The 57671-nt window shown below is 68.2% G+C and carries 51 protein-coding genes, 2 tRNA genes and 1 pseudogene (1 of these 54 running past the window's edge); 16 read left to right on the top strand and 38 right to left on the bottom strand.

Features of this window, described 5'->3' with window-relative positions; genetic code table 11:
* On the bottom strand, positions 1-832 hold the 5' portion of the coding sequence (gene leuC / locus ACNJ7E_RS21390) for a 3-isopropylmalate dehydratase large subunit (RefSeq protein ID WP_280781728.1). The gene continues 590 nt to the left of window position 1, outside the view; 832 of the gene's 1422 nt are visible here — the first part of the coding sequence; its start codon is at positions 830-832; the stop codon falls past the left edge of the window.
* A gap of 138 nt (positions 833-970) precedes the next feature.
* Between leuC and ACNJ7E_RS21385 the strand changes: the two genes are divergently transcribed.
* From ACNJ7E_RS21385 to ACNJ7E_RS21375, 3 genes are all read left to right on the top strand, one after another.
* Positions 971-1672: an IclR family transcriptional regulator gene (locus tag ACNJ7E_RS21385; RefSeq protein WP_005240398.1), complete on the top strand. Its 702-nt coding sequence runs from the start codon at positions 971-973 to the stop codon at positions 1670-1672.
* A 38-nt stretch (positions 1673-1710) separates the two neighbouring features.
* Positions 1711-2229: a pyridoxamine 5'-phosphate oxidase family protein gene (locus tag ACNJ7E_RS21380; protein WP_418340909.1), complete on the top strand. Its 519-nt coding sequence runs from the start codon at positions 1711-1713 to the stop codon at positions 2227-2229.
* An 82-nt stretch (positions 2230-2311) separates the two neighbouring features.
* The gene (locus ACNJ7E_RS21375; RefSeq protein WP_005240394.1) at positions 2312-2479 is read left to right on the top strand and encodes a DUF5302 domain-containing protein; all 168 of its coding nucleotides are present in this window, start codon (positions 2312-2314) and stop codon (positions 2477-2479) included.
* Positions 2480-2540: 61 nt separating this feature from the next.
* Here the strand turns inward: ACNJ7E_RS21375 and ACNJ7E_RS21370 are convergent.
* The 4 genes from ACNJ7E_RS21370 to ACNJ7E_RS21355 all read right to left on the bottom strand — a co-directional run bounded on the left by ACNJ7E_RS21370 (position 2541) and on the right by ACNJ7E_RS21355 (position 5226).
* Positions 2541-2613 (bottom strand) — tRNA-Glu (locus ACNJ7E_RS21370).
* Between the two features lie 76 nt (positions 2614-2689).
* Positions 2690-2761 (bottom strand) — tRNA-Gln (locus ACNJ7E_RS21365).
* A gap of 142 nt (positions 2762-2903) precedes the next feature.
* Complete coding sequence (gene gltX, locus ACNJ7E_RS21360) at positions 2904-4379, bottom strand: glutamate--tRNA ligase (protein WP_418340908.1); 1476 nt, start codon at positions 4377-4379, stop codon at positions 2904-2906.
* A gap of 73 nt (positions 4380-4452) precedes the next feature.
* On the bottom strand, positions 4453-5226 hold the full coding sequence (locus ACNJ7E_RS21355; RefSeq protein ID WP_280781725.1) for a fumarylacetoacetate hydrolase family protein: 774 nt from the start codon (positions 5224-5226) through the stop codon (positions 4453-4455).
* 115 nt (positions 5227-5341) lie between these two features.
* On the opposite strand from ACNJ7E_RS21355, the gene ACNJ7E_RS21350 reads away from it, so the two are divergent.
* Entirely contained in the window at positions 5342-6586 is a 1245-nt protein-coding gene (locus ACNJ7E_RS21350) for an MFS transporter (RefSeq protein ID WP_280781724.1), read from the top strand.
* On the opposite strand, the gene ACNJ7E_RS21345 is transcribed toward ACNJ7E_RS21350, so the two are convergent.
* The 5 genes from ACNJ7E_RS21345 to ACNJ7E_RS21325 all read right to left on the bottom strand — a co-directional run bounded on the left by ACNJ7E_RS21345 (position 6583) and on the right by ACNJ7E_RS21325 (position 12979).
* Positions 6583-7593 (bottom strand): 3-isopropylmalate dehydrogenase, encoded by a 1011-nt coding sequence (locus ACNJ7E_RS21345; protein ID WP_005573989.1) that lies wholly within the window; start codon positions 7591-7593, stop codon positions 6583-6585. The genes ACNJ7E_RS21350 and ACNJ7E_RS21345 overlap by 4 nt on opposite strands.
* Positions 7594-7664: 71 nt before the next feature.
* Complete coding sequence (gene serA / locus ACNJ7E_RS21340) at positions 7665-9260, bottom strand: phosphoglycerate dehydrogenase (RefSeq protein WP_005240386.1); 1596 nt, start codon at positions 9258-9260, stop codon at positions 7665-7667.
* Positions 9261-9484: 224 nt separating this feature from the next.
* Positions 9485-10486 carry a ketol-acid reductoisomerase gene (gene ilvC / locus ACNJ7E_RS21335; RefSeq protein ID WP_061700158.1) on the bottom strand — a complete coding sequence of 334 codons (1002 nt, stop codon included), beginning with the start codon at positions 10484-10486 and terminating at the stop codon, positions 9485-9487.
* 49 nt (positions 10487-10535) lie between these two features.
* Complete coding sequence (ilvN, locus tag ACNJ7E_RS21330; RefSeq protein ID WP_105413058.1) at positions 10536-11039, bottom strand: acetolactate synthase small subunit; 504 nt, start codon at positions 11037-11039, stop codon at positions 10536-10538.
* Positions 11036-12979, bottom strand: coding sequence for an acetolactate synthase large subunit (locus tag ACNJ7E_RS21325; RefSeq protein ID WP_280781723.1), 1944 nt, complete (start codon positions 12977-12979; stop codon positions 11036-11038). Before ACNJ7E_RS21325 ends, ilvN begins: the two co-directional genes overlap by 4 nt.
* Positions 12980-13246: 267 nt before the next feature.
* Between ACNJ7E_RS21325 and ACNJ7E_RS21320 the strand changes: the two genes are divergently transcribed.
* The 3 genes from ACNJ7E_RS21320 to ACNJ7E_RS21310 all read left to right on the top strand — a co-directional run bounded on the left by ACNJ7E_RS21320 (position 13247) and on the right by ACNJ7E_RS21310 (position 17500).
* A complete protein-coding gene (locus tag ACNJ7E_RS21320; RefSeq protein ID WP_418340964.1) occupies positions 13247-13744 on the top strand; it encodes a PH domain-containing protein in 498 nt (165 codons plus the stop codon).
* Positions 13745-13796: 52 nt separating this feature from the next.
* Positions 13797-15641, top strand: a complete 1845-nt coding sequence (gene ilvD, locus ACNJ7E_RS21315) for a dihydroxy-acid dehydratase (protein WP_418340907.1) — start codon at positions 13797-13799, stop codon at positions 15639-15641.
* 323 nt (positions 15642-15964) lie between these two features.
* Complete coding sequence (locus ACNJ7E_RS21310) at positions 15965-17500, top strand: amino acid permease (protein WP_005240375.1); 1536 nt, start codon at positions 15965-15967, stop codon at positions 17498-17500.
* A 70-nt stretch (positions 17501-17570) separates the two neighbouring features.
* Here ACNJ7E_RS21310 and ACNJ7E_RS21305 read toward each other — a convergent pair whose 3' ends face one another.
* The gene (locus ACNJ7E_RS21305) at positions 17571-18440 is read right to left on the bottom strand and encodes a DoxX family protein (RefSeq protein WP_418340963.1); all 870 of its coding nucleotides are present in this window, start codon (positions 18438-18440) and stop codon (positions 17571-17573) included.
* Between the two features lie 98 nt (positions 18441-18538).
* On the opposite strand from ACNJ7E_RS21305, the gene ACNJ7E_RS21300 reads away from it, so the two are divergent.
* On the top strand, positions 18539-19687 hold the full coding sequence (locus ACNJ7E_RS21300) for a PQQ-dependent sugar dehydrogenase (RefSeq protein ID WP_280781722.1): 1149 nt from the start codon (positions 18539-18541) through the stop codon (positions 19685-19687).
* Between the two features lie 75 nt (positions 19688-19762).
* Here the strand turns inward: ACNJ7E_RS21300 and gatB are convergent, their stop codons facing one another.
* From gatB to ACNJ7E_RS21280, 4 genes are all read right to left on the bottom strand, one after another.
* Positions 19763-21274, bottom strand: a complete 1512-nt coding sequence (gatB, locus tag ACNJ7E_RS21295) for an Asp-tRNA(Asn)/Glu-tRNA(Gln) amidotransferase subunit GatB (protein ID WP_283334824.1) — start codon at positions 21272-21274, stop codon at positions 19763-19765.
* A gap of 42 nt (positions 21275-21316) precedes the next feature.
* Positions 21317-22348: an ATP-dependent 6-phosphofructokinase gene (locus tag ACNJ7E_RS21290; protein ID WP_005240365.1), complete on the bottom strand. Its 1032-nt coding sequence runs from the start codon at positions 22346-22348 to the stop codon at positions 21317-21319.
* A gap of 96 nt (positions 22349-22444) precedes the next feature.
* Positions 22445-23107 (bottom strand): response regulator, encoded by a 663-nt coding sequence (locus tag ACNJ7E_RS21285; protein ID WP_005240363.1) that lies wholly within the window; start codon positions 23105-23107, stop codon positions 22445-22447.
* Positions 23108-23116: 9 nt separating this feature from the next.
* The gene (locus tag ACNJ7E_RS21280) at positions 23117-24313 is read right to left on the bottom strand and encodes a sensor histidine kinase (protein ID WP_280781720.1); all 1197 of its coding nucleotides are present in this window, start codon (positions 24311-24313) and stop codon (positions 23117-23119) included.
* A 139-nt stretch (positions 24314-24452) separates the two neighbouring features.
* Here ACNJ7E_RS21280 and ACNJ7E_RS21275 point away from each other — a divergent pair, with 139 nt between their 5' ends.
* Positions 24453-25094 carry a hypothetical protein gene (locus ACNJ7E_RS21275; protein WP_280781719.1) on the top strand — a complete coding sequence of 214 codons (642 nt, stop codon included), beginning with the start codon at positions 24453-24455 and terminating at the stop codon, positions 25092-25094.
* Entirely contained in the window at positions 25091-26542 is a 1452-nt protein-coding gene (locus tag ACNJ7E_RS21270) for an alpha/beta-hydrolase family protein (RefSeq protein WP_418340906.1), read from the top strand. Before ACNJ7E_RS21275 ends, ACNJ7E_RS21270 begins: the two co-directional genes overlap by 4 nt.
* Here the strand turns inward: ACNJ7E_RS21270 and gatA are convergent.
* The 3 genes from gatA to ACNJ7E_RS21255 are packed head-to-tail and all read right to left on the bottom strand — an operon-like array spanning position 26539 to position 28934.
* Entirely contained in the window at positions 26539-28020 is a 1482-nt protein-coding gene (gene gatA / locus ACNJ7E_RS21265) for an Asp-tRNA(Asn)/Glu-tRNA(Gln) amidotransferase subunit GatA (RefSeq protein WP_105413070.1), read from the bottom strand. The genes ACNJ7E_RS21270 and gatA overlap by 4 nt on opposite strands.
* Positions 28017-28316, bottom strand: a complete 300-nt coding sequence (gatC, locus tag ACNJ7E_RS21260) for an Asp-tRNA(Asn)/Glu-tRNA(Gln) amidotransferase subunit GatC (protein ID WP_112299402.1) — start codon at positions 28314-28316, stop codon at positions 28017-28019. Before gatC ends, gatA begins: the two co-directional genes overlap by 4 nt.
* A gap of 60 nt (positions 28317-28376) precedes the next feature.
* Positions 28377-28934, bottom strand: coding sequence for an antibiotic biosynthesis monooxygenase (locus tag ACNJ7E_RS21255; RefSeq protein ID WP_418340905.1), 558 nt, complete (start codon positions 28932-28934; stop codon positions 28377-28379).
* Between the two features lie 204 nt (positions 28935-29138).
* On the opposite strand from ACNJ7E_RS21255, the gene ACNJ7E_RS21250 reads away from it, so the two are divergent.
* Complete coding sequence (locus ACNJ7E_RS21250; protein WP_025432327.1) at positions 29139-29789, top strand: ACT domain-containing protein; 651 nt, start codon at positions 29139-29141, stop codon at positions 29787-29789.
* 37 nt (positions 29790-29826) lie between these two features.
* Here the strand turns inward: ACNJ7E_RS21250 and ACNJ7E_RS21245 are convergent, their stop codons facing one another.
* The 9 genes from ACNJ7E_RS21245 to ACNJ7E_RS21205 form a co-directional block, all read right to left on the bottom strand.
* Complete coding sequence (locus ACNJ7E_RS21245; RefSeq protein ID WP_011598364.1) at positions 29827-30315, bottom strand: GNAT family N-acetyltransferase; 489 nt, start codon at positions 30313-30315, stop codon at positions 29827-29829.
* A gap of 57 nt (positions 30316-30372) precedes the next feature.
* Positions 30373-32463: an NAD-dependent DNA ligase LigA gene (gene ligA / locus ACNJ7E_RS21240; protein WP_418340904.1), complete on the bottom strand. Its 2091-nt coding sequence runs from the start codon at positions 32461-32463 to the stop codon at positions 30373-30375.
* A gap of 41 nt (positions 32464-32504) precedes the next feature.
* On the bottom strand, positions 32505-33527 hold the full coding sequence (locus ACNJ7E_RS21235) for a methionine synthase (protein ID WP_418340903.1): 1023 nt from the start codon (positions 33525-33527) through the stop codon (positions 32505-32507).
* Entirely contained in the window at positions 33524-34618 is a 1095-nt protein-coding gene (gene mnmA / locus ACNJ7E_RS21230; protein WP_016883114.1) for a tRNA 2-thiouridine(34) synthase MnmA, read from the bottom strand. The genes ACNJ7E_RS21235 and mnmA overlap by 4 nt, the downstream gene beginning before the upstream one ends.
* A complete protein-coding gene (locus ACNJ7E_RS21225; protein WP_283334830.1) occupies positions 34618-35838 on the bottom strand; it encodes a cysteine desulfurase family protein in 1221 nt (406 codons plus the stop codon). Before ACNJ7E_RS21225 ends, mnmA begins: the two co-directional genes overlap by 1 nt.
* 17 nt (positions 35839-35855) lie before the next feature.
* Complete coding sequence (locus ACNJ7E_RS21220; protein ID WP_418340902.1) at positions 35856-36779, bottom strand: lysophospholipid acyltransferase family protein; 924 nt, start codon at positions 36777-36779, stop codon at positions 35856-35858.
* Positions 36776-37609: a GNAT family N-acetyltransferase gene (locus ACNJ7E_RS21215; protein WP_011598359.1), complete on the bottom strand. Its 834-nt coding sequence runs from the start codon at positions 37607-37609 to the stop codon at positions 36776-36778. Before ACNJ7E_RS21215 ends, ACNJ7E_RS21220 begins: the two co-directional genes overlap by 4 nt.
* A gap of 134 nt (positions 37610-37743) precedes the next feature.
* The gene (locus ACNJ7E_RS21210) at positions 37744-38700 is read right to left on the bottom strand and encodes an electron transfer flavoprotein subunit alpha/FixB family protein (protein ID WP_280781711.1); all 957 of its coding nucleotides are present in this window, start codon (positions 38698-38700) and stop codon (positions 37744-37746) included.
* A gap of 46 nt (positions 38701-38746) precedes the next feature.
* A complete protein-coding gene (locus ACNJ7E_RS21205; protein WP_005259535.1) occupies positions 38747-39547 on the bottom strand; it encodes an electron transfer flavoprotein subunit beta/FixA family protein in 801 nt (266 codons plus the stop codon).
* Between the two features lie 241 nt (positions 39548-39788).
* Between ACNJ7E_RS21205 and ACNJ7E_RS21200 the strand changes: the two genes are divergently transcribed.
* The 3 genes from ACNJ7E_RS21200 to ACNJ7E_RS21190 are packed head-to-tail and all read left to right on the top strand — an operon-like array spanning position 39789 to position 43452.
* On the top strand, positions 39789-40616 hold the full coding sequence (locus ACNJ7E_RS21200) for a class I SAM-dependent methyltransferase (protein ID WP_283354671.1): 828 nt from the start codon (positions 39789-39791) through the stop codon (positions 40614-40616).
* Positions 40613-42211 (top strand): 1,4-alpha-glucan branching protein domain-containing protein, encoded by a 1599-nt coding sequence (locus ACNJ7E_RS21195; protein ID WP_418340901.1) that lies wholly within the window; start codon positions 40613-40615, stop codon positions 42209-42211. Before ACNJ7E_RS21200 ends, ACNJ7E_RS21195 begins: the two co-directional genes overlap by 4 nt.
* Complete coding sequence (locus tag ACNJ7E_RS21190) at positions 42208-43452, top strand: glycosyltransferase family 4 protein (protein WP_283334835.1); 1245 nt, start codon at positions 42208-42210, stop codon at positions 43450-43452. The genes ACNJ7E_RS21195 and ACNJ7E_RS21190 overlap by 4 nt, the downstream gene beginning before the upstream one ends.
* 8 nt (positions 43453-43460) lie before the next feature.
* Here ACNJ7E_RS21190 and ACNJ7E_RS21185 read toward each other — a convergent pair whose 3' ends face one another.
* Complete coding sequence (locus ACNJ7E_RS21185; protein WP_283354673.1) at positions 43461-43718, bottom strand: DUF3253 domain-containing protein; 258 nt, start codon at positions 43716-43718, stop codon at positions 43461-43463.
* 25 nt (positions 43719-43743) lie between these two features.
* Complete coding sequence (locus ACNJ7E_RS21180; RefSeq protein ID WP_009479650.1) at positions 43744-44487, bottom strand: acyltransferase; 744 nt, start codon at positions 44485-44487, stop codon at positions 43744-43746.
* Positions 44488-44626: 139 nt separating this feature from the next.
* On the opposite strand from ACNJ7E_RS21180, the gene ACNJ7E_RS21175 reads away from it, so the two are divergent.
* Complete coding sequence (locus ACNJ7E_RS21175) at positions 44627-45934, top strand: outer membrane protein assembly factor BamB family protein (protein WP_418340900.1); 1308 nt, start codon at positions 44627-44629, stop codon at positions 45932-45934.
* A gap of 39 nt (positions 45935-45973) precedes the next feature.
* Here the strand turns inward: ACNJ7E_RS21175 and ACNJ7E_RS21170 are convergent, their stop codons facing one another.
* The 5 genes from ACNJ7E_RS21170 to ACNJ7E_RS21150 form a co-directional block, all read right to left on the bottom strand.
* Positions 45974-47131: a THUMP-like domain-containing protein gene (locus ACNJ7E_RS21170; protein ID WP_418340899.1), complete on the bottom strand. Its 1158-nt coding sequence runs from the start codon at positions 47129-47131 to the stop codon at positions 45974-45976.
* A gap of 1 nt (position 47132) precedes the next feature.
* Positions 47133-48104, bottom strand: a complete 972-nt coding sequence (locus tag ACNJ7E_RS21165; protein ID WP_105413082.1) for a class I SAM-dependent methyltransferase — start codon at positions 48102-48104, stop codon at positions 47133-47135.
* 55 nt (positions 48105-48159) lie between these two features.
* Positions 48160-48939 carry an enoyl-CoA hydratase/isomerase family protein gene (locus ACNJ7E_RS21160; RefSeq protein ID WP_418340898.1) on the bottom strand — a complete coding sequence of 260 codons (780 nt, stop codon included), beginning with the start codon at positions 48937-48939 and terminating at the stop codon, positions 48160-48162.
* A gap of 57 nt (positions 48940-48996) precedes the next feature.
* Positions 48997-49839 carry an NUDIX hydrolase gene (locus tag ACNJ7E_RS21155; RefSeq protein WP_280781703.1) on the bottom strand — a complete coding sequence of 281 codons (843 nt, stop codon included), beginning with the start codon at positions 49837-49839 and terminating at the stop codon, positions 48997-48999.
* A gap of 65 nt (positions 49840-49904) precedes the next feature.
* A complete protein-coding gene (locus tag ACNJ7E_RS21150) occupies positions 49905-50729 on the bottom strand; it encodes an ABC transporter ATP-binding protein (protein WP_418340897.1) in 825 nt (274 codons plus the stop codon).
* Positions 50730-50812: 83 nt separating this feature from the next.
* Between ACNJ7E_RS21150 and glgX the strand changes: the two are divergent.
* Positions 50813-52777: pseudogene (glgX, locus tag ACNJ7E_RS21145) on the top strand (glycogen debranching protein GlgX); the annotation flags it as partial.
* A 17-nt stretch (positions 52778-52794) separates the two neighbouring features.
* Here the strand turns inward: glgX and yczE are convergent.
* The 4 genes from yczE to ctaD all read right to left on the bottom strand — a co-directional run bounded on the left by yczE (position 52795) and on the right by ctaD (position 57464).
* Positions 52795-53496 (bottom strand): membrane protein YczE, encoded by a 702-nt coding sequence (gene yczE, locus ACNJ7E_RS44020; RefSeq protein WP_489686844.1) that lies wholly within the window; start codon positions 53494-53496, stop codon positions 52795-52797.
* 76 nt (positions 53497-53572) lie between these two features.
* Positions 53573-54352, bottom strand: a complete 780-nt coding sequence (locus tag ACNJ7E_RS21140) for an aminoacyl-tRNA hydrolase (protein ID WP_418340896.1) — start codon at positions 54350-54352, stop codon at positions 53573-53575.
* Positions 54349-55569, bottom strand: a complete 1221-nt coding sequence (serB, locus tag ACNJ7E_RS21135; protein ID WP_105413087.1) for a phosphoserine phosphatase SerB — start codon at positions 55567-55569, stop codon at positions 54349-54351. The genes ACNJ7E_RS21140 and serB overlap by 4 nt, the downstream gene beginning before the upstream one ends.
* Positions 55570-55673: 104 nt before the next feature.
* Positions 55674-57464, bottom strand: coding sequence for an aa3-type cytochrome oxidase subunit I (gene ctaD, locus ACNJ7E_RS21130; protein WP_011598346.1), 1791 nt, complete (start codon positions 57462-57464; stop codon positions 55674-55676).
* Positions 57465-57671 lie beyond the last annotated feature (207 nt).

Here is a 57671-nt window from a genome sequence, read left to right as displayed (position 1 = left end):
CACCCTCGTCGGTCTTCAACTGCTCCCAGGCCTCGACCGCGGCGTCCCAGTCGGCGCCCTTCGGCGCATGGGGACGTCCCTTGATGAATTCGTAGGTGATCTCGTCGGGGGCGATCATGCCTGCCCGCGCACCCGCCTCGATGGACATGTTGCAGACGGTCATCCGCGCTTCCATCGACATCTTCCGGATCGCTTCGCCGCGGTACTCCAGGACGTAGCCCTGGCCGCCGCCCGTTCCGATCTTCGCGATGACAGCCAAAATGAGATCTTTACTCGTCACGCCGTCGGGCAATTCGCCGTCCACGGTGATCGCCATCGTCCGGAAAGGACGCAACGACAACGTCTGCGTCGCCATGACGTGTTCGACCTCACTGGTGCCGATACCCATTGCGAGCGCGCCGAAGGCGCCGTGGGTGGACGTGTGGCTGTCACCGCACACCACGGTCATGCCGGGCTGGGTGAGGCCCAGCTGCGGGCCGACCACGTGGACGATGCCCTGGTCGATGTTTCCCATCGGGTGCAGCCGGACACCGAATTCCTCACAGTTGCGCCGCAGCGTGTCCACCTGAGTCTTGGAGACGGGGTCTGCGATCGGCTTGTCGATGTCGACGGTGGGGACGTTGTGATCCTCGGTGGCGATCGTCAGGTCGGGTCGGCGCAGTGGGCGCCCCGCCAGCCGGAGTCCGTCGAATGCCTGCGGACTCGTCACTTCGTGAACGAGATGCAGGTCGATGTAGATGAGGTCGGGGTTGTCTCCCTCACCCCGGACCACGACGTGGTCTTCCCACACCTTCTCTGCCAGGGTGCGTGCTTTCTCCGCCATCTTCTCCACCTCTGTGTGTCTTCTCGCACCGCGGGCTTCGGGCCGGTCCGCCGTGCGCTTGATGTCGTTACCCTCTTCCCGGACACGCACTCGACGTGAGACGAAGGTGCGCTATGATCCCAGTATGCGAGAAAGTGGTATCGACCTATGAGACAGCATAGCGGCATCGGAGTCCTTGACAAAGCGGTGGGCGTGCTGCATGCCGTGGCCGAGAAGCCCTGCAGCCTCACTGAACTGTGCTCGCGCACCGGACTCCCCCGCGCCACCGCCCACCGGCTGGCCGTCGGGCTCGAGGTCCACCGCCTCCTGACCCGCGACTCCGACGGGCTGTGGTGCCCCGGTCCCGGCCTCGCCGAACTCGCTGCAACGGCTAACGATCCACTCGTTTCGGCGGCGGCCCTCGTCCTTCCGCGGCTGCGCGAGATCACAGGGGAGAGCGTGCAGCTGTACCGCAGGGAAGGCACTCAGCGCATCTGCGTGGCGGCGATGGAGCCGCCCACAGGTCTCCGCGACACCGTCCTCGTCGGGGCACGACTGCCGATGAGCGCCGGCTCGGGCGCCAAGGTCCTTCTCGCCTGGGCCGACCCACAGACCCAGCGCGCGATTCTTCCCGACGCGGCGTTCGGCGAACGCGTGCTGCTCGAGGTCCGCAGGCGCGGCTGGGCACAGAGCGCCGCCGAGCGGGAACCCGGTGTCGCCAGTGTCGCCGCACCCGTCCGGGATGCCGGCGGCGCTGTCATCGCAGCAATTTCGGTGTCCGGCCCCATCGACAGGATGGGCAGGCGTCCCGGCGCCCGCTGGGCGGCCGACCTTCTCGCCGCCGCCGAGGCGTTGCACAAGAGGCTCTGATCGACCACGACCGACGTTCACCGCGACAGGAGAAGCCGATGGGGAAGAACCAACGATCGCAGATCACGATGACGGATTCGGAGATCGCCGAATTCGTGAATCGGAGCCGGATCGCCACGCTCGCAACGGTGGCAGCGGACGGCCGAGCCCACCTCGTCGCCATGTGGTACGCCGTGATCGACGGCGAGATGTGGTTCGAGACGAAGTCGAAATCGCAGAAAGCGGTCAACCTGCGCCGTGACGACCGCGTCACCGTCCTGATCGAGGACGGCCAGACGTACGACACCCTGCGCGGAATCTCCATCGAGGGCCGGGCGGAGATCGTGGAGGACCCGGACGCGATGTTCGCGGTCGGCGTCAGCGTGTGGGAACGGTACACCGGGCCCTACACCGACGATCTGCGTCCCGCTGTCGATCAGCTGCTCCACAAGCGGGTTGTCGTGCGGATCGTTCCCGAGCGCATCAGAAGCTGGGATCATGCCAAGCTCGGCTTGCCCGCGATGCCGGTGGGCGGGACCACGGCCGCGTACCTGGAGACGGCCGACCGCCGCGCCTGACGCCGCGCAGAAAAAACGGGAGCATTCTCGGTGCCCTCGGCGTAGCTTCACAGAGTGAACCGACTACCCGAGGGAGTTCACCATGACCGACGCCAGTAACGAGGACACGAAAAAGAAATTCCGCGAAGCACTCGAGCGGAAGAATCATCAGGCCGGACTGTCCACCGATCACAAGGACGGACATTCCAAGGCGCACGAGGCCCATGGGCCCGCCGACCACAAACGCGAATTCCGCCGCAAGACGGGATAAACGACACATCGTCCGGATAAAAAGAAACACCCTCCAATTTCTTGGAGGGTGTTTCAATTTGTAGCCCCGACGGGATTCGAACCCGCGCTACCGCCTTGAGAGGGCGGCGTCCTAGGCCGCTAGACGACGGGGCCAGGAACTTTTTCTTGCTTTGGAAGCTCAGCAAGCATAGCTTCCAGAAGTTCGGAGTCAAAATCGGCCGAACTTCCGCTGGGGTACCAGGACTCGAACCTAGAATGGCGGTACCAGAAACCGCTGTGTTGCCAATTACACCATACCCCAATGGCCGTTCTCGAACCGCTGAGCTTCTGGGCTCTGCGGCCCGCCTCGGGCCGAAGAAGAGATTACCAGCCTACTGCCGGGATTTACCAAATCGCATGGTCAGAGGCTGTTTTTGCACCCTTTTCGGCCCGAGAGCGGCGTTCTAGCCGGCGATGCCGGCCCGCGCAGAGCGCAGCCGGGACAGCGAGACGTCGCGTCCGAGCAGTTCCATCGATTCGTAGAGCGGCGGGCTGATGTGCGAGCCCGTGACGGCCACCCGCACCGGAGCGAACGCCTTACGTGGCTTGAGGCCCAATTCGTCCACGAGAGCGGTCTTGAGGGCCTCTTCCAGTGAGGCCGCATCCCATGCCCCGACTGCGTCCAGCGACGCGAGGGCGGCGTCGAGAACCGGTGCGGAGTCGGCGCCCAGGTTCTTGGCAGCGGCGGCTGGGTCTATCGCGAAGTCGGCCTCGTCGACGAACAGGAACTTCAGCAGTTCCCAGGCGTCGGACAGGACCACGATGCGCGTCTGGACCAGGTCGGCGGCGGTCGCGAAGACGGACTCGTCCACGGTCTCCCCGAGATGGCCGTGGAGCGTCAGGAACGCGCGCAGGCGCGCGGCGAAATCAGCGGGCTCGAGCAGCCGGATGTGCTCGGCGTTGATCGCGTCGGCCTTTTTCTGGTCGAACCGGGCCGGATTGGAATTGACCTTGGAGATATCGAAGGCGGCGACCATCTCGTCCAGCGAGAACACGTCGTGGTCGTCGGAAATGCCCCAGCCCAGCAGCGCCAGGTAATTCAACAATCCCTCGGGGACGAAACCGCGGTCGCGATGGATGAAGAGATTCGACTCGGGATCACGCTTGGACAGTTTCTTGTTGCCCTGACCCATGACGAACGGCAGATGCCCGAACTTCGGAGTGAAATCTGCGACGCCGATCCGCTGCATCGCCTCGTAGAGGGCGAGCTGCCGCGGCGTCGACGACAGCAGGTCCTCGCCGCGCAGGACGTGTGTGATCTTCATCAACGCGTCGTCGACCGGGTTGACCAACGTGTACAGCGGAATCCCGTTGCCGCGGGTGAGGGCGAAGTCGGGAACGGTTCCGGCCTTGAACGTCGTCTCGCCGCGCACGAGGTCGTCCCACGTCAGGTCGTGGTCCGGCATCCGGAGCCGGACCACGGGTTTGCGGCCCTCGTCGAGGAACGCCTGCCTCTGCTCCGGTGTCAGATCACGATCGAAGTTGTCGTAGCCGAGCTTGGGATCGCGGCCGGCCGCCTTGTGCCGCTCCTCGACCTCCTCGGGCGTCGAGAACGACTCGTACGCCTCGCCCGCCGCGAGCAGTTTCGCGACGACGTCCAGATGCAGGTCCCGTCGCTGGGACTGACGGTAGGGCTCGTACGGTCCCCCGACCTCCGGGCCCTCGTCCCAGTTCAGTCCGAGCCAGCGCAGCGCGTCCAGGATCGCCTGGTACGACTCCTCGCTGTCACGGGCAGCATCGGTGTCCTCGATGCGGAACACGAACGACCCACCGTTATGACGGGCGAACGCCCAGTTGAACAGGGCGGTTCGGACGAGCCCCACATGCGGGGTTCCGGTGGGCGACGGGCAGAAACGGACGCGAACTTCGCTTGTGGTCATGGCTCACTTGGGTCGACGCTGGGAAAACGGACTCCTACAGGCTAGTCCGCTCCCGATGTCGACACGAGAGCCGTCAGCGCTTGGCGGTCACCGGGTTGGTGAGGGTGCCGATGCCACCGATGGTCACGCTCACACTCTGGCCGTCCACGATCGGCCCGACGCCTTCCGGGGTGCCTGTGAGGATGACGTCGCCCGGGAGCAGCGTCATGACGGCCGACACCCATTCGATGATCTTCGGAATGTCGTGCAGCAGAAGCGAAGTGTTGCTCCGCTGCTTCACCACTCCGTCCACCTCAGTGGTGATGTCGACGTCGGAGGCGTCGAGCCGGGTCTCGATCCACGGCCCGAGTGGGCAGAACGTGTCGTGGCCCTTCGCTCTCGTCCACTGCCCGTCGTGGCGCTGGTGGTCGCGGGCCGTCACGTCGTTGGCGGCCGTGTACCCGAGCACCACGTCGAGAGCCTTGGCAGCGGGCACGTCCTTGCAGGGGCGTCCGATGACGACCGCGAGTTCTCCTTCGTAATGAACTTCATTGGAGGACTTCGGCAGGACGATTGCGGCGTCGGGGCCCACGATCGAGGTGTTGGGCTTGAGGAAGATCACAGGATCGGCCGGCGCCTCTCCTCCCATTTCGGCGGCGTGGGCGGCGTAGTTCTTTCCGATCGCGACGACCTTGCTGGCGAGGATCGGTGCCAGCAGTCGCACGTCGGCGAGCGGCCAGCTCCGGCCGGTGAAAGTGGGGGTGCCGAACGGGTGCTCGGCGATCTCCTTCGCGATCCGGGACTCCTCGTCCCCCTCGATACTGACGAACGCAACACCATCGGGACTTGCCACTCGACCAAGACGCATGACACCGAGTCTATCGGCCCGGGTGCACCGCCGTGCCGGGACGCCGCGGGACGGGAGGTATAGACTCCGCATGTTCCCCAATATATGAGACTTCAATCCTAGATATTGAGATGACATGACAGCATCGCTCGACACGCCGTCCGCCGTCGGAACTGCCCGCAGATGGTGGATGCTCACCCTCGGGATGTTCGCCCAGGCCGCACAGGCGGTCTTCGTCAACGGCGTCGCCTTCCTGATCCCCGAACTCCAGGAGAATCACGGGCTCAGCCTCGCCCGTACCGGACTCCTCGTCGCCGCACCCACCCTCGGAGTCATGCTGACGCTGATCGCGTGGGGCGCCCTCGCCGATCGCTACGGCGAACGCCGAGTGCTGGCCGCCGGGATGGCGGCCACGGCGGCCGCGGGAATCGGCGCGGCCCTGTCCGGATCACTCACGGCCACCGCGTCCTTCCTGCTGGTCGGCGGCATGGCGGCCGCCTCGGCGAATGCCGCGAGCGGACGCGTCGTCGTCGGATGGTTCCCGCCCGAGCGCCGCGGACTGGCGATGGGTATCCGGCAGATGTCGCTGCCGCTCGGCATTGCCTGCGCTGCGCTGACGCTGCCCTCGGTCGCACACGACCACGGCATCGGATGGGCGCTCGCGCTGCCCGCCATCCTGTGCGCGACCGCCGCGCTGGCCTGTGCACTCTGGGTTGTCGATCCGCCCAGGCCGAGCCGAAGCGCCGCGGCAAATCTCGGCATGCTCGCGAATCCGTACCGCGACAGCGGAACTCTGTGGCGCATCCACGCCGTCTCGGTGCTGCTCGTCGTGCCCCAGTACACGGTGTGGACGTACGCGCTCGTGTGGCTGATCTCCGAAAGGCATTGGGAAGCAACGGCGGCAGGCCTGATCGTGACAGTCGCCCAGATCCTCGGCGCGTTCGGCCGGATGGGGGTCGGTTTCTGGTCCGACGTGGTGGGCAGTCGTATGCGTCCGCTTCGCTGGGTCGCCGTCGCCGGCGGAGTGTCCATGGCGGCGCTCGCCGTGACGGATGCAATGGATACGCCGGTGGCGATCGTGGCGCTGCTCGCGGCGTCCGTCGCGACGGTGGCACCGAACGGCCTCGCCTTCACCGCGGTCGCCGAGATCGCGGGCCCGTTCTGGGGCGGACGCGCGCTCGGTGTCCAGAACACCGGTCAGTTCGTCGCGGCCTCGCTCGTTCCCCCGGTGTTCGGCGCACTGATCGGAATCGTCGGCTTCCCGGTGACTTTCGCCATAGCCGCGGCATTTCCGGCCGCCTCGATACCACTGATCCCCGTGGCCCGGTCCGAAGATCGGGCCACGGGGATCGAGGGAGACAAGATCGAATCGCGGTCCTAGAGGGCGGCAGCGATCCGGTCGCCGACCTCCGACGTGACGACCTTCGAGTCGCCGCGGGACGCCAGATCGGCCTCGACGGCGGCCTCGATGCGCGCGGCATCGCCGTCCCGGCCGACGTGACGCAGCAGCAGCGCCGCGGACAGGATGGCCGCCGTGGGATCCGCGATCCCCTGGCCGGCGATGTCCGGGGCGCTGCCGTGCACCGGCTCGAACATCGACGGGTTCGTCCCCGACGCGTCGATGTTCCCCGACGCCGCCAGTCCGATGCCTCCCGTGACCGCACCCGCGAGGTCGGTGATGATGTCGCCGAACAGGTTGTCCGTCACAATCACGTCGAATCGCGACGGATCGGTGACCATGTAGATGGTGGCCGCGTCGATGTGGCAGTACGCCGTCTCCACGTCCGGGTATTCGGCCGACACCGTCTCCACGGCACGCGTCCAGATCGCACCGGCGTTGGAGAGGACGTTCGTCTTGTGGATCAGGGTGACGTGCTTACGCCGGGTCTGCGCGAGCGCGAACGCGTACCGCACCACCCGCTCGGCACCGAACCACGTGTTGATCGACACCTCGGTCGCGATCTCGTGCGGGGTGCCGACGCGGATCGCGCCACCGTTGCCGGTGTACGGACCCTCGGTGCCCTCGCGCACGACCACGAAGTCGATGTCCGGCTGCGCCGCGAGCGGCGACTTCGATCCCGGATACAGCTGGGACGGACGCAGATTCACGTGATGATCCAACGCGAATCGCATGTTCAGCAGCAGCCCCCGCTCGAGCACACCCGGCGTCACCGACGGGTCGCCGATGGCGCCCAGCAGAATCGCGTCGTGCTCGCGGATCGCCGCGAGATCGGCATCCGGGAGCAGTTCCCCGGTGGCGTTGTATCGACGGGCACCGAGGTCGTACTCGGTGGTCTCGAGATCGGGTACGAGCTTCCGCAGCACCTTCAGTGCCTCGGCCGTGACCTCGACACCGATGCCGTCACCCGGAATGACCGCAAGCTTCATGAACGCCTCACTTCACATAGAGCTGTGCGCGTGCCACGACAACAGGGGTCGTGACACGCGCACAGTGGGGATTAGGCCAGGTTGACGAGCTCGATCTTGGTGGCGCCGACAGCGGTCGAGATCGCGTCCCGCACCTCGCTCGGCACCTCCCGGTCGACGCGGAGGAGGATGGTCGCACCCTCGCCCTCGGCGTCCTGGCTGAGCTGCGCAGCCTGGATGTCGATGCCGGCGTTGCCGAGCTGCGTGCCGATCTTGCCCAGCGCGCCGGGCTGATCGGTGTAGTTCACCACCAGGTTGAGACCCTCGGCGCGCAGTTCGAAGTTGCGGCCGTTGATGTTGACGATCTTCTCGACCTGCTGCGGGCCGGTCAGCGTGCCCGAGACGTTGATGACGCTGCCGTCGCCGAACACGGCGCGCAGGTCCACCACGCTGCGGTGGTTGGGGCTTTCGGCGGCCTTGGTGACCTCGGCCGTGACGCCGCGCTCTTCCGCGAGTGCGGGAGCGTTGACGAACGTGACCGCGTCCTCGATGACGGCGGAGAACACACCGCGCAGAGCCGAGAGCGCGAGCACCTCGACGTCCTCGGAGGCCAGCTCGCCGCGCACGTCGACGGAGAGGTTGACGGGCAGTTCACCCGACAGGGCCCCGATGAGCACACCCTGCTTGCGGACGATCTCGAGCCACGGGGCAACTTCCTCGCCCACGGCGCCACCCGACACGTTGACCGCGTCGGGAACGAAATCACCTGCGAGAGCGAGCAGTACGGACTTCGCGACGTCGGTTCCGGCGCGGTCCTGAGCCTCGCTCGTGGAGGCACCGAGGTGCGGCGTCACGACGACCTCGGGCAGGTCGAACAACGGGCTGTCGGTGCAGGGCTCGGTCTCGAACACGTCGAGGCCCGCGGCGCGCACGTGACCCGACTTGATGGCCTCGGCCAGCGCTGCCTCGTCGATCAGACCGCCACGGGCGGCGTTGACGATGACGACGCCCTTCTTGGTCTTCGCCAGGTTCTCCGTGCCGAGCAGTCCCTTGGTCTCGGGAGTCTTGGGGAGGTGCACGGAGATGAGGTCGGCGCGCTCGAGCAACTCGTCGAGGGTGACGAGCTCGATGCCGAGCTGCGCGGCACGGGCGGCCGACACGTAGGGGTCGTACGCGATGACGTGCGTCTCGAACGCGGCGAGACGCTGCGCGAACAGCTGGCCGATGCGGCCGAGGCCGACGACGCCGACGGTCTTGCCGAAGATCTCGACACCGTTGAACTTGCTGCGCTTCCATTCGCGGTCGCGCAGGGTGGCGTCGGCCGCGGGGATCTGGCGCGCGGTGGCGAGCATCAGCGCGACTGCGTGCTCGGCGGCCGTGTGGATGTTGGACGTCGGCGCGTTGACCACCATGACACCACGCTCGGTGGCGGCGGGCACGTCGACGTTGTCGAGACCGACGCCGGCCCGGGCGACGATCTTGAGCTTGGTACCGGCCGCCAGGACCTCGGCGTCCACGGTGGTGGCGGAACGGACGAGGATCGCGTCGGCCTCGGGCACCGCCGCGAGCAGGGCCGGGCGATCAGGTCCGTCGACCCATCGCACCTCCACACCGTCGCCCAATGCCTCGACGGTGGACGGCGCGAGCTTGTCGGCGATCAGAACTACAGGACGGCCTGGCTGGCTCACGTGCAAACTCCCTGAATAGGTGGGTGTGGGGGTGTTTTAACCACACACAGCTTAGTCCGCCCTCACAGGGAAACCGCATCCTGGTCCGCGATACCACATAGTGGACGCCTGCAACAACGGAATCGGACACGAAACAACACCGGCCCAATGTCACATCCGGGGCCTCTGACGAGACCGATGCGACATCGGGCCGGCGGTTCGGTGGAACTGTAAAGCAGTGAAACCTAGGCGGTTTCGGTGATCGGGCGGTCGACCCAGCTCATCAGGTCGCGCAGCTTCTTGCCGGTGACCTCGATGGGGTGCTCGGCGTTGGCCTTGCGCAGGCCCTCGAGCTCGGTGTTGCCGTTCTCGACGTTGGCGACGAGGCGGCGAGTGAACTCACCCGACTGGATGTCGGCCAGGATCGCCTTCATGCGCTCCTTGGTGCCGGCGTCGATGACGCGCGGGCCGGAGAGGTAGCCACCGAACTCCGCGGTGTCGGACACCGAGTAGTTCATGCGGGCGATGCCACCCTCGTACATGAGGTCGACGATGAGCTTGAGCTCGTGCAGCACCTCGAAGTACGCCATCTCGGGCGCGTAGCCGGCCTCGACCATGACCTCGAAACCGGTCTTGACCAGTTCCTCGGTGCCGCCGCAGAGCACGGCCTGCTCGCCGAAGAGGTCCGTCTCGGTCTCTTCCTTGAACGTGGTCTTGATGACGCCGGCGCGGGTGCCGCCGATGCCCTTGGCGTAGGACAGCGCGAGGGCCTGGCCCTCACCCTTCGGGTCCTGGTCGATCGCGATGAGCGCGGGAACACCCTTGCCGTCGACGAACTGACGACGCACCAGGTGGCCGGGGCCCTTGGGGGCGACCATGCCGACGGTGACGAACTCCGGAGCCTTGATCAGGTCGAAGTGGATGTTGAGGCCGTGTCCGAAGAACAGCGCGTCGCCGTCCTTCAGGTTGGGCTCGATGTCGTTCGTGAAGATCGACGCCTGCGCGGTGTCGGGTGCGAGCACCATGATCACGTCGGCCCACTCGGAGACCTCGGCGGGGGTACCGACGGTCAGGCCCTGCTCCTCGGCCTTCGCGCGGGACTTCGAGCCTTCCTTGAGGCCGATACGCACATCGACGCCCGAGTCGCGCAGGCTCAGCGAGTGCGCGTGGCCCTGGCTTCCGTAACCGATCACAGCGACCTTACGGCCCTGGATGATCGACAGATCGGCATCGTCGTCGTAGAACATCTCGACTGCCACAGTTCAACCTCTTTCTTGGATTTGCGTATCTAAAGTACTAGCGAGTGGCCGTGATGGACTTCGGCCCCCGTCCCACGGCCACGACCCCGGACTGCACGATCTCCCGGATACCGTACGGATCGAGCATCCGCAGCAGCGCATCCAGCTTGGATCGCGTTCCAGTCGCCTCGATCGTGACCGACTCCGGGGAGACGTCGATCACCTTGGCGCGGAACAGATTCACCGTCTCGATCACCTGCGTGCGCACGCTGGCGTCGGCTCGCACCTTGATGAGCACCAGCTCGCGGGCGACGGAGGCCTCACCGTCCTGCTCGACGATCTTGATGACGTTGATGAGCTTGTTGAGCTGCTTGGTCACCTGCTCGAGCGGGAACTCGTCGACGGTCACGACGATGGTCATGCGGGAGATCTCGGGGATCTCGGTGCCACCGACGGCGAGCGACTCGATGTTGAACCCACGACGCGAGAACAGCGCGGCCACCCTGGCCAGCACGCCCGGCTTGTCCTCGACGAGAACACTGAGGGTGTGGCTGGTGCTCACTGATCTTCCTCCCCGGCCGCTGCGGCCGTGCCCGAACGCTGCTCGCGCTCCATGGCCTCGTGGATGACGGCCGGCTCGGCGGCCGCCTCGTCGTCGTCGAACAGCGGACGGATGCCCCGCGCCGCCATGATCTCGTCGTTGCTGGTGCCCGCGGCGACCATCGGCCACACCTGGGCGTCGGCGCCGACGATGAAGTCGATCACCACCGGCTTGTCGTTGATGGCCTGCGCCTCGCGAATCGCCGCCTCGACGTCCTCTTCGCGCTCGACGCGAATGCCGTGGCAGCCCAACGCCTCCGCCAGCTTGACGAAGTCGGGGATGCGGATCGCGCCGTGCGTGCCGAGGTTGGTGTTGGAGTAGCGCTCGTCGTAGAACAGCGTCTGCCACTGGCGCACCATGCCGAGGTTGCCGTTGTTGATGAGCGCAACCTTGATCGGGATGCCCTCGAGCGCGCAGGTGGCGAGTTCCTGATTGGTCATCTGGAAGCAGCCGTCACCGTCGATGGCCCACACCTCGGTGTCGGGCATGCCCATCTTGGCGCCCATCGCGGCGGGGACGGCGTAGCCCATCGTGCCGAGACCGCCGGAGTTCAGCCAGGTGCGCGGCTTCTCGTAGTTGACGAACTGCGCGGCCCACATCTGGTGCTGTCCGACGCCGGCACAGTAGATCGCGTCGGGACCGGCGAGCTTGCCGACCGCCTGGATCACGTACTCCGGGGACAGCGCGCCGTCGGTGGGACGGTCGTAGCTGAGCGGGTACGTGCGACGGATTCCGTCGAGGTACGCCCACCACTCGGTGAGATCCAGTGTGGTTCCGGTGGCCAGGTCGGCCTTGATCGCCTCGATCAGTTCGACGATGACCTCTTTGCAGTCGCCAACGATCGGGACGTCCGCGTACCGGTTCTTGCCGATCTCCGCCGGGTCGATGTCGGCGTGGATGACCTTGGCGTCGGGGGCGAACGAATCGAGCTGACCGGTGACGCGGTCGTCGAAGCGCGCGCCGAGCGTGATCAGCAGGTCGCTGCGCTGCAGTGCCGCCACCGCCGCGACGGTGCCGTGCATGCCGGGCATGCCGCAGTTCAGCGTGTGGCTGTCCGGGAACGCGCCACGCGCCATGAGGGTGGTGACCACCGGAATGCCGGTGAGCTCGGCCAGTTCGAGCAGTTCCGGAGACGATTCCGACTTGATGACGCCGCCACCGACGTACAGCACCGGGTGCTTCGCGTCGGCGATCAGGCGGGCCGCCTCGCGGACCTGCTTGCCGTGCGGCTTGGTGACGGGACGGTACCCGGGCAGCCGCATCTCCGGCGGCCACGAGAACGTGGTCTGCGCCTGGAGGACGTCCTTCGGGATGTCGACGAGCACCGCGCCGGGACGACCGCTGGAGGCGAGGTAGAAGGCCTCCGCGATGATCCGGGGGATGTCGACGCCGTCGGTGATGAGGAAGTTGTGCTTGGTGATCGGCATCGTGATGCCGGAGATGTCGGCTTCCTGGAACGCGTCCGTGCCGATGAGACTCCGGCCGACCTGACCGGTGATGGCCACGACCGGAACGGAGTCCATCTGCGCGTCGGCGAGCGGCGTCACGAGGTTGGTCGCACCGGGACCGGACGTCGCCATACAGACACCGACCTTGCCGGTCGCCTGGGCGTACCCGGTCGCGGCGTGGCCTGCCCCCTGCTCGTGACGAACGAGCACGTGCCGGACCTTCTTCGAGTCGAAGAGCGGGTCGTAGACAGGCAGAACGGCACCACCCGGAATGCCGAATACCGTGTCGACCTCGAGCTCCTCGAGGGCTCGGACCACGGACTGGGCGCCGCTGACCCGCTCGGGGGCGAGTTGGCGGCGGCTACCGGTCTGAGTCGCGGCGGCCGCGGTCGTCGGGCTTGCTGCCCCCGACTTGCGCGGCGTGGGTTGAGGCCGTGCGGTTGGTGCGCTCACTGGGAAATCCTCTGATTCTGGCTCCGGGCAACAAAAAACCCCCGTCAGCTGATGCTGTACGAGGGTGGCGCGTCGTTATCTGGCGAGTTGAAGGAATCGACTCAGGCGACGACGCGCCGGCCGATTACGAGCAACTCATTCTGTTTCACGCGCTCGACGGTAGGCGCGCTAATAGTGAACAGTCAACTTGGTGAGTCGGCCGTCCCAGAATATGAGATACATCGGCTGCGGTGCGAAGATGTAGAGGTGTCAACTCCGCAGCAGCCCGTGCCACCAGAATCATCATCCCACACCACGAACCCGCCCAAGCAGGTCATCCGGATTTCTCCCCTGGCCTATCTGGGATGCGCCTTCCTCCTGTTCGCCGTGTCGTTCCCCATCTTCGGCTGGCCCGCCGCCTTCGGCTGGCTCGTGATCGCCCCGATCGTCGCGGTGGCCTGGGTCGCGCGGGTGCGCACCACCGTCACGCCCGACGGACTCGAAGTGCGCCGGCTGTTCGGCGGCCGGTCGCTGGCGTGGTCCGAGATCACGGGATTCCGCTTCCCCAAGCGCGGCTGGGCCCGGGCGACCCTGACCGACGGGGGCGAGGTGACCCTTCCCGTCGTCACGTTCGACCGGCTTCCCGATATCGCCGAGGCGAGCGGCGGCCGCATCACCGACCCCTACGCGGCAGCCGCCGCGGCGGACGAAGCAGCCCACCACGCCGACGCGGAATCGAACGGCGAGCAGCCGGTGAAGAACCGGCCGGACACAGACGGGGAATAGTGCGCGAGTAGCGTTTGTCAGTACTTCCGTACGCTGACTAAGGAATACGCTCATGCCCCCGCTGAGGTCCCGAACCACCACCGCAGGACGAAATGCCGCAGGCGCCCGCGCACTGTGGCGCGCCACCGGAATGACCGACTCCGACTTCGGGAAGCCGATCGTCGCGATCGCGAACTCGTACACGCAGTTCGTTCCCGGGCACGTCCACCTGAAGAACGTCGGCGACATCGTCGCCGACGCCGTCCGCGCCGCCGGTGGTGTACCTCGCGAGTTCCACACGATCGCCGTCGACGACGGCATCGCGATGGGACACGGCGGCATGCTGTATTCCCTTCCCAGCCGCGAGATCATCGCCGACTCCGTCGAGTACATGGTCAACGCGCACACCGCCGACGCGCTCGTCTGCATCTCCAACTGTGACAAGATCACTCCCGGAATGCTCAATGCCGCACTGCGTTTGAACGTCCCGACCGTGTTCGTGTCGGGCGGTCCGATGGAGGCCGGCAAGGCGGTGGTGGTGAACGGTGTCGCCCAGGCACCGACCGACCTCATCACGGCGATCTCGGCGAGCGCCAACGACGAAGTCGACGAGGATGGACTGTCCGAGGTCGAGCGCAGCGCCTGCCCGACGTGCGGGTCGTGCTCGGGCATGTTCACCGCGAACTCGATGAACTGCCTCACCGAGGCGCTCGGTCTGGCGTTGCCGGGCAACGGTTCCACGCTGGCCACCCACGAGGCCCGTCGCGCGCTGTTCACCCGCGCGGGCACCACCGTCGTCGAAGCCGCCCTGCGGTACTACCGGGACGAGGACGACTCCGTCCTCCCCCGCAACATCGCGACGCCCGCCGCATTCCGCAACGCGATGGCACTGGACGTCGCAATGGGCGGTTCCACCAACACGGTCCTGCACACCCTCGCGGCCGCGCAGGAGGGTGAGGTCTACGACTTCGACCTCGACAAGATCGACGAGATCAGCCGCAAGGTGCCGTGCCTGTCGAAGGTCTCCCCCAACTCGGACTACCACATGGAGGACGTGCACCGAGCGGGCGGAATCCCCGCCATCCTCGGCGAACTCCGCCGGGCCGGCCTGCTCGAGAGCGACGTGTCGACGGTGCACACCGAGAGCTTCGACGAGTGGCTCGACACGTGGGACATCCGGTCCGGCAAGGCATCCGACGAGGCCGTCGAACTCTTCCACGCCGCACCGGGCGGTGTCCGCACCACCGAACCGTTCTCGACGAACAACCGCTGGTCGTCGCTCGACACGGACGCCGCCAACGGCTGCATCCGCGACTTCGAGCACAAGCACACGGTCGAGGGCGGCCTGGCAGTGCTGCGCGGCAACATCGCCGTCGACGGCGCCGTCATCAAGACGGCGGGCATCGACGAAGACCTGTTCCACTTCCAGGGGCCCGCGCGCGTCGTGGAGTCGCAGGAAGAGGCGGTGTCGGTGATCCTCGGCAAGAAGATCCAGCCCGGTGAGGTCCTCGTCGTGCGTTACGAGGGTCCCGCAGGCGGCCCGGGCATGCAGGAGATGCTGCACCCCACCGCATTCCTCAAGGGCTCCGGCCTCGGGAAGAAGTGTGCGCTGATCACCGACGGCCGATTCTCCGGCGGTTCCTCGGGACTGTCCATCGGCCACATCTCCCCCGAGGCCGCCAGCGGCGGCGCCATCGGCCTGGTGGAGGACGGCGACCAGATCCTCATCGACATCGCGACCCGCACGCTGAAACTCCTCGTCGACGACGCGGTGCTCGCCGAGCGCCGGGCGAAGATGGAGTCGTCCGAGCGTCCGTGGCAGCCGGTGAACCGCGAACGCACCGTCACCACCGCCCTGCGGGCGTACGCCGCGCTGGCCACGTCCGCCGACAAGGGCGCGGTCCGTCAGGTCCCCTGACACACCCGCACCGCGCACCGAACGGACACGAAGCCGGGTGCCGCAGCAGGAGCTTCCTGCCGCGGCACCCGGCTTCCGTCGTCGGTGCGACGACGGATTCCGTCTCGGATGTGACCGCGCTCACGGGTGATCAACTCGCTCAGACGGCGACACCCGAGAACAGGTTCTACTGATCGAATTGATCAGTTGAGCCCGGGCTTCTTGCACACGGCGCTCAGTAGTGGTTCCCTCAGTTGGCCGTTGAGACCTACATCACAATCGGCAGCACCACCGGAACATCTCCGGCCCACGAGGCCATCGGGAATACAACCAAGGAGCGACACATGCCAGGAGTCGGCATTTGGCGAACGAAATCCGTTGAGCAATCGATAGCGGACACCGACGAACCCGACACCCGGCTGCGGAGGGAACTCACCGCGAAGGACCTCACCGTCTTCGGTGTCGCCGTCGTGATCGGCGCCGGCATCTTCACGCTCACCGCCCGGACTGCAGGCAACGTCGCCGGGCCGTCCATCTCGCTCGCCTTCGTCCTCGCCGCCATCGCGTGCGGCCTGGCCGCCCTCTGCTACGCCGAGTTCGCATCCACCGTCCCCGTCGCGGGCAGTGCGTACACGTTCTCCTACGCCACCTTCGGCGAGTTCGTCGCCTGGATCATCGGCTGGGACCTCATCCTCGAATTCGCCCTCGCGGCGGCCGTCGTCTCCAAGGGCTGGTCGCTGTATCTGGGTAACGTCCTCGGGTTCAGCGGATCCACCACAGCCCATCTCGGTCCCATCGACTTCGACTGGGGCTCGCTGATCATCGTCGGCGGCATCACGATCGTGCTCGCCATCGGGACCAAGGTGTCCTCGCGCGTGTCCGCCGTCATCACGGCCATCAAGATCGCCGTCGTCCTCCTCGTCATCGCCGTCGGCGTCTTCTACATCAAGAAGGAGAACTACGCCCCGTACATTCCGCCCGCCGAGAGCAACGAGAGCGCCGCGCAGGGTGTGCACCAGACCCTCTTCTCCTTCCTCTCCGGAGCGGACGGCAGCAGCTACGGCTGGTACGGCCTCCTCGCCGCAGCGAGCCTCGTCTTCTTCGCCTTCATCGGATTCGACGTCGTCGCCACCACCGCCGAAGAGACCAAGAACCCGCAGAAGGCGCTCCCCCGCGGTATTCTCGGCTCGCTCGCCATCGTCACCGTGCTCTACGTCGCCGTCACCCTCGTGCTCACCGGCATGGTGAAGTACACCGACCTCAAGACCGGTAGCCCGCTCGTCGGCGACAGCAGCGCCACCCTCGCGACCGCCTTCGAGGCACACGGCATCACCTGGGCCCAGACCGCGATCAACTTCGGCGGGCTCGCGGGCCTCACCACCGTCGTGATGGTGATGATGCTCGGCCAGACCCGCGTCCTGTTCGCCATGTCCCGCGACGGACTCGTGCCCCGCGGTCTCGCCAAGACCGGCAAGAACGGCAGCCCGGTCCGCATCACCCTGTTCGTCGGCGCCGTGGTCGCGCTCCTCGCCGCCTTCTTCCCGATGGGCACGCTCGAGGAGATGGTGAACATCGGCACCCTCTTCGCGTTCGTCCTCGTCTGCATCGGCGTCATCATCCTCCGCCGTACGCGTCCCGACCTGCCCCGCGGATTCCGCGTTCCGCTGGTCCCGCTCGTCCCCATCCTCGCCGTCCTGGCCTGCGGATGGCTGATGCTGAACCTGTCGGTCGAGACCTGGATCCGGTTCCTCGTCTGGATGGCCCTCGGCGTCGTCGTCTACCTCGCCTACGGCCGGCGCAAGTCGGTCCTCGGACAGAAGCTCGCCGCCCAGGCCGGCCCGCCCGAGGAGGAGAACATCCCGGAACTCGTCCAACGCTGATCTCGAACGAAAACGACTGCGCCGCACTCCCGATCCGGGGGTGCGGCGCAGTCGTGTATGCACGAGACGCTCAGATGAGCGGGTTGGCACCGTTCAGGAAGATCCACACGCAGACACCGGCGGCGACGCCCAGGATCAGCGCCGCGAACGACCCGATGAACGGGCGCGTCGCCCAGCCCCGGCGGCCGTCGAGCGAGATGCGTCCCGGCCCGGTGAGAATGATCACGCCCGCGCACACACCCAGCAGCGTCTCGTACTCGGTGCCCGCGGGCGCGAAGTACTCGAGCCCCGGTTCCGCGATCTGCCGGAACGCCCACGCATTGATCATCACGGCCAGCACCGAGGCCGCGGCGAGCGGGGTGACGAGACCGAGGATCAGCAGTGCACCGCCCGCGACCTCACCGATGGCACCCAGAATCGCGAGCAGTTTCGCCTGCTGGAACCCCGAGTTCACGAGTACCTCTTCGAACCCGTCGAGTCCCGGACCGTTCCACATCCCCGTCAGCTTCTGCAGACCGTGCACGAGTGCCGTTCCGCCGACCGCGAGTCGCAGGGCCAGCAGTCCGAGGTCCAGGGTGCCGCGGCCGATCTTCACGTCGCCCTCGCCGATCCGGTCGGTCGACGGATCGCCCGCTGTCGCCCCGAGGGACGCGCCGGAACCCGCGCCGATCACCTGGGTCGGCTGGTCCGACATGTCGGACGCCCCCGGCTGCCGGTACGCGGGGATCTGCTCGGTGGGGAGTCCCCCGCCGCGCGCATCGCCGTAGTCGAGTTCGTCGTCGGTGTGCGGCAGACGCTGCCCCGCGGAACCGGATGTCGGCGTGGCCGACGGAAAGCGCTCGGTGGGAAGGTCGTAAGGGCTCGAGACCTTGCCGTAGCCGGGTGAGGCGCTCTGGTCGGCAGCACCCTGGTCCGACGACTCGCTGGGGTCTTTCCGCATGTCAGTCACACCGTCAAGCCTAGGTCGACCGGCCGGACATCGCTGGTAGGCGGAACCGGCGTGGCGGCGACCTCGCACTCTTCCGTAACGTCTCCATCATGATGGTGGGTGGGCGGCGCCGCACGGCGTCCCGCAAGATGGCGATGTCCGCACTGTGCGTGACGGCGGTCCTCGCCGCCGGATGCGCGAAATTCGACGACTCCGCGTCCTCCCCCTTCACACCCGAGCCGACCGGTGCCTCGGGCGCCGAGGTGGAACCGGAGAACCCGCCGCCGTCCACGACGACCACCCCGCCGCCGAGCGGTCCGCTGGGACCGTGCCAGGATCCGGACCCCAGCGTGATCGCCACCTGCCTCGACACCACCGGCGGACTCGTCGTCCTCCCCGACGGGGCCACCGCCCTCGTCGCCGAGCGCCGGACCGGACGCATCCTGCAGGTCGCCCAGGGGCAGACCCCCAAGGAGATCGCGCACGTCGACGTCGACGGCAGCACGGACGGCGGACTCCTCGACATCGCGCTGTCGCCGAGTTTCGTGGAGGACAACCTCATCTACGCCTACGTCACCACCCCGACCGACAACCGGGTGGTGCGGATCGCACCGGGAGACTCCGCCAAGGAGGTTCTCGGCGGGATCCCGCGCGGCGGCGCGGGAAATGCGGGTTCGCTCGAATTCTCGGGCGACGAACTGATGGTCCTGACCGGCAACGCGGGCAACGCCGCCGCGGCCGCCGATCCGGCGTCCCTTGCCGGGAAACTGCTGAAGGTCACCGCCCTGTCACCCGCACCGACACCGGCGCAGCCGCGCCCTCAGGTGGTGCTGTCGGGCATCGGGACCGCCGGTGGCGTGTGCGTCGACCCGGGTGTGGCCGTGTGGGTCACCGATCGCACCCCCCTGGAGGATCGGCTGCTGCGGGTCAGCGCCGACGGAGCCGTGTCGTCGCCGGTGTGGACGTGGCCGGAGCGGCCCGGCGTCGGCGGCTGCGTCGCCGCCGGTGACGTCGTGGCGGTGTCACTGAGCACCGCGAAGGCGATGTCCGCACTCGCTGCCGACCCCGGCACGGGAGCGGTCACCACCGCCCCCGGTGTCATCGTCCAGGACCGGTACGGCCAACTCGGCGGCGCCGCGCTCGGACCCGACGGTCTCATCTGGGTGAGCACCGTCAACAAGACCGGCGGTCAGCCCGGACCCAACGACGACCGCGTGATCAAGATGCCCCTGCCGTCCGGTGGCGGCGGATTCGACTGACGGCCCGCCCCGTCGAAACGAACGGGACGCTCGTTCGGTTGATCCGAACGAGCGTCCCGTTGGTGCAGAAGGGGTTCAGCCGCAGGCCTCGATGACCAGTTCCTTGACGCGGGCCGGGTCGGCCTGACCACGCGTGGCCTTCATCACGTCGCCGACGATCTTGCCCGCGGCCGCGACCTTGCCGCCGCGAATCTTCTCGGCGATGTCGGGGTTCGCGGCCAGAGCCTCGTCGACGGCCGCCTTCAGCTTCGTGTCGTCGCGTTCGACGACCAGCTCGGGGTGGTTCGCGACGACCTGCTCGGGGTCGCCCTCCCCCTCGAGGACGTGGTCGACCACCTGGCGGGCCACCTTGTTGTTGAGCTTCCCGCTGTCGATCAGCGCGACCACCTGCGCGACCTGAGCCGGCGTGATCGGCAGCTCGGCGAGTTCCACGCCGCGGGTGTTCGCCTGCTGCGCCAGGTACGACACCCACCAGGACCGTGCGGCCTCCGGGGAGGCGCCGGCCTCGACGGTGGCGATGACGAGGTCGAGGGCCCCCGCGTTGACGAGGTCGCGCATGACCTCGTCGGACACACCCCAGTCGGCCTGGATCCGGGCGCGGCGGACCCACGGCAGCTCGGGCAGGGTGCCACGCAGCTCCTCGATCCATTCCGCGCTGGGCGCGACCGGCTCGAGATCGGGCTCCGGGAAGTAGCGATAGTCCTCGGCGGTTTCCTTGCGGCGGCCCGGTGACGTGGTCCCGTCGGCCTCCTGGAAGTGCCGGGTCTCCTGGATCACCTCACCGCCGGCCTCCAGCACCGCGGCCTGCCTGCGCATCTCGTACCGGACCGCCACCTCGACACTCTTGAGGGAGTTGACGTTCTTCGTCTCGGTACGGGTGCCGAGTTCGGTCGCCCCGATCGGCATCAGCGACACGTTGGCGTCGCAGCGCATCGAACCCTGGTCCATGCGAACGTCGGAGACGTCCAGCGACTTCAGCAGGTCGCGGAGCGCGGTGACGTACGCGCGGGCCACCTCGGGAGCGCGGGCACCGGCGCCGCTGATGGTCTTGGTGACGATCTCGACGAGCGGGACCCCGGCGCGGTTGTAGTCGAGCAGCGAGTGGCTGGCGCCGTGGATGCGCCCGGTCGCACCGCCGACGTGCAGCGACTTTCCGGTGTCCTCTTCCATGTGCGCGCGCTCGATCTCCACGCGCCACGTGGTGCCGTCGTCGAGGACGACGTCGAGGTAGCCGTCGGTGGCGATCGGCTCGTCGTACTGGGAGATCTGGTAGTTCTTCGGCTGATCCGGGTAGAAGTAGTTCTTCCGCGCGAATCGGCCCCAGGGTGTGATCGAACAGTTCAGTGCGAGTCCGATCCGGATCGCGGACTCGACCGCCGCCTCGTTCACCACGGGCAGCGACCCGGGCAGGCCGAGGCACACCGGGCACACCTGCGTGTTCGGCTCGGCGCCGAACTCGGTGGGGCACGGGCAGAACATCTTCGTTTCGGTGCCGAGCTCTACGTGCACCTCCATGCCGAGAACAGGCTCGTACTTGGCGAGCACTTCGTCGTAGTCGAGGAGGTCCGGAGCGTCGACAGCAGTCATGCCACAGAGTTTATGCGTCCGGTGGTTCGCCGGAAAACGCGGTCAGCCGAAAAATGCGGCCGCCTCCTCGTACCGTTCCCGCGGCACCGTCTTGAGGCGCCGGGTCGCCTCCTGGAGGGGCACGAGGTCGATCGACGTGCCGTGCAGAGCCACCATATTTCCGAAGTCGCCGCGGTGGACGGCATCGGTGGCATGCACCCCGAAGCGGGTGGCGAGCACCCGGTCGTACGGCGTCGGGGTGCCGCCCCGCTGCACGTGCCCGAGCACCGTCGTCCGCACCTCCTTGCCGATGCGGCGGACGATCTCGTCGCCGAGCTGCTGTGCGACGCCGGTGAATCGTTTGTGACCGAACTCGTCGATACCGCCCTCACGCAGACTCATCGACTCCGGAGTCGGAGTGGCGCCCTCGGCGACGACGCAGATGAAATGCGAATCGCCGCGCTGGAATCGCTTCTTCACTAGGGAGCAGACTTCGCCGACGTCGAACGGGACCTCGGGAACGAGAGTGAGATGCGCACCGGTCGCGAGCCCGGAGTGCAACGCGATCCAGCCCGCATGCCGACCCATCACCTCGACGAGCATCACCCGCTGGTGGGATTCGGCGGTGGTGTGCAGGCGGTCGATCGCATCCGTCGCGATCGACAGAGCGGTGTCGAAACCGAACGTCACGTCGGTGCAGTCGATGTCGTTGTCGATCGTCTTCGGAACCCCGATCACGGGCACCCCACTCTCGGCGAGCCAGCTCGCGGCCGTGAGCGTGCCCTCCCCGCCGATCGGGATGAGCGCGTCGATCCCGTTGTCGTCGAGAGTCTGCCGGATCTGGTCGAGGCCGGCCTTCAACTTGTCGGGGTTGACCCGCGCGGTACCGAGGATGGTGCCGCCCCGGGTGAGGATTCGATCGATCCGGTCGTCGTTGGACAGCACGACCTTGCGATCCTCGAGCAGGCCGCGCCAGCCGTCACGGAATCCCACCACCGAGCTGCCGTATCGGCCGGCGGCGGTCCGAACCACCGCCCTGATCACCGCATTCAGTCCGGGGCAGTCTCCGCCTCCGGTGAGCATTCCGATCCGCATCCAAGCACCCCTCGTCGTCTCGTGTGGTGATGGTGGTTCTCATCACCCATCTTGCCGCTCGAACCGTGTTCAGGCACCTCGGACCGGCAGGTTCCCTCAGCCCGGCGTGACGAGACCGCTCTCGTACGCCAGGACCACTGCCTGTGCGCGGTCGCGCAGATCCAGCTTGGACAGCACCTTGCCGACGTGCGTCTTGACGGTCTGCTCGGCAACGAACAGGCGCTCCGCGATCTCGGTGTTGGACATGCCGCGGGCGATGAGTTCGAGCACCTCGCGTTCGCGGGGCGTCAGCGCCGACAACGCGGCCGGTTTGCGGCGCGCCGTGCTGCGGCGGCTGGTCACGTCGGCGATGAGACGCCGGGTGACGGTCGGCGCGAGAAGTGCCTCGCCGTCCGCGACCACCCGCACCGCACGGATGAGTTCCTCCGCGGGCGCGTCCTTGAGCATGAAGCCGCTGGCCCCGATGCTCAGCGCCTCGTACACGTAGTCGTCGACGTCGAACGTGGTGAGCATGAGCACGCGCACCGGCGGATCGAAACCGGCCGACAGGATGACGCGGGCCGCGTCGAGTCCGTTCATCTCCGGCATACGGACGTCCATCAGGACCACGTCGGGTCGCAGACGCCGGACCTCGCTCACCGCCACCGCCCCGTCCGGAGCGTCACCGATGACACTGATGTCGGGCTGTGAGGCGAGCAGGGCTCCGAAGCCCTGCCGGACCATAGCCTGGTCGTCGGCGATGAATACGGTGATGGCCACCCAGCCAGCCTAGGCGGAGGCGACCGGGAACTCGGCGTGGACCTCGAATCCGCCGTTGTCGTGCAAGTGGGTGGTGAGTACGCCCCCGACAGCCTGCGCACGCTCACGCATACCGATGATGCCGTTGCCACCGGTCGACTCGTGCCTGGTCAGTGCTGAGACGAGACTCCGCCTCGGCGGCCCGTTCACGATCGACACCGACGCGATCGGCGACTCGTACGCGATCTTCACCTCCACCGCGGCGCCCGCCGCGTGGCGGGCCGTGTTGGCGAGGGATTCCTGCAGAATGCGGTACATCACGAGCCCGACCGACTCCGACACGAGCGTCGGGTCGCCGTCGACGTGCCAGGAGACGGGAATGCCGGCCCTGCGGCTGCCCTCGAGCAGCTCGCTGATCTGCTGAACCCCGGGCTGGGGCGCGTGCTCGGCCAGCTGGCCGTCGCTGCGCAGCACTCCGAGCAGTCCGCGCACCTCGTTCAGCGCGGCACGGCCGGCGGCTCCGATCGATTCGAACTCGGCCCGCGTCTCGTCGGACATGTCGGCGATGCGGTACGGCGCGCTCTGCGCCTGCACCACGACCATCGACATGTGGTGCGCGACGACGTCGTGCAGGTCCCGGGCGATGCGCGCCTTCTCCTCGAGGACCGTCCGGCGAGTGCGCTCGAGCTCGCTCAGCTCCTCCTGCTGTGCGAGTTGCCTGCGCGAGAGCACCAGCCACCGGATCAGCAGGCCGAAGACGACGATCGCGGTCAGGCCCACCGCCCACCCGCGGCCGTTGGTGCCCGGGGTGTCGGCGAGGAACAGCAGGACGGTGGAGATCCATGCCACACCGACGACCGGAATCGCGGCCCGCATGCTGACGGCGGCCAGCAGGGCGAGCATCACGAGGATGTGGACCACCTGCCACGGGTAGTCGTAGCCGCCCTGCAGTGCGAAGACGCGCGGAATCACCAGCGCCGAGATCGCGGAGACGGCCCAGGCCAGCGCCGGATTCGACCGGATGAGCAGGAACGGGAACGTCGCGAGCGCCGCCACGAACGGCTGGATGGGAGGACTGACCTGGTGGGTCAGCTGCAGCGTCGGCCACGCCACGGCGAACAGGATCGCCGTGACCACGACGATTGCCACGTTCAGCCACTGACCTTCGGCGGCTCTCCGGATGCGCGTCTTCGTCTTCACACTGTCGACAGTAGAAACCGTGGTCACGGAGTGTCCTCATACCCCGGGCCCATGTCGGCGTAGCCCCGGAGTATGAGACCGGGGCGCCCTCGCACCACGAAGCCAGGAATCGAACCGGTCTCCGGGGTGATGTGGCTGCGCAACACGAATTCATAACGTTCTCGTCATGCGAAAGACGGGGACACGGAGAACGACTTGGGCCGCGGTGGCGTGCGCCGCAACCGCACTACTGACCACGACAGGATTCGCAGGCACCGGCGCGGCGAGCACACCCCGGCACGAGAACGCCGCCGCCTCCGCCGCGGTGCACACCCTCACCGCACCGGCCGAGATCTCCGAGGACTCCATTCCCGCGGACTTCGCCGACGTGATGGGGTACACGCCGGTGCCGATCGACGGGATGCTCGCCAATCCCGGCGGGGACTGCTCGTCCCCCGTGCCGCTGCCCCTCGAGTTCGACACGTCGTGCAAGGCCCACGACCTCGGCTACGACCTTCTGCGGTACGCGTCACGGTCCGGCGAGGACCTGGGTCCCTGGGCGCGGCAGAGCCTCGACGCACAGCTGGATCAGCGCATGCACGCGGCGTGCGACACCCGCGCCGACGAGCAGGCACGGGCGCAGTGCTTCGTGATGGCGAACGTCGCGACCACCTTCGTCACCGGAAACAGCTGGCGCCAGGCCTATTCGGCACCGGTCACCGAATCCGGGCTCCCGTACGCACTGGCCGGCGGTGTCGGTGCCGCGCTCGTCGCGGGCGCGGCCTGGTCGATCCGCCGCCGCCCGCATCCGGTCGGAGCCGTCGGATGATCATCACCGCTCTGTCCGGTCCCGGACGGAGCACGGTGCACAGTCGCTCGCGCACGAAGCCGAATGCCCTGCGCCGCACACTGGTCACGACGATCCCGGTCTCCGCTCTCCCCCGCGTCTCCTCCACGATCGTCGTCACCGCCGTCACACTCGCCTCTCTCGCTCCCTCACTGCTCCCCCGGAGTGCGCTGACGCAGGCCCTGTTCACCGGCGTCCTCGCCGCGATCGGTTTCGGTTTCGTCGTCCTCGCCCGCCGCCTGCGGTACCTCGTCACCCGTTCGCGCAGCAACCACCCTCCGCGGGACTCGGTGCGTCTGCTGGTGCTGATCGGCGCCATGATCGCCGTGACCTGGGCGATCGTGCTCGCCGACCACTGGCAGGATTCGCTGCGCGCAGCCATGGGCATGCCGGGCATCGGGCCGGACCACTGGATGCAGGCGATCATCGTGGCGGCGCTGACGTTCCTGCTGTTCGCCGGCATCGGCAGCGTCGTCGGCACGGTCGCCCGACGTCTCGGCTGGATCGGCAGCGCCACCACCGCCGTCGTTCTCGCGACCGCACTGCAACTGGTCGCCGGACCGGCGTTGTGGGGAATGATGTCGCGTTCCTACAGCGACTCCAACGCGCTCGTCGACGTGTCCCTGCACCGGCCGATGTCCGCCGAACTGTCCGGCAGCCCGGACTCCGCGATCAGCTGGGAGTCGCTCGGGCGCCAGGGACGACGGTTCGTGGCGGCGGGCGAGCAGTCGGCCGCCATCCGCACCTATGTGGGGATGGATTCGGCACCGGACGTCGAATCGCGTGCGGCACTGGCAGTCTCGGAACTCGAGCGGGCCGGCGGATTCACCCGGTCCGCCATCGTCGTCACGGTGCCCACCGGCTCGGGGTGGATCGACGAGAACGCCGCCGAGGGATTCGAGGAACGCTTCGCCGACGACGTCGCCATCGTCGGCATGCAGTACTCGTACCTGCCGAGCTGGATCACGTTCGTGTTCGGGCGTTCCGCCGCAGACGAATCGGCGGCCGCGTTGTTCGATGCCGTCGCCGAGCGGATCGCCGACCTCCCCGACCTCCTGCGCCCGGCGCTGTACGTCTACGGTCAGAGCCTCGGATCCGTCGGCGGCAGTGCAATTTTCACCGACGCCGACCCACTGCGCGAGCGAGTCTGCGGCGCACTGTGGGCCGGCCCGCCCGCCGGCTCGGTTCTGACGGACGGGGCGACGGTGTTGGCGAACACATCCGACCCGGTAGTGTGGTGGTCCCCCGACCTGGTCCTGCACCGACCCGACCTCTCGCTCGCAGTACGCGATGCGCCGGTACCCCAATGGATTCCGGGCATCACGTTCCTGCAGACGAGTGTCGACCTGGTGTCCGCGCTGAACTTCGCAGCCGGCCACGGACACCGCTACGGCAGTGAGCAGGGCACCGCCCTGCCCGACTGCTCCTAGTTCGGCGAGCCGATCGGACCGCGTGCGGCCTCGTAGGCGGCACCGACGCGGTACAGCCGCTCGTCGGCCAGCGCGGGTGCCATGATCTGCAGCCCCACCGGCAGTCCGTCGTCCGCGGACAGTCCCGACGGAACCGACATCGCGCAGTGCCCCGCCAGGTTGGTGGGCAGCGTGCACAGGTCCGAGAGGTACATCGCGAGCGGGTCGCCGACCTTCTCGCCCAGCTTCCACGGGGTGAACGGGCTGGTGGGCGACACCAGGACGTCCACCTTCTCGTACGCCTTCTCGAAGTCCCTGGCGATGAGCGTCCGCACCTTGAGCGCCTGACCGTAGTAGGCGTCGTAGTAGCCGGACGACAGCGCGTAGGTACCGATCATGATGCGGCGCTTGACCTCCGGGCCGAAACCGGCGGCGCGCGTCGCGGCCATCACCTGGTCGGCGCTCATGTCACCCTCGTCGATGCGCAGGCCGTACCGCATCGCGTCGAAGCGTGCGAGGTTCGACGACACCTCGCTCGGCAGGATCAAGTAGTACGACGCGAGCGCGTACTCGAAGTTGGGGCACGACACCTCGACGACCTCGGCACCGAGTTCCGTGAGTTGCGCGACGGCGGCATCGAAAGACGAGATGACCCCGGGCTGGTAGCTGTCGGAGTGCAGTTCCTTGACCACACCCACCTTCACGCCCTTCAGGTTGCCACCGGCACCCTCACGCGCAGCCGCCACCACGGGACGCACGGGCGCGTCGATCGACGTGGAGTCGCGCGGGTCGTGCCCGGCGATGACCTCGTGCAGCAGCGCCGTGTCGAGGACCGTGCGGCCGCAGGGACCACCCTGGTCGAGCGAGGACGCGCAGGCCACGAGGCCGAAACGGGAGACCGTGCCGTACGTCGGCTTGGTGCCGACCGTCGCCGTGACGGCGGCGGGCTGACGGATCGAGCCGCCGGTGTCGGTGCCGATCGCGAGCGGGGCCTGCCGGGACGCGAGGGCCGCGGCACTGCCGCCGCCCGAACCGCCCGGGATGCGCGTGGTGTCCCACGGGTTGCGGGTGGGGCCGTAGGCGGAGTTCTCGGTGGACGAACCCATCGCGAACTCGTCGAGGTTGGTCTTTCCCAGGATCGGGATACCGGCCTCGCGCAGTTTCTTCGTGAGCGTCGCGTCGTACGGTGCGATCCAACCTTCGAGGATCTTCGACGCGCACGTGGTGGGCATATCGGTGGTGGTGAAGATGTCCTTGAGCGCCAACGGAACTCCCGCGAGCGGGGAGGCGGGTGCATTGCCTGCGGCGAGGCTGCTGTCCACTTCCTTCGCCGACACGAGGGCCTGCTCGCCTGCCACGTGCAGGAAGGCGTTCAGGTCACCGTCGACCGCGGCGATGCGGTCGAGATGCGCCTGGGTGACCTCGACGGACGACACCTCACGGCTGTGGATCTTCGACGCGAGATCTGCGGCGTCGAGAGTGGTCAGTTCGGCGCTCATTCGCCCTCTCCAAGGATCTGCGGGACAGCGAAGCGACCCTGCTCGACAGCCGGTGCGCCGGACAGCGCCTGCTCGGGAGTCAAGCCGGGAACGATCACGTCGGGACGGGTCACGTTGGTGACCGCGTTCGGGTTCGCCATCGGCGGAACATCCTCGGCGGGCACCTCGGTGACCACCTTCACGTGGCTGAGAATCGAGTCCAGCTGACCGGCGAACTCGTCGAGCTCGGCATCGGTCAGGGCGAGTCGAGACAGCCGCGCGAGGTGCGCGACCTCGTCACGGGAGATGGCAGGCACCGCGGGGCCCCTTTCGGTTCGGACGTACACAAGTGGGTCCCAGCCTAGAGCGTGGCCCGATCAGCCGTGCAGCCAGCGCCGCAACCTGCCCGTCAGGAACGGCAGAACCACGAAGACCATCACCGGAGTCGTGACCACCGACGCCACCACGGTGCGCGTCACCACGTCCAGGGCCGAGAGCCGAGGAGTGACGAACAACGCGATGAGAAGTGAGATCGGGAAGAAACCGAGCCAGATGGTGACCGCCTGCTTCCACCGCGGCGGTGGCGGCGTGACCCGAACGGCGTGCGTGAGCGTCGACTGCGGTTCGAACCAGCCCTCCACCCCGGTCAGCCGGTGCGTGACCGTGTCCTGCGCGAGACCAGTTCCCCTGCCCACCCACACCTTCCTGGCGGGCGACGTCGTCCACGCGTCGAGAGTGTCCTCGTCCGCGAACCGGTACACCACGTGGTACTGCTCGGGGTCGGTCGCCGCGCGCAGCCATCCCCCGCCGAGGAACCCCGGGAACGTGCCCGCCATTGCAATCCCCGCGTCCGTCCAGCGCAGGAATTCCTGTTCCCGGCCCGCCGCCACCCGCCGCGAGACGGACGTCGTCACTCCCGTCGCCGTGATGTTCATGCACCCATGTTTGGGCTGTCGTGTTTCGCGGACGAGGCGAATCCGTATCGGCAGTGTCACGAATCGAGCGCGACCTGCACGTCCCCGTCCCGTCCCCGGCGAAGCCGCAGGGGGGACCGCATACTCGGGAACGAAAGTGCAAGGATGGTGAGCGACGGGGGTCGCAGGTACTCCCGCGTCTATCTCGTGGTGAAAGGGACGCACGTGTCGTATCTGCTTCGCGTCCAGCTCCCCGACCGTCCCGGTAGCCTCGGCTCTCTCGCCGTCGCCCTGGGCTCGGTGGGTGCTGACATTCTGTCGCTCGACGTGGTGGAACGGGGTGCCGGATTCGCCATCGACGACCTCGTGGTCGATGTCGAGCCGGGATCGCTCCCCGACACCCTCATCACGGCCGCCGAGAACCTGCCCGGCGTCACCGTCGACTCCATCCGGCCGTACGCCGGAATCCTCGACACCCACCGCGAGCTCGAGCTCATCGACCAGGTCGCCACCGCGGCGGACGATCGACTGCAGGTCCTCGTCGACGGGGCGCCGCGCGTGCTCCGGGTCGGCTGGTCCGTGGTCGCCGACCTCGGCCCGCACGGCGCATACCGTGTGGTCGGCAGCTCGGGAGCTCCCGAGACCCATGCCACCGAGATCCCGTGGATGCCGCTGGAGAAGCCCACCGCGCTCGACGGCGAGGGTGACTGGGTGCCGCAGGTGTGGCGCGACATGAACACCACACTCGCGGCGGCTCCCCTCGGGACCACCGGCCGTGTGCTGATGCTCGGCCGTCCCGGCGGCCCGGAGTTCCGTCCGTCCGAGATCGCCCGGCTGGGTTACCTCGCCGGCATCATCGCGACGGTTCTGAGCTGACCGCCGTCCCGGGCCGGGAGGCCCGGGGGTGGTCGCCTCAGACGAGCTCGCGGACCAGGACGGTCAGCTCGACACCCGGCACGGGCGCCCAATTGCGTTCGGGCACAGGCACGAAACCGTTGCGGTCGTAGATGCGGCGGGCATCTTCCATGTCCGGCTGGGTGGACATCACGACCGCGCGGTCCCCGCGGTCGTACGCCGTGTCCAGGACGTGCCGCACGAGCGCCGACCCGACCCCGGAACCGCGGGCGTCGGGTGTCACGGCGAGCATCCGGAATTCGAGCTCACCCGGCTGCGCGACATCGGCGTACGGGGAGGCCGGATCCGCGATCGTGACAGAACCCACGATCTGGCCCTCCTTCACGGCCACCCGCACATCCGCCTTCTCCGCCCGCTCGGCGGTGTCGCGCAACCGGTTCGTGTACGGATCGTGCGCCTCCACGAATCCGCCGCCCACGTAGGCGATCACCGTGAGGTCACCAACGGCCTCGTAGTCGTCCGGCGTCGCATTCCGAATCTCGATCATGTCCAGAACTATGACAGGACTGCTCACGCCGCCCAAAATGCGAGCGTGAGGTTCCGATCACACCCCGGAATCCGCGACCGCGTCCGGACCACCCTCCAGCAGTCGGCGGAACCCGTCCTCGTCGAGGACCGGCACTCCGAGTTCGACGGCCTTGTCGTGCTTCGAGCCCGGCGATTCGCCGACCACCACGAATGCCGTCTTCTTCGACACCGAACCCGCGGCCTTACCACCTCGGACGAGGATCGCCTCCTTCGCCTGGTCGCGCGAGAACGTCTCCAGGGACCCCGTGACGACGATCGACAGTCCCTCGAGGTGGCGCGGAATCGATTCGTCGCGTTCGTCTTCCATGCGAACCCCGGCCGTCGACCACTTCTCCACGATCTGCAGGTGCCAGTCGACGCCGAACCACTCGGCGACAGCCGCGGCGATGGTGCCGCCGACCCCGTCCACCGCCGCGAGTTCCTCGACGGAGCTCTCCCGGATCCGCGCGAGCGACCCGAACTCACCGGCCAGCGCACGCGCCGCCGTGGGACCGACGTGGCGAATGGACAGCGCGACCAGCACCCTCCACAGCGGCTTGTCCTTGGCGGAATCGAGGTTGTCGAGCAACCGGCGGCCGTTGGCCGACAGGCCGCCGGCCTTGGTCCGGAAGAGCGACGTCTTGAGCAGATCGTCCTCGGTGAGCGAGAACAGGTCGCCCTCGTCGCCGATCGCCTTGGCTTCGAGCAGGCTCGTGGCGGCCTCGTAGCCGAGAACCTCGATGTCGAATGCGCCGCGGCCCGCCACGTGGAACACGCGTTCCCGGAGTTGCGCGGGGCAGTACTGCTGGTTGGGGCAGCGAATGTCCGCGTCGCCCTCCTTGGCGGGGGCCAGCGGTGTGTCGCACTCCGGGCAGTGGGTGGGCATCACGAACTCGTACTCGTCGCCCGTCCGGGCGTCGACCACGGGTCCGAGGACCTCGGGGATGACGTCGCCGGCCTTGCGCAGTACGACCGTGTCGCCGATGAGCACGCCCTTGCGTTTGACCTCGGACCCGTTGTGCAGGGTGGCGAGGGAGACCGTGGAGCCGGCGACCGTGACCGGTTCCATATAGGCGAACGGGGTGACTCGGCCGGTGCGACCGACGTTGACCCGGATGTCGAGGAGCTTGGTGGTGGCCTCTTCCGGCGGGTACTTGTAGGCGATCGCCCAGCGCGGCGCCCGCGACGTGGACCCCAGCCGGCGTTGCAGCGACGTCTCGTCGACCTTGACCACCAGACCGTCGATCTCGTGCTCCACGTCGTGCCGGTGCTCGCCCCAGTACTGCACCCTGTCCACGACGGCGTCCGCGCCCGTGACGCGGGCGGTGTGGGTCGACACCGGCAGGCCCCACGCCGCCAGAGCCGTGTACGCGTCGTACTGGGAGACCGGCTCGAATCCTTCGCTCCGGCCGAGTCCGTGGCAGATCATCCCGAGGCGCCTGCGGGCCGTGACGGCCGGATTCTTCTGCCGCAGCGACCCAGCCGCGGAATTTCGGGGATTCGCGAACGGCGCCTTGCCTTCCTCGACGAGCGCCGCGTTGAGTGCGGCGAAGTCCTCGAGCCGGAAGAACACCTCGCCGCGCACCTCCAGGAGTGCCGGGACCGGGTATTCGTCTGTGCCGGTGAGCTTTTCCGGAATGTCGTCGATGGTCCGCGCATTGAGCGTCACTTCTTCACCGGTCCGGCCGTCGCCGCGGGTGGCGGCCCGCACGAGTCGGCCGTTCTCGTAGACCAGGTTCAGCGCGACCCCGTCGATCTTCACCTCGCACAGATAGTGCAGGTCGGGCCCGGTCTCCTGCTCCACCCGGCTGATCCAGGTGCGCAGTTCGTCGGTGGCGAAGACGTTGTCGAGGCTGAGCATCCGCTCGAGATGATCGGCGGAGGCGAAGTCGGTGGCAAAACCGCCGCCGACGAGTTGTGTCGGCGAATCGGGCGTCCGCAGATCGGGGTACTGGTTTTCGAGGTCGTTCAGCTCGCCCAGCAGCACGTCGAACTCGCCGTCGGAGATGATGGGCGCGTCGCGGACGTAATAGCGGAACTGGTGCTGCCGCACTTCCTCGGCCAGCTCGTTCCAATGCTCCCGGACGTGTCCGGGGGCCGGTGTCGGGGCTTCGGTCGATTCACTCACTACCGAAGATTAACCGGTCCGGCCGACACCGAATGCCGGACTCAGAGTGATTCGGGGTCGTCGGTGAACGCGCTACTCACCTCGGCGCACAACTTCAGGGCGTCCCGGCTCCAGGACGCGTCGGCGCCCGCGAGCCCGCAGGCGGGCGTCACGGCGACCTGGGTCCGTAGCGTCGTGCGCGCGAACCCGAGCCGGTCGATCAGCGTCACCGCAGGTCGAGCCAGGTCGCGCCACGTGGCAGGCACGGTGGGAGCGGTGGTCGGGACGATGCCCAGTGCGAGCTCCTTGCCCGCGTCGAGCAACTCGCCGATGCCGTCCAGGTCCGTCGACGCCAGCTGTGACACGTCCAGACCCACCGCGCGGGCACTGCTGCGCCGCAGAAGGTCGGTGGGCAGATCCGCGGAGCAGCAATGCACCATGGTCACCGCGCCGCAGCCGGCGAGGGCGGCCTCGAGCACGGCGAGAGCCTCCGGTTCCGGCATCGCCCGCACGGTCTCGAGCCGCGAGCGACCGGACAGTGTCCCCGCCAGCACGGCGGGCAGACGCGGCTCGTCGAACTGGACCAACACCTGCGCGCCGAGACGTCGGGTGACCTCCGCGGCGTGCCGCGCGAGCCCCTCGCCCAGCGATTCGGCGAAGTCGCGCACCGCACCGGGGTCGGTGAGCACGCGCCGGCCGGTGCCGAGTTCCACCTCGGCCGCCAGCGTGAGTGGGCCCACCGACTGCACCTTCACCACGTGGTCGGCGCCGACGAGGCCCGCACTCTCCCACGCCTCCTCGAGCGCATCGAGATCCTGGTTCAGGAGGTCGGTCGCCCGCTTGGCGACCGAGCCGCGACGCTGCACCACACGGTAAGCCGTCGTGGACACGTCCAGCTGCAGATCCACGAGCAGAGCGCTGGCGCGGCCGATCATGTCGGCGCCGAGCCCGCGGGCGGGCAACTCGACCAGGTGCGGGAGCCGGCCGAGTTCGCCGAGAACGATCGTGGCGGCTTCACGCGGATCGGTGCCCGGCCACGAGCCGACGCCGGTGACGGCACCGGCCAGTGAGATATCCTGCGTCACTGCGTGTTCGGACGTGCGTCGGTACCCGAGATGGTTCCGCTGCCCAGCACGATGTCGCCTGCCGGATCGGTCCGGTACAGGACGACGGCCTGCCCCTTCGCGACACCGGTGAGCGGCTCCCGCAGGGAGATGGCGATGCCGCCGTCGACCGCTTCGGCGACGGCCTCGGCGAGACCGCCGTGGGCCCGGACCTGGACGGTGCACTCGACCGGTCCGACCGGCGTGCTCCCGGACGTCCACACGGCGCGGTCCGCCGTGATCGCGTGCACCTCGAGGTTGCGTGCGGAACCGACACGGACGGTGCCGGTGTCGGGTTCGATCGACGTCACGTACCGCGGTTGCCCGTCGGCTGCGGGACCCTGGACGCCGAGACCCTTCCGCTGACCGATCGTGAAACCGTGCACACCTTCGTGTTCCGCGAGCACCTCACCCGAATCGGCGTCGACCACACTGCCCGGGCGGACACCGATGCGGGCGCCGAGGAATGCGCGGGTGTCGCCGGACGGGATGAAGCAGATGTCGTGGCTGTCGGGCTTGTTCGCCACGGCGAGGCCGCGTTCGGCGGCCTCCTCCCGGATCCGGTCCTTCGGAGTGTCACCCACCGGGAACATCGCCCGCGACAGCTGCTCGGCGGTGAGCACACCGAGCACGTACGACTGATCCTTGTCCGCGTCGACGGCACGGCGCAGCACGCCGTTCTCGAGTTGCGCGTAATGGCCGGTGGCCACCGCGTCGAACCCGAGGGCGATCGCACGGTCCGCGAGCGCCGCGAACTTGATCTTCTCGTTGCACCGCAGGCACGGGTTGGGGGTCTCCCCCGCGGCATACGACGCCACGAAGTCGTCGATCACGTCTTCCTTGAAGCGGTCGGCGAAATCCCAGACGTAGAACGGGATTCCGAGCACGTCCGCGGCACGCCGGGCATCACCGGCGTCCTCCTTGGAGCAGCAGCCCCGGGATCCGGTCCGCAGCGTGCCCGGCTCGGCGGACAGCGCGAGATGCACGCCCACCACGTCGTGCCCGGCAGCGACCGCCCGTGCCGCCGCCACCGCGGAATCCACGCCGCCACTCATGGCCGCCAGTACTCGCATCAACGATCCCCTCCACGCGCTCCGACACCGGCGAGCCCGGCGGCGCGGGCCCGCTCCACAACTTGCGGCAGTGCCGCGATGACTGCATCCACGTCCGCGACCGTCGACGTGTGCCCGAACGAGAAGCGCAACGATCCCCGCGCGGTCGCGGAATCCACGCCCATCGCGGTCAGGACGTGGCTCGGACGAGCGACCCCGGCGGTACACGCCGAGCCCGTGGAACACTCGATCCCGGCGGCGTCGAGCAGCATCAGCAGTGAATCGCCCTCGCAGCCGGGGAACGTGAAGTGGGCGTTGCCCGGCAGTCGTGCGCTGCCCACCGGCCCGTTCAGCACGGCGTCGGGAAGGATCTCGCCGACGCGCTCGATCAGGCGGTCGCGCAGGACGGTCAGTTCCGTCGCGCGGGCGTCGAGGTCGGCGGTCGTGTCGCGCAGCGCCGCCGCCATACCGACGACACCCGCCGTGTCCGGGGTGCCCGAACGCAGGTCTCGTTCGTGGCCCCCGCCGTGCAGCAGCGGCACGCACGGCACCTGCCGTCCGAGCAGCAGCGCACCGACGCCCTGCGGTCCGCCGACCTTGTGCGCGGCGATGCTCAGCGCGGACAGCCCGCTCGCAGCGAAGTCCACGGGGATGTGCGTGACGGCCTGGACGGCGTCGCTGTGCATCGGCACACCGAACTCGGCCGCCACGGCGGCGAGTTCGGTGATCGGCATGATCGTGCCGACCTCGTTGTTGGCCCACATGATCGTGACCAGGGCCGTCTCGTCCGCGTGGACGGCGAGTTCGTCGCGCAGCGCCTGCGGGGACACCCGGCCCAGTTCGTCGACGGGCAGCCACGTGACCTGGGCACCCTCGTGCTTCTCGAGCCACTCCACCGCGTCGAGAACCGCATGGTGCTCCACGGAACTGGCGAGAATCCGCACCCGGCCGGGGTCGGCGTCGCGCCGGGCCCAGAAGATGCCCTTGACGGCGAGGTTGTCGCTCTCGGTGCCACCGGAGGTGAAGATGACCTCGGACGGCCTGGCACCGAGGTCGGCGGCGATGGACTCGCGGGCCTCCTCGATGCGACGGCGGGCGGCGCGCCCGGAACCGTGCAGCGAGGACGCATTGCCCACGGTCCTGAAGATGTCGGTCATCGCCCGGACGGCCGCGGGCACCATGGGAGTGGTGGCTGCGTGGTCCAGGTAGACGGGGTGATCGGCACTGCGGGCAGAGGTCATGACGTGACCAGGATAGCTCAGGCGACGAGACGCTCCGCCGCCTCGATGCCCGCGGCCGCCGTCCCGGCCACACCCTGCAGTGGATCGAGGATGTCGTGCGCTGCGAGATCGATCCGTTCGTCGCCCCGCGCGGCGCGCTCGCACCGGACAGCCAGATCGCGGCGGCACTCCCCCGGATACTCGATCGGCGCCAGCCGCACCTCCGCGGTGACCCCCTTCTGTCGGATGATGCGCCGGATCGACTGACCGATCGTCTCCTCGCCCACGAAACACGGCCCGGTCGTCAGCTCCCCGCCCCGGCCGGTGTACCGCAGCGAAATCGGCTGAACCGGGCATTCCGCGTCGATCGCCGCCTGGAACAGTGCGGGCCGGAATCCGCCGTACGCCCGTCCGCACCACGTGGTGCCCTCCGGGAACGCCACGACTCGTTCGCCGGCGCGCAGCCTGCCCGCCGTCGTTGCCACGGTCGCCGGGAGCGCCCGCAGGCTCTGCCGCTCGATCGGAACCACCCTCATCCGCCGCGCGAGCGACCCCAGCACCGGCCAGTCCAGCAGATCCCCGCGGGCGACGAAGTTCGCCGGCGCGAGCGCGCTGAGCACCAGCACGTCGGTCCACGACACGTGGCCGGCCACCACCAGGATCCCGCCGGTGTGGCGCCGCTTTCCGCGATGATCGACGACGAGGAGGTGAATTCCCATGCAGCGCAACAGGATCGCCGCGTACCGCCTCTGCAGACCTGTTCGCCACGACCGGGGCAGCAACCATCCCGCGGTCAGGAGCGGCGCGGTCGCCAGGGCCGACACCACGAGGCACCACCGAACGACCACGGTCGGCATCGACACCCCGTTCGCCTCCGCGGGCAGACACCCCGCGCCGCACGGACTCGACGGCATCCACGAGTGAACGGTCACCTCGGTCGGCTCGGACAGGGCCGTGCTCATGCCTGTGCCCCCGCCTCGAGAGTGGCCGACGCCGACCGCAGGCGTTCGAGGTACCGCTCGTTGGCGCCGTGCAGTCCCTGCAGGGCGACGAAATCGGCCACACCGAACTCCGGATCGTGCGCGGGCTCACCGCACACCTTGGCCCCGAGGCGCAGGTAGCCCCGGAGCAGCGGCGGCAGGGTCGGGCGGGCGGGCGGCGCGATCTCGTCGAGCGACCGCCCGTCGACGCGCACCGGGTTCCTGGGCACGGCCCGCGCGGCCGGGTCGTTGCCGTACTTGCGGAGCAGCAGGTCGCGCACCCCGCGGACGTTGGAACCGGCCACCGCGTCCGGATGCTCCCGCATCGGCACGGAGACACATCCCATGACCCACTCGTATCCGGTGAGCTGCAGGTAGTGGAGGATGCCTGCCCACATCAGGCTCAGCACCGAACCGGAGCGGTGGTCGGGGTCGACGCACGCCCGGCCCATCTCGACGATGCGGTTGCCGACGGGGTCCAGAGCGGAGATGTCGAATTCGGTGGCGGTGTAATAGCCGCCGGCCTGGGCGGCGGCGTCGGGCGGGAGCATGCGGTAGCAGCCGACGAACTCGCCGGTCGCCTCGTGGCGGACGAGGAGGTGGTCGCAGAAGTCGTCGAACCGGTCGGCGTCGAGGGCGTCCGCGTGCGCGGGGACGGAGAATCCGGGTTCGGAGGCGAACACGCGGTAGCGCAGCCTTTGGGCCGCAACGCGGTGTTCACGGTCGGACGAGACGACCAGGGAGTATCGGGGCGCGGTTACAACAGAATCGGCGGTCTCACTCGGTGCGCGGAGAACTGACGAAGTTGTCATGGCGCAGGTTTACCGAGCAGGGGCGGCGTGAGGGCATCGCCCGGGTGTCGTGTCGATGCAGCCCGGATGAACGACGGAAGATACGACGGCGGCCCCGCTCCCTGGAAGGGAACGGGGCCGCCGTCGGCCGAAAATCAGCCCTTGTGGGCCTTGACAGCCTCGGTGAGCTGCGGAGCGACGTTGAACAGGTCGCCGACGATGCCGTAGTCCGCGATCTCGAAGATCGGGGCTTCCTCGTCCTTGTTCACGGCGACGATGGTCTTCGACGTCTGCATACCGGCGCGGTGCTGGATCGCACCGGAGATGCCGAGCGCGATGTACAGCTGCGGGGAGACCGTCTTACCGGTCTGACCGACCTGGAACTGTCCCGGGTAGTAGCCCGAGTCGACCGCGGCACGCGAGGCACCGACAGCGGCACCCAGCGAGTCGGCGAGTTCCTCGACGACGGTGAACTTGTCGGCGCTGCCGACACCGCGGCCACCGGAGACGACGACGGTCGCCTCGGTGAGCTCGGGGCGGTCGCCACCGACGATCGGATCACGCGAGGTGATCTTGACGGCGCCCTCTTCCTGGGCCGGGACCTCGACGGAGACCTTCTCGCCTGCGCCGGCTTCGGGCTTCGCCTCGATGGCACCCGGGCGGACCGAGATGACCGGGACGTCGCCGTTGGCCTTGGCGTCGACGGTGAACGCGCCGCCGAAGATGGAGTGCACGGCACTGCCGTCGGACTTCACGTCGACGACGTCGACGAGCAGGCCGGAGCCGATGCGGGCAGCAAGACGTCCGGAGACCTCCTTGCCCTCGACGCTGGCGGCGGTGATGACCGCAGCCGGCGCGGCCGACTCGACGAGCGACGCGAGCACGTCGACCTTCGGGGTGACGAGGTAGCCGTCGATGTCGTCCGACTCGGCGACGTAGATCTTGGCCGCGCCCGCGGCGGTGAGGCCCTCGGCCAGCTTGTCGGCGGTGCCGGCGGGACCGGTGACCACTGCGGCCGGCTCACCGAGCGCGCGAGCGGCGGTGATGAGTTCGGTGCTGACCTTCTTCAGCGCACCCTCTGCGTGCTCGACGAGCACCAGTACTTCTGCCATGTCTAACTCTCCCTGTATGTGTCTGCTGGTCTGTAGAGGGGCGCGATCAGATGATCTTCTGGCCCACGAGGTAGGCAGCGATCTTGCTGCCGCCGTCGCCCTCGTCGACGATGCGCTCACCAGCGGTACGCGGGGGCTTGGGGGTGGAGGCGGTGACGGTGGTGCCCGCGTTGGCGACACCGACGGTCTCCGGGTCGACACCGAGGTCGGCCAGCGTGTAGACGAGAACTTCCTTCTTCTTCGCGGCCATGATGCCCTTGAAGGAGGGGAAGCGGGGCTCGTTGATCTTCTCGGTGACGCTGACGATGGCCGGCAGGCTCGCCTCGAGGCCGAAGACGCCCTCGTCGGTCTCGCGCTCTCCGGTGACGGTGCCGTCGGCGACCGTGAGCTTGCGCAGCTGCGTGAGCTGCGGGATGCCCAGGTACTCGGCGATGATGGCCGGAACGGCGCCGACGCGGCCGTCGGTGGCCTCGTTACCGGCGATGATCAGGTCGGCAGGCTCTTCGTTCTCGAACGTGATCTGTCCCAGCGCCGCGGCCAGGGTCCACGCGGTCTGCACCGCGTCGGAGCCGTGGAGGGCCGGGTCGTTGATGTGCACTGCCTTGTCGGCGCCCATGGAGAGGGCCTTGCGGATGGCGTCGGTGGCGCGGTCCGGACCTGCGGAGAGGACGGTCACCTCGCCGCCCTGAGCCTCCTTGATCAGGAGCGCTTCCTCGACGGCGCGCTCGTTGATCTCGTCGAGCACTGCATCGGCGGCCTCGCGGTCAAGCGTGTAGTCACCGTCGGTCAGCTTGCGCTCGGACCACGTGTCGGGGACCTGCTTGATCAAAACAACAATGTTCGTCATGGGTCTTCGTCGACCTCCTGTGTGTTCTTGCGTGGTTATCGCGAGTTGCTCCGCATGGGCCGAGCTCTCGTTGTCGATATTTCGTCGCACGATGGCTCTGCGACAGATTACCCCACGTTAAGTTACCCGTCGGTAACTTGCGTGAAAGTCTCGTTCACCATAACGGCCGAAAGTGCATTTCATCCCTGTGATGTAGACCACCTGGACGAGCGACCTTGCCGGTGGCACTAACCTCGCAGCGGTGAGCGAATCATTTGTCGGCGACCGCGAGGACGCACCGCTGCCCCCGCTCGGTCACGAGCAATTGCCATCGACCGGAGACGAGCAACTGCCCCTCACGGGCGAGCGGACCGTGCCCGGAATCCCCGAGGAGAACTACTGGTTCCGGCGTCACGAGGTGGTCTACCGCGACCTCCTCCCCCGCTGCGCGGGACGCCGGGTACTCGAGGCCGGATCCGGAGAAGGCTACGGCGCCAACATGATTGCCGATGTGGCACGGACCGTCACCGGACTCGACTACGACATCTCCGCGGTCGAGCACGTGCGTGCGCGGTACCCCCGCGTCGAGATGCTGCACGGCAATCTCGCGGAGCTTCCCCTCGGCGACGAATCCGTCGACACCGTCGTCAATTTCCAGGTGATCGAACACCTCTGGGACCAGGCCCAATTCCTGCGCGAGTGCTTCCGGGTTCTGACGCCCGGCGGGGAACTGCTCGTCAGCACCCCCAACCGCATCACGTTCTCGCCGGGCCGCGACACACCCCTCAATCCGTTCCACACGCGTGAACTCGACGCGGCCGAGTTGACCGAGCTCCTGGAAGAGGCCGGCTTCAGGGTCGCCCTCATGACCGGCGTCCATCACGGCGACCGGCTGAAATCCCTCGACGCGAAGCACGGCGGCTCGTTCATCGGCGCGCAGATCGACCGCGCACTCGCCGGCGAACCCTGGCCCGACGAACTGACCCGCGACGTCGAGGGCATCACCGTCGACGATTTCGCCCTGCACGAGGGCGACATCGACGACAGCCTCGACCTGGTGGCCGTCGCGGTGAAGGATCCTGTTCGGTGACCGAATCCGACAACCGCACCGGAGCGGGCGACGCGACGGAACCGGGCATGTTCTGCCTGGTCCTGCACTCCCACCTGCCCTGGCTCGCCAACCACGGCCGGTGGCCGGTGGGCGAGGAGTGGCTGTACCAGTCGTGGGCGGCGTCGTACCTCCCTCTCACCGCGATGTTGCGGCGGCTGTCCGACGAGGGTCGCTCGCATCTACTGACCCTCGGCATCACCCCCGTTCTCGCAGCTCAGCTCGATGATCCGCACAGTCTGGCGGGAATGCACCACTGGCTCGGGAACTGGCAGATCCGCGCGCACGAGGCGGCAGGAATGCCCGACGACGCGCACCGCGATCTCGGTGCCCGCGAGCACCGCGCGTCCGCCGCCGCACTCGCCGACTTCGAGCTGCGCTGGCGGCACGGCGGCTCACCGGTCCTGCGCGACCTTCTCGATCGCGAGGCGTTCGAACTGCTCGGCGGGCCGCTGGCCCACCCGTTCCAGCCGCTGCTCGACCCGCGGTTGCGTGCCTTCTCCCTCCGCGAGGGGCTCGCCGACGCCGCCGCACGGTGGAACTGCACACCGACAGGTATCTGGGGGCCCGAATGCGGGTACACCCCCGGCATGGAGACCGGATACGCCGCGGCGGGCGTCACTCATTTCATGGTCGACGGCCCCGCCCTGCGCGGCGACACGTCGCTCGGCAGGCCGGTCCGTGAGTCCGATGTGGTCGCGTTCGGACGCGACCTGCAGGTGAGTTACCGGGTGTGGTCGCCCAAGTCGGGCTATCCCGGGCACGGCGCTTACCGCGATTTCCACACATACGACCACGCCACGGGCCTCAAACCGGCCCGCGTCACCGGCCGCACCGTCGACTCGGCCGACAAGGCGCCGTACGACCCGGCTCTCGCGACGGCCGCGGTCGATCGGCACGCGGCCGACTTCGTCGCCACCGTCCGCACGCGGCTGCGCGACGAGTCCGAGCGCATCGGACGGCCCGCGCTCGTCGTCGCCGCGTTCGACACCGAATTGTTCGGGCACTGGTGGCACGAGGGCCCCGAGTGGCTCGAGAAGGTGCTGCGCGCGCTACCCGAGGCCGGAATTCGGGTCGGCACCCTCGACGACGCCCGCAGGCAGGGTTACGTCGGCGAACCCGTCCAGCTCGAGAACTCGTCGTGGGGATCCGGCAAGGATTGGCGGGTGTGGGCCGGCGATCAGGTCTCGGACCTGGTGCAACTCAACTCCGAGGTGGTTGCGACCGCCCTCGACACCGTGGACAAGACCCACGACGCCGACACCGCCCCCGGACGCCCCGCGCTCCGGAACCGCGTGAACGATCAGATCCTGCGGGAGGCACTCATGACGGTGTCGAGCGACTGGGCGTTCATGGTCAGTAAGGATTCGGCCGCCGGATATGCCCGCGACCGGGCACACAAGCACGCACACGCCACCCGCGAGATCGCCGCCGCGGTCTCCGCGGGCAAGGACGCGGCCGCGAACCGGCTCGCAGAGGGATGGAACCGCGCCGACGGCCTGTTCCCCGGGCTCGACGCGCGGCGTCTGCCCGGCAGGGACACCCGGCTGACGGGCACCGAGGGAGGGGCGTCGTGAAGATCCTGATCGTGTCGTGGGAATACCCACCCGTCGTGGTCGGCGGTCTCGGCCGCCACGTCCACCACCTGGCCACCGAACTCGCGGCGGCCGGACACGAAGTGGTGGTGCTGTCGCGGCGGCCGTCGGGCACCGACGCCTCCACCCACCCCACTGTCACCCACATCGAGGGCGGCGTCCTGGTGGTCGCCGTCGCCGAGGACCCCGCGCACTTCGTCTTCGGCGAGGACATGCTGGCGTGGACACTCGCGATGGGGCACGCGATGGTGCGAGCCGGTGTCGCCCTCCACAAACCGGGGGTCGGGGAGGGCTGGCAGCCGGACGTGGTGCACGCACACGACTGGCTCGTGGCGCATCCGGCCATCGCGTTGGCCGAATTCTACGACGTCCCTTTGGTTTCCACGCTCCACGCCACCGAGGCCGGGCGGCACAGCGGCTGGGTGTCCGGCCGGATCAACCGCCAGGTGCATTCGGTGGAATGGTGGCTGGCCAACGAATCCGATGCGCTCATCACCTGTTCCGCGTCGATGCAGGACGAAGTGACCACCCTCTACGGTCCGCAGCTCCCGCCGATCACGGTGATCCGCAACGGAATCGACCTCACCACCTGGAGCTTCCGCGAGCGCGCGCCGCGGTCCGGACCGCCGAAACTACTGTTCGTCGGCCGCCTCGAATACGAGAAGGGTGTGCAGGACGCCATCGCCGCGCTCCCCCGCATCCGCCGCAGCCACCCCGGGACCACGCTGTCGATCGCCGGTGAGGGCACCCAGTTCACCTGGCTCTACCAGCAGGCCCGCACCCATCGCGTCGCCCGTGCCGTGAACTTCCTCGGCAACCTCGACCACATCGAACTGCTCGGGTGGCTGCACGGCGCCGACGCCATCGTCCTGCCCAGCCGGTACGAGCCGTTCGGGATCATCGCACTCGAGGCCGCCGCCTCCGGCACCCCGCTCGTGGCGTCCACCGCCGGCGGCCTCGGTGAAGCGGTCGTCGACGGCGAGACCGGCATGTCGTTCCAGCCGGGCGACGTCGCCGGGCTCACGTCCGCGGTCCGGGAGGTCCTCGACGACCCCGCCGGCGCCCAGCAGCGCGCGGTGGCCGCCCGCGACCGTCTCACCGCGGATTTCGACTGGCACAAGGTGGCCGAGGACACCGTCCACGTCTACGCGGGCGCCAAGCGTCGCGTGCGGCACCCGTTGGCGAGGCCGGAGATACCCGAGCGTCCGCTGCCCGGTCGCTGACGTGGCCCTCAGTCCGTGCGGGCCCACCGGATCCGGATCGGCCCCCGTGCCGATCGCGGATCCACCACGGCACCTTTCCGGGTGACCTCGACCTCCCCGGCGTCGGCCAGGCGCCGGGCGGCCTCCCGCACCGGTTCCATCAGGGGCCGCCAGTCGTCCGGGGCGACGGCGCGCGCGACGTCCGACGGGCAGATGCTCGCACTGTCGGCTCGGGCATCGAGGAGCGCCCGGATGCGCTCCTCGAGTTCCCTGTCCGACACGGCCATGACGCCGACTATGCCACCGCGGCGGTCAGTTCTCCTGCGCCGCCTTCTTCCGGGCGATGTCCTCGAGGGCGGCGATGTACTTCGCGCGTTCGGACGCGCCCGCCTCCCACTCGGCCTTGCGGTTCTTCACGGCCTTGGCCGGCGAACCGACGGCGATGCTGAAGTCCGGGATGTCACCCTTCACGACGGCATGCGCGCCGAGGACACAGCCTCGCCCCACCCGCGTGTTGCGGAGAACCGTGACCTTGGCCGCCACCCACGTGTCGGGTCCGATGCGGACCGGGCCCTTCACGATGCCCTGATCCTTGATCGGAACGTTCACGTCGTCCATGCGGTGATCGAAGTCGGTGATGTAGCACCAGTCCGCCACGAGCGTCGACGCGCCGATCTCGATGTCGAGGTACGTGTTGACGACGTTGTCCTTGCCGAAGACCACCTTGTCGCCGATGCGCAGCGAACCCTCGTGGCAGCGGATCGCATTGCCGTCGCCGATGTGTACCCAGCGGCCGATCTCGAGCCGCGACAGGTCGGGGGTCGAATGGATCTCCACCCGCTTGCCGAGGAACACCATGCCACGCAGGATCACGTGCGGGTTGGCCAGCTTGAACTTCGCGAGCCGGTAGTACCGCACCAGGTACCACGGCGTGTACGCCTTGTTCGCCAGCACCCAGCGCAGCGAGTCGCGTGTCAGGAAGCGGGCCTGCTCGCTGTCGCTCCGCCGGGATCCTCGCCACCTCGTACGCAACGGTGCGCCCCACATGCTCGTCATAGCCTGTCAGCCTACGTTCACGGCTCGCGCCCTCGTTCGGGTGTGTCCGGACTCCGACACCCGCATCGGGGTGTGCCGATCGGTGCAGCCTCGGCGGGATAGTCTCTGGGCCGAGCGTTATCGAAGACGAGGAGAAGTAATGCGGCGGGTCCTACGTTCGTCAGTACTGGCGCTGGCGACGATCTCGGCTGTCGTCCTCAGCGGCTGCAGCAGCGGAACGCAGGTCGACGACATCTTCTCCGCAGGCGGGTGGCCCGGCATGCACGCCGACGCCCGCAACAGCGACACCAGCCCCGTCACCGGTTCCCGCGACCTCTCCTTCGCCTGGTCGCGTCCGCTCGGCGGTCCGGTGGCGAATTACGCATCGGTGGCCGCCAGCGGCCAGATCTTCATCACGGCCCGCACCGAGAAGGGCTGCAACCTCTTCTCCTACCAGATGGACAGCGGCCGCAAACGCTGGTGCCGTCAGCTCGCGCCGGGTGTCGTGGCCTCCACGCCGATCGTCGACGGCGCCGCCAACGTGTACGTGGGCGAGAACGGTGCCATCAACTCGTTCAACGAGTACGGCCAGCTGCGTTGGCGCACACCGGTGGTCGGGACGCCGCTGTCGGCGCAGTTCACCGGCGACGGCAATCTCCTCTTCATCACCCAGCTCGGCCAGATCAACGTCGTGAACACGCAGACCGGTCAGAAGGTCGTGGCACCGTACGACCTCGTCCCACCGCCGTCCGTCGCCGAGGGCGCGAACGTCGACATCCTGCCCGACGACAAGGGTCTCAGCGGCTGCTTCTTCGGCGCACCCGACTGCCCGGTCGCAAACATGCCGGCGATCGACCTCGAGTCGGGCAAGTTCTACTTCACGTTCTTTGCGCCCGGCGCTCCCGCGGCGGAACTCGTCTCGATGAAGTACTCCGGCGGCGACAACCCCGCCATCACCCAGGAATGGACCAGCGATGCGCTGCCGGGCGGTAGCGCGTCCAGCCCCGACTTGTCGGCCGACGGCTCCGTCGTCTACACCAACGACAACTGGGGCACGTTGTGGGCGATCGATTCCGCGACCGGTGATGCGAAGTGGAGCTACGACATCGGGTACGCCGCTGCCGGTAGCCCGTCGACGTCCGCGGACGGTCTGATCATCCCCGCCGGCGGACTCGACGGTCACCTCCTGGCGTTGCAGGACAAGGGCGATCACGCCGAACTGGTCTGGGAGCGGAAGGATCTGCTGCAGCTGGGCGTCCCGGCGCAGACAGCCGGGTCGACCGGTTACGCGGTGGTCCGCGAGGGTACGGACGGGCTGGCGATGCTCACGTTCGACACCGGGACCGGCGAAACCCTCGACCAGGAGGCCCTGCCCGGGGCGAAGGGCTTCACGGTCGGCACGTCCGTCGGGCCGAAGGGTGAAGTCCTGACGCCGACACTGCTCGGGGAGCTGTTCGTCCTCCGCTGACCCGTGAGTACTTGTCAACGTCCGGCGGTTGAGAAGTACTCACGGGCGCGAAGCGCAGATGAACGCGACGCCTGCGCGGCCGATCCGCGTGATCACCACACTGAGCGAACGAGTTCCGCGCAACTTCAACTTCGGACGCAGGACCGCGGGATCGACGTCGACGCCGCGCACGAGGATTTCCGCCACCCCGCAGTCGTGGCGCGCCAGGTCCTGCCGCAGCGACTTCTCCGAATACTTCACCTGCTCGAGAATGCGGAAGCCCCGCACACCGTCCGGAACCGAATCGCCGGTGAGATAGGCGATCCGGGGATCCAGCTGCCACAGTCCGTGCCGGGCCGCGTAGTGCCGCACCAGGCCGGCACGCACGACGGCCCCGTCGGGGTCGACGATCCATTCCCCCGGCGCGCGTTCGGGGATGTCGTCGTCCTCGGCGTCCGTCACCGTCCACGCGCTGCCGTCGGAGCCGAGGACGCTCGCCCGGCGGGTGATACCGGCTCCGGACAGCCCCGGCGACCACAGGCACGCCTCCCGCACGCCGCCGTCGAGCGACACCACCTCCACCTCGCCGTCCCAGCCGAGCCGGTCGAAATCAAGTCCGGGAGCGCATTTCACCGCGAGATCCCGTCCGCGGTACGCGTCGATCAGATCCGGCAGCGGCGGCTCCAGCGCGGCCGGGTCGTGTGTTCGCCTGCCGCCGGACCGTCGCGCCGGATCCGCGAGCACGACGGTGCCGCGGGTGCACGGGACGAGCGCATCGGCGCGGACGACGGCCGCCGCGGGAACGTTGTGCTGCGCCATCAGGAGCCGGACCGGGTCGAGGTCGCTGCCGATCACCGTCGCGGCCGTCCCGACCACCGCGTCCAGTTCGGCACCGATGGAGCACGTGACGTCGTGGACGTCCCGGTCCTTCAGCCGGATCGCACGATGCGCGGCGACCGCACGCGGCGTCGCCTGTTGCAGAGCATCGTCCGTGAAGAACCAGTTTTCGGTGCCGGGAAGTTTGGCGGCTGCCTTCCGCCGCAACAGCACGGTCTCCACCAGCAATGCCACGTGTGAGCCGAAACGCGTACGCGCCCGGCCGATGTCGGCCAGGCGCGTAGACGTGGTCAATGCGAAGCCATCCACTTCCGCGAGAGCGGCTGCCCCGTCCGGGCTCTGCAGGAACTCCACGTCCCCGAGAGTGAACGCATAGCCCAATTCAGTTGCCGGGCTTCACGCCGGTGATCATGACGTTGTAGAAGAATCCCCGCGGCACCACGTGCCGGAGAACCTTCTCGTCGACCCAGCTGAGCGTTTTCCATCCGGTGAACGCGAAACGCCCCCAGCCCCAGCCCAGCTTCTCCGGGGGTACGGCGGCCTCGAACGTGCGGACGGGCCAGCCGAGCAGAGCGGCGGCGAATTCCTCGGTGGCCGCGTGAACCTGCTCGGCGCCTGCCGACTTCGCGATCTTCTCGAGGTCGCCCGGATCGAACGTGTGGAGGTCGACGACGGCCTCGAGCGCAGCCGCGCGGGAGGACTCGTCCAGTTCCGCCTGCGGGCGACGCCAGTCGGCGAGGAACGGCAACTTGGTGACCCGGGTGGTGACCTCCCACGTCGCGCGACCCAGCCAGCGGGCGTAGAAGTTGCCGATCGTGGTCGGCTCACCGGCGAAGACGAAACGCCCGCCCGGCTTCAGGACGCGCAGAACCTCGCGCAGCGACTGCTCCACGTCCGGGATGTGATGCAGGACCGCATGTCCCACGACGAGGTCGAACGTGTCGTCCTCGTACGGGATGGTTTCGGCGTCGGCGACGCGGCCGTCGACGGACAATCCCAGGCCCTCGGCGTTGCGGAGGGCGACCTTCACCATGCCGGGCGACAGGTCGGTGACCGAACCGGTCTTCGCGACTCCACCCTGCATCAGGTTGAGGAGGAAGAATCCGGTGCCGCAGCCCAGTTCGAGCGCCCGCTCGTAGGGCAGCGGCTGATCGCCCGCGACGGCGTCGAAACGTCCGCGCGCGTAGTCGATGCACCGCTCGTCGTACGAGATCGACCACTTCTCGTCGTACGTCTCGGCTTCCCAGTCGTGGTAGAGCACCTGGGCGAGTTTGGTGTCCTTCAGCGCAGCCTCTACCTCTTCGGCGGTGGCGTGCGGATGAGGAGCTGGGTCGTCATGGGCGCTTGCAGTCATGCGGCAAATCCTACTCGCTGGTAAGAGTGAACAGGTTCTAGTTTCGGGCTCCAGACTACTCGCCCGTGAACCGAGCCTTACCTGGACCGTTCTCGATGAACGATTCCATCCCGATCGTGCGGTCCTGGGTGGCGAACAGCGAGGTGAACAGCTGACGCTCCACCGCGAGCCCTGTCGTGAGGTCGACGTCCAGCCCACGGTCGACGGCGGCCTTCGCCGCGGCGAGGGCGCGGCCCGCCCCCTTCGTGAACTGCGACGCCCACGTGCGGGACGCCTCGTACACGTCGTCCGGCGCCACGACCTCGTCGACCAGCCCGATCGACAGGGCCTCCTCGGCGTCGACGAACCGGCCGGTGAACAGCAGATCCTTGGCCTTGGACGGTCCGATCAGCCGGGCGAGACGCTGGGTGCCGCCGCCGCCGGGAATGATGCCGAGCAGGATCTCCGGTACACCGAGCTTGGCATTGTCGCCCGCGATGCGCCGGTCCGCCGACAACGCGACCTCCAGGCCGCCGCCGAGCGCATACCCCGTGATGGCGGCGACGGTGGGCTTCGGGATCTCGGAGACCGCCGCGAGGTCGGACTGCAGGTCGCCGATCACGTCGGACATCTGCCCGAAGTTCATCTCGGACATTTCCTTCACGTCCGCGCCCGCAGCGAAGACCTTCTCGCCGCCGTAGACGATGACGGCCTTCACGTCGGCGTTGACGGTCGCCTCCCGCGCCGCTGCCCGCAACTCCTGCTGAACCTGACGGCTCAGGGCGTTCATCGGGGGGCGCGCGAGCCGGATCGTGCCGATGCCTTCGGATACCTCGAGGGTGACAAACTCAGCCATGAGGCAAAAGGCTACTTGTCTGCCTCCGACCCGGTTTCGCGGCCCGCCGCATCGCGATCAGTCGCGGGACGCCCACGGATGCGGACCGGCTTCGTAGTAGCCGTCCTGTCCCGGGAACTCCACGCGGAGTTGCTCCTCGTCCGTGATCAGCGTCGGCAGGATCACCGGGATCTCCGGCTCCGCGGCCAGCACGTCCGCGACCGAGCCGAACGCGCTGAGCGCCGTGAGCTGACTCCACGTCGGCGGCAGCAGGATGCTTCCGCCGCCCTGCCAGTGCGCGAGCGCCGCGGCCGGACTCTGCCACTGCACGTCCTCGGCCTCGGACGTCGCACCGTCCGCGATCTGGCCGTGCGGTGCGGCGGCGACGAAGAACCGCGTGTCGTAGCGGCGGCCCTCGCCGACCGGGGTGATCCAGTTGGCCCAGGGCCGCAGCAGGTCGGCGCGCAGGACCAGGTTCTCGCGCTTCAGGAAGTCACTGAACGACAGTTCGCGCTTCTCGAGTTGTGTGCGCGACCGCGCGTAACGGGACGTGTCCGCGACGACCGTGTCCGCGCTCGGTCCCGCGAGGAGCACGCCGCATTCCTCGAACGTCTCGCGCACCGCCGCGCACACGAGTGCCTTCGCGCGCGCGGCGTCGGTGGAGAACCGGCCGGCCCACCAGTCGACGGACGGTCCCGCCCAGTCGACCTCGGCGTCCGCGTCCGACGGGTCGACGCCGCCGCCGGGGAACACCGTCATGCCGCCGGCGAACGCCATCCCCTTCACCCGGCGGAGGAGGAACACCTCGATTCCGGGCGCCGCGACGTCTGCCTCGGCGTCACGGATGAGGATGACCGTGGACGCGTCCTTGGGTGCCACGTCGGTACTGTCGCGGGGCGCCTGCTCTTGCTTCGAGACCATGTCTCGGAACCTACGCCGCCGGGTGACGGGGGTCGCAGTCGGTCCCCCGGTGTGACGGCCGGTCCTCAGCCCCGCCGGTGCGCGCCGGGGACGCGGGTCCGCCGCGCGAAGAACCGGCCGTCGACCTTGTCCAGGCTGATGGACTGGCTGAACGCCTCGCTGAGGTTCTCTGCCGTGATGACCTGATCGAGGAGCCCCTGCGAGACCACCTCCCCCTCCTTGAGGAGCAGTGCATGAGTGAATCCCGGCGGGATCTCCTCGACGTGGTGGGTGATGAGGACCGTCGCGGGGGCGTCGGGGTCGGCGGCGAGGTCGGTGAGGCGCGCGACGAGTTCCTCGCGTCCACCGAGGTCGAGACCGGCGGCGGGCTCGTCGAGCAGCAGCAGTTCCGGGTCGGTCATCAGCGCACGGGCGATGAGGACGCGTTTGCGCTCACCCTCGGACAGGGTGCCGTACGTGCGCTTGGCGAGGTGCTCGGCGCCGAGGCTCTCGAGCATCTCGACGGCACGGTCGGTGTCCATGTCGTCGTAGCGCTCACGCCAGCGCCCGAGCACCGCGTAGCCGGCGGAGACGACGAGATCGGTCACAACCTCATCGGACGGCACCCGGTTGGCGAGCGCCGAGGAGGACAGTCCGATTCGCGGTCGCAGTTCGTTGATGTCGACGCGGCCGAGCCTTTCACCGAGAAGGTAGGCGCTTCCGCTCGTGGGATGCAGTTCGGCGGCCGCGATCCGGAGCAACGACGTCTTGCCTGCCCCGTTCGGTCCGAGGACGACCCATCGTTCGTCGAGTTCCACCTTCCAGGTGACCGGGCCCACCAGAGTGTTGCCCCCGCGGCGGAGGAGAACGTCGTCGAATTCGATGAGGAGATCAGGATCAGGTTCATGCACGCACCCATCTTCCCGCACATCTTCCGGGCATTCACGGCAGGATCAGTTGCGTGTCGCCTCACATCGATTCGCACCCCGGCGAGATGTCGTCGCTCCCGCCGAGTCTGCGGCTGCCCGGATCACCGTTTCCCCTGGGAGCGAAAGTGCGTGGCACCGGAACGCAGTTCGCGGTTCACGCTCCCGACGCCGAACTGGTACAGGTGTGCCTGATTTCTGAGGATGGCGACGAGACGCGGATCGATCTGGTCCAGCGAACGTACGGCATCTGGCACGGCATCGTCGAGGGGGTCGGTGCGGGACAACGCTACGGCTACCGCGCGCACGGACGCTGGGACCCCGGACGCGGCGTGCGCCTCAATCCCGCCAAGCTGCTTCTGGATCCGTGGGCGACCCGCATCACGGGCAGACTCGGCGACCACGACGCACTCGTCTCCCACGACGGCGACCCGTTCGGCGGCCCGTCGCGCGTCGACAGCCTGGGCCACACACCGTTGTCGGTGGTCACGGCCGACCACGCCCGCACGAGCGGACCGCGGATCGAAAGGCCGTGGGAGGAAACCGTTGTCTACGAACTTCACGTGGGATCGTTCACCGCACGGCACCCCGACGTGCCGCCGCAGTACCGCGGAACGTATCTGGGTCTCGCCGAACCCGCCGTCGTCGGCCATCTCGTCCGCCTCGGCGTGACCGCGGTCGAACTGCTTCCCGTCCAGGCGTACGTCTCCGAGGCCACCGTGCGCGCGCGGGGCATGCGCAACCACTGGGGATACTCCACCGCGGCGTTCTTCGCCCCCCACCCGGGCTATGCGGTGGTGCCGGGTGAGGAGATCACCGAGTTCCACACGATGGTCGACGCGCTGCACGCCGCGGGGATCGAGGTCATCCTCGACGTGGTGTACAACCACACCTGCGAGCAGGGCGTCGACGGCATCAGCCTCAGCTGGCGCGGCCTCGACGCCCCCGGCTACTACCTCCTCGACTCCGACGGCCGCGACATCGATATCACCGGTTGCGGGAACACCGTCGATGCACAGTCGCCCATCGTCGTCCGGATGATCGGCGACAGCCTGCGCTACTGGGCGCACGAGATGGGGGTCGACGGATTCCGGTTCGACCTCGCGTCCGCTCTCGGCCGTCCCGGCGGCGGCCGATTCGATTCCCGCGCTTCGATCTTCTCCGCGATCACGGCGGATCCCGTTCTCTCCCGGTGCAAACTGATCGCCGAACCGTGGGATGCCACGTCGGACGGATACCGGGTCGGGCACTTCGGCGTCCAGTGGTCGGAATGGAACGACAAGTACCGCAATACCGTTCGACGGTTCTGGAACGGCGGCACCGGGGTGCGCGACCTCGCCTCCCGGGTGGCCGGTTCCGAGGACGTGTTCGGAAACCGGCGGCCGTGGGCGTCCGTCAATTTCGTGACCGCGCATGACGGGTTCACCGCCGCGGACCTCGTGTCGTACGTCCGCAAGCACAACGAGGCCAACGGCGAGGACAATCGGGACGGCGCCGATCACAACGACTCCGTCGACCACGGCGTCGAAGGCCCCACCGACGATCCGTCGATCATCGAGACGCGGTCCCGCCACGTCCGTGCGCTCCTGGCCACGCTCGCGCTGTCGACCGGCACGCCGATGTTCACTGCCGGCGACGAATTCGGTCACACCCTCGGCGGCAACAACAACGCGTACTGTGTCCCCGAGGACACCCCGCGTGAAGACTCCTGGCCGCTCGACTGGAGCACCGGGGACACGACCCTCACCGCGTTCGTCACCCGCGCCCTCGACCTGCGGCGCGCCTCCCCCGCCCTGCGCCAGCCGGAATTCTTCGAGGGCAGGCGCACACCCACCGGCCATCCCGACCTCGTGTGGTTCGGCGCCGACGGCGCGGAGATGGACGACCCCGCGTGGTACGACGACTCCAGGCGCACCCTCCAGGCGTGGATCGACGGATCCGACATCCGCTCCCACACCGAAGACGGGCACCAGCTCACCGACGACAGTTGGCTTCTCGTCTTCCACTCGGGCGGACCCGCCGTGATCACGCTGGGCTGCCCCGAATGGTTCTACGGGACGGTGCTCGCCGAATTCGACTCGACATCGCCCGACGGCGCACCCGCGCCGGGCGGCCCGATCTCGGGAGACTCCACGATCGCACTGTCCGGTCCGACGCTGCTCGTCTTCCGTGCGGTCGGGTAGATGCCGCCGAAGCGCATCATCAGCTGGATGAGCGGGCCGATTCCCAGCGCGTAGACGACGGTGCCCACCCCGACGGTGCCGCCGAGCGACCAGCCGGTGGCCAGCACGGTCACCTCGATCGACGTGCGGATCACCCGCACCGACAGCCCGGTCCGCGCGACCAGACCGGTCATGAGACCGTCCCTCGGTCCGGGACCCATCCTCGCACCGATGTACAGCACGGTGGCGAGCGCGTTGAGGACCACGCCGCCGAGCATCACCACGATGCGCACGACAAGGGAGTCGGCGGGTTCGAGGAACGCGAGCGACGTGTCCACCGAGACGGCGATGACCACGACGTTGGCGATCGTGCCGAATCCCGGTTTCTGACGGATCGGGATCCACAGTGCGAGCACCACGACACCGGTCAGCGCGGTCACCGCACCGAAACTGAGTGGTGTGCGATCCGCGACCCCCTGATGGAACACATCCCAGGGGTCGAGGCCGAGGCCGGTGGTGATCATCATGGCCATCGAGAAGCCGTACAGCCACAGTCCGGCGAGCAATGCGATCAGGCGTCGAGCGAGCATGACCGTCAGTGTTCCGGGAAATCCTGCCGCATCCCATAGCCACGACACAGGCACTGGACCGACGATGCGTCGACGCTCAGGGGCAGGCGATCACGGTCATCGATCCGGGAGCCACCTCGGTGAAACCGGCGTCCCGCACCGCGACCGCCCTGCCCCGCACCACCTCGATGGTCAGGTCTTCCCACAGTCCGACGTCGGCATCCCGCACGGCGCAGCGGTAGCCGGTGGCCGCCCACGCGCGTGCCTGCTCGGTGGTCATTGCACCGGCGAGCAGCATCGACGCGTGACCCACCTGCGCCGCGGCCTTCCCCACCGTCATGTCCAGGGCGGAGTTGATCCACAGCACCGGAATCCCGTCCGGGATCTCCCCGGGGTCGTCGTGGTCGAGATCGGTGCCGCCGATCTGCAACTTCCGGATGCGGGGGTCGAGTGCGCCGACGGCGACGGGCACGAGTGCGCGCGCCTGGGCACCGTCGACGTCGACGGTGATTCCGTCGACCTCCTGCGCCGCACGCCACCCCGCTCCCCGCGCACGCCGCGACACCTTGCGGATCCGGGACCCGATCCAGGCGAGGTAATCCTCCTGCCACGGTCCGGGCGCGCCGGTCTCGTCGGGGCCGACGCGAGAGTCGAGGCACAACGCCACCGCCGCGGTCGCGGCAGCTTCGAGCAGGGCGCTACGCGGCGGGGGGTCGGCCTTGGGAATGTGCAGCACGATCGGCATGGCGAGAACCTGCGCCGGGTCGTCCGGATCCGGCCGGCCGCCGTATCCGGCCGCGAGGACGGCGTGACGCGCCACCCACAGGGCGTCGTCACCGGTCTCCCCGGCAACCGCGTCGCGGCACGATTCCGTCACGACAGCGGGACTCGTCGCACCACGCCGTCCACCGCGTCGGCGGCCTCGACCTCGTCGCGGGTGACCCCGAGAATGAACAACACGGCGTCGAGGAAGGGGTGCGACAAAGCGGTGTCCGCGACCTCCCGCAGAGCGGGCTTGGCGTTGAACGCGATTCCCAGCCCTGCCGCGTTGAGCATGTCGATGTCGTTGGCGCCGTCGCCGACCGCCACCGTCTGTTCCATCGGGACGCCGACCTGTCCGGCGAACTTCCGCAGCGCGGTCGCCTTCGCGGCGCGGTCCACGATGTCGCCGATCACCCGGCCGGTGAGCTTGCCGTCCACGATCTCGAGCGTGTTGGCCTGCACGAAGTCCAGTTCCAGTTCGTGGGCCAGGCCCTCGATGACCTGCCGGAAACCTCCTGACACCACGCCGCAGTGGAAGCCGAGCCTGCGGAGCGTCCGGATGGTGGTGCGGGCGCCCGGTGTCAGTTCCAAGTTTTCCGCGACGTCGTCGATCACGGAGGCGTCGAGGCCGGCGAGGGTCGCGACCCGCTGATGCAGGGATTCGGTGAAGTCAATTTCGCCGCGCATCGCCGATTCGGTGACGGCGCGCACCTCGTCCTCGACGCCCGCGCGGGCGGCGAGCATCTCGATGACCTCGCCCTGGACGAGGGTCGAGTCGACGTCGAACACGATGAGCCGTTTGGCGCGACGAGCCAGTCCCCCGCGCTCGACGGCGATGTCGACGTTCTCGCGCACGGCCACTTCAGCCAGCACGGTGCGCAGACTCTTGTCCGCCTCCGCGGTTCCGGGAGCACTCACGAGCAGTTCGAGGCCCGTCACCGGGTAGTCGGCGACGCCGCGGATCGAGTCGATGTTGACCCCGAGGGTCGCCATCTCCCGCGCCACCGAACGCAGTGCGCGAGCCGACACCGGACTACCGAGCACGACCACGGCGTGGGTGGACAGCGACTGCCTGCCGGGATCGGCACCGATCTCGACGTCCACCGACATCCCGACGGTGGCCATCGCCTCTTCGAGTTCCTCCTGCAGCGCTTCCCCGTTCTCGGGGCAGGCCACCAGGACACCGAGGGTCAGTCGCCCACGAATCACCACCTGCTCCACGTCGAGAAGGCTCACGTCGTGGCGGGAGAGCGACCCGAAGAGCACCGAGGTGACGCCGGGTCGGTCGGGGCCCGTCACGGTCACCAGGACAGTGGTGTCAGCTGCACCCACCGATGTACTCCGATCATGTTGCTCGCGCGGCTTGTCCGGCACCCATTGTGCCAACTGAAAGGCCCCGCCCGGTGTGGGGGCGGGGCCTTTCCGAAACTGATGTGTCAGCGGCCGGTGTCGGTTCCGGGGTCGCCTTCGTCGCCGACGGTCAGCGGCTCGTGGCGTTCCTTCTCGAGCACGGTGCTGGCGTGCTTGCCACCGTGGCCCGGTCCGACGTGCGCCTCGGCCTTCATCCGCTCGACCATGTGCGGGTAGTGCAGCTCGAACGCCGGACGCTCGGAGCGGATGCGCGGCAGTTCGGTGAAGTTGTGCCGCGGCGGCGGGCAGCTGGTGGCCCACTCGAGGGAGTTGCCGTAACCCCACGGGTCGTCGACGGTCACGACCTCGCCGTACCGGTAGCTCTTGAAGACGTTCCAGATGAACGGCAGCGTCGAGGCACCCAGGACGAACGCGAAGATCGTCGAGAAGGTGTTCAGGAACGTGAAGCCGTCCGAGGGCAGGTAGTCGGCGTAGCGACGCGGCATACCTTCGTTACCCAGCCAGTGCTGGACGAGGAACGTGCCGTGGAAGCCGATGAACGTGGTCCAGAAGTGCCACTTGCCGAGACGCTCGTCCATCATGCGTCCGGTCATCTTCGGGAACCAGAAGTAGATGCCGGCGTACGTGGCGAACACGACGGTGCCGAAGACCACGTAGTGGAAGTGGGCGACCACGAAGTAGGTGTCCGTGACGTGGAAGTCCAGCGGCGGGCTCGCGAGGATGACGCCGGACAGACCACCGAAGAGGAACGTGATCAGGAAGCCGATGGAGAACAGCATCGGCGACTCGAACGTCAACTGCCCCTTCCACATGGTTCCGATCCAGTTGAAGATCTTCACACCCGTAGGAACGGCGATCAGGAACGTCATGAACGAGAAGTACGGGAGCAGCACGGCGCCGGTGGCGTACATGTGGTGCGCCCACACCGCGATGGAGAGCGCGGCGATCGCCAGGGTCGCGTAGACCAGGCCGCTGTAACCGAACACGGGCTTACGGCTGAAGACCGGGAAGATCTCCGAGACGATGCCGAAGAACGGCAGCGCGATGATGTACACCTCGGGGTGACCGAAGAACCAGAACAGGTGCTGCCACAGCAGTACGCCGCCGGTGGCCGGGTCGAAGATGTGGCCACCGAGGTGACGGTCCACGAACAGGCCCATGAACGCAGCGGTCAGCAGCGGGAACGCCAGCAGAATCAGGATGCTGGTGATGAAGATGTTCCACGTGAAGATCGGCATGCGGAACATGGTCATGCCGGGGGCTCGCAGGCAGATGACGGTGGTGATCATGTTGACACCACCGAGGATGGTGCCGAGGCCGGCGACCGCGAGGCCCATGACCCAGAGGTCGGCGCCGACGCCCGGGGAGTGCAGCGCACTCGTCAGGGGCGTGTAGGCGGTCCAGCCGAAGTCCGCGGCACCGCCGGGGGTGATGAAGCCGGCGGTCGTGATGATCGCGCCGAACACGTACAGCCAGTAGCTGAACGCGTTGAGTCGCGGGAACGCGACGTCGGGGGCGCCGATCTGCAGCGGCAGGATGTAGTTGGCGAACCCGAACACGATCGGCGTCGCGTACAGCAGCAGCATGATCGTGCCGTGCATCGTGAACAGCTGGTTGAACTGCTCGTTCGACAAGAACTGCATACCGGGCACAGCGAGCTCGGCGCGCATCATCAGGGCCATGAGACCACCGATGAGGAAGAACGCGATCGAGGTCGTCAAGTACATGATTCCGAGCACCTTGGGGTCGGTGGTCGTAATCATTTTGAAGATGAACGAGCCCTTGGGTCCCTGCCGCGGCGGGTAAGGCCTGGCTGCAGCTATCGCGGGGACTGGCTGGGGCGCTACGGCAGTCACTGATCCTCCTGAATGCGCGTCCGTCCCCGGGCTGCGAGGCGAACGGTCTCTGGCTTGCGCTCATCGAATCGTAGACCGTGCCCTGAGCGGCCTCCGACTGGGTCCTACCCACTGTCGTACTTACCCGGACTCAGAGCGACTTGTGGCGGATGCGACCTGCGGTTTGTCGCGCCGGGGAGTGCTCACTGTCACGCGGTCCGGCGTGTC

This window comes from Rhodococcus mengyinensis, assembly GCF_048381435.1.
GTDB lineage: Bacteria > Actinomycetota > Actinomycetes > Mycobacteriales > Mycobacteriaceae > Rhodococcus_F > Rhodococcus_F opacus_D.
This window is presented reverse-complemented; position numbering and strand designations above follow the sequence as displayed.

Excerpts from the sequence above, each read along its gene's own strand:
- ACNJ7E_RS21385 (WP_005240398.1), top strand. The coding sequence starts at position 971 with ATGAGACAGCATAGCGGCATCGGAGTCCTTGACAAAGCGGTGGGCGTG.
- ACNJ7E_RS21380 (WP_418340909.1), top strand. The coding sequence starts at position 1,711 with ATGGGGAAGAACCAACGATCGCAGATCACGATGACGGATTCGGAGATC.
- ACNJ7E_RS21375 (WP_005240394.1), top strand. The coding sequence starts at position 2,312 with ATGACCGACGCCAGTAACGAGGACACGAAAAAGAAATTCCGCGAAGCA.
- gltX (WP_418340908.1), bottom strand. The coding sequence starts at position 4,379 with ATGACCACAAGCGAAGTTCGCGTCCGTTTCTGCCCGTCGCCCACCGGA.
- ACNJ7E_RS21355 (WP_280781725.1), bottom strand. The coding sequence starts at position 5,226 with ATGCGTCTTGGTCGAGTGGCAAGTCCCGATGGTGTTGCGTTCGTCAGT.
- ACNJ7E_RS21350 (WP_280781724.1), top strand. The coding sequence starts at position 5,342 with ATGACAGCATCGCTCGACACGCCGTCCGCCGTCGGAACTGCCCGCAGA.
- ACNJ7E_RS21345 (WP_005573989.1), bottom strand. The coding sequence starts at position 7,593 with ATGAAGCTTGCGGTCATTCCGGGTGACGGCATCGGTGTCGAGGTCACG.
- ilvC (WP_061700158.1), bottom strand. The coding sequence starts at position 10,486 with ATGTTCTACGACGACGATGCCGATCTGTCGATCATCCAGGGCCGTAAG.
- ilvD (WP_418340907.1), top strand. The coding sequence starts at position 13,797 with ATGCCCCCGCTGAGGTCCCGAACCACCACCGCAGGACGAAATGCCGCA.
- ACNJ7E_RS21310 (WP_005240375.1), top strand. The coding sequence starts at position 15,965 with ATGCCAGGAGTCGGCATTTGGCGAACGAAATCCGTTGAGCAATCGATA.
- ACNJ7E_RS21305 (WP_418340963.1), bottom strand. The coding sequence starts at position 18,440 with ATGCGGAAAGACCCCAGCGAGTCGTCGGACCAGGGTGCTGCCGACCAG.
- ACNJ7E_RS21300 (WP_280781722.1), top strand. The coding sequence starts at position 18,539 with ATGATGGTGGGTGGGCGGCGCCGCACGGCGTCCCGCAAGATGGCGATG.
- gatB (WP_283334824.1), bottom strand. The coding sequence starts at position 21,274 with ATGACTGCTGTCGACGCTCCGGACCTCCTCGACTACGACGAAGTGCTC.
- ACNJ7E_RS21290 (WP_005240365.1), bottom strand. The coding sequence starts at position 22,348 with ATGCGGATCGGAATGCTCACCGGAGGCGGAGACTGCCCCGGACTGAAT.
- ACNJ7E_RS21275 (WP_280781719.1), top strand. The coding sequence starts at position 24,453 with ATGCGAAAGACGGGGACACGGAGAACGACTTGGGCCGCGGTGGCGTGC.
- ACNJ7E_RS21270 (WP_418340906.1), top strand. The coding sequence starts at position 25,091 with ATGATCATCACCGCTCTGTCCGGTCCCGGACGGAGCACGGTGCACAGT.
- gatA (WP_105413070.1), bottom strand. The coding sequence starts at position 28,020 with ATGAGCGCCGAACTGACCACTCTCGACGCCGCAGATCTCGCGTCGAAG.
- ACNJ7E_RS21255 (WP_418340905.1), bottom strand. The coding sequence starts at position 28,934 with ATGAACATCACGGCGACGGGAGTGACGACGTCCGTCTCGCGGCGGGTG.
- ACNJ7E_RS21245 (WP_011598364.1), bottom strand. The coding sequence starts at position 30,315 with ATGATCGAGATTCGGAATGCGACGCCGGACGACTACGAGGCCGTTGGT.
- mnmA (WP_016883114.1), bottom strand. The coding sequence starts at position 34,618 with ATGCGAGTACTGGCGGCCATGAGTGGCGGCGTGGATTCCGCGGTGGCG.
- ACNJ7E_RS21225 (WP_283334830.1), bottom strand. The coding sequence starts at position 35,838 with ATGACCTCTGCCCGCAGTGCCGATCACCCCGTCTACCTGGACCACGCA.
- ACNJ7E_RS21220 (WP_418340902.1), bottom strand. The coding sequence starts at position 36,779 with ATGAGCACGGCCCTGTCCGAGCCGACCGAGGTGACCGTTCACTCGTGG.
- ACNJ7E_RS21215 (WP_011598359.1), bottom strand. The coding sequence starts at position 37,609 with ATGACAACTTCGTCAGTTCTCCGCGCACCGAGTGAGACCGCCGATTCT.
- ACNJ7E_RS21210 (WP_280781711.1), bottom strand. The coding sequence starts at position 38,700 with ATGGCAGAAGTACTGGTGCTCGTCGAGCACGCAGAGGGTGCGCTGAAG.
- ACNJ7E_RS21205 (WP_005259535.1), bottom strand. The coding sequence starts at position 39,547 with ATGACGAACATTGTTGTTTTGATCAAGCAGGTCCCCGACACGTGGTCC.
- ACNJ7E_RS21185 (WP_283354673.1), bottom strand. The coding sequence starts at position 43,718 with ATGGCCGTGTCGGACAGGGAACTCGAGGAGCGCATCCGGGCGCTCCTC.
- ACNJ7E_RS21180 (WP_009479650.1), bottom strand. The coding sequence starts at position 44,487 with ATGACGAGCATGTGGGGCGCACCGTTGCGTACGAGGTGGCGAGGATCC.
- ACNJ7E_RS21175 (WP_418340900.1), top strand. The coding sequence starts at position 44,627 with ATGCGGCGGGTCCTACGTTCGTCAGTACTGGCGCTGGCGACGATCTCG.
- ACNJ7E_RS21165 (WP_105413082.1), bottom strand. The coding sequence starts at position 48,104 with ATGACTGCAAGCGCCCATGACGACCCAGCTCCTCATCCGCACGCCACC.
- ACNJ7E_RS21160 (WP_418340898.1), bottom strand. The coding sequence starts at position 48,939 with ATGGCTGAGTTTGTCACCCTCGAGGTATCCGAAGGCATCGGCACGATC.
- ACNJ7E_RS21155 (WP_280781703.1), bottom strand. The coding sequence starts at position 49,839 with ATGGTCTCGAAGCAAGAGCAGGCGCCCCGCGACAGTACCGACGTGGCA.
- yczE (WP_489686844.1), bottom strand. The coding sequence starts at position 53,496 with ATGCTCGCTCGACGCCTGATCGCATTGCTCGCCGGACTGTGGCTGTAC.